Below are 56595 nucleotides of genomic sequence, written 5' to 3'. Positions count from 1 at the left end.
CACAGGGAAGCGGCGATTGGCGAGGTGATCGAAGAAAGGGCCGGCTGGGATCAGGCCGGGCACGGCGACGATTTCCCAGCCCGTCAGCCTGGTGAGCTTTTCGCTGACCTCGTCGAAATCCGGAATCCTGTCGAGCAGGCCGAGCGCGGCGACACCATCCAGATAGGAGTGGTGCGCGAGCCTCTGGGTCAGCTTCGTCTGGCGGTCGCACAGCGTGCGCCACACCGCCTGTTCCTCGGCTGAATAGTCGTAGCCCTGCGCCACGGTGAAATCGCCGCGGCAGACCGAATAGTCGCCGCGAAGGCCCTGCGCCGCGCATTCGGCGGCGTAATCGGCAACGCTGATCGTCATCATATCCTCCTCGAGATCGTGATCCGTGGATCGTGGGAGGAAGTTTAGGAGCGATCGCTGAGGTAAATCCGCCTTGTTTGTAGCTCGCCAGCTGATTTCGAGGTAAAAGCACTCAGATCAACGTGAGATCGACAAATCATGCCTCAATTCGACGACTTCGAGATAAGGATGCTCGATATCCTGCAGCGCGACGGCCGCAAGCCCGTCTCGGAGCTGGCGCAGGAAATCGGCCTATCGACCACGCCCTGCGCGCGCCGCTTCGAGGCGCTGCAGGAAACCGGCATCATCAAGGGTTTTGCCGCCGTGCTCAGCCGCCGCGCCGTCGGGCTCACGGTCGAGGTGTTCATCCAGGTGCGGCTGGTCAGCCACAGCGACGGCTCGCCCGAAAGCTTCATCGCCGCCGTGCAGCGCATGGACGAAGTCTCGTCCTGCTGGACGATGACGGGCGACCACGATTTCCTGCTGCATGTCATGGTGCCCTCGGTGGACGAGCTGAACGCCTTCGTCATGCACCGGCTGATGCGCCTGCCCGGCGTGCGCGACGTCCACACGCAACTGGTGCTGCAGAACATCAAGGGCCCCGGCCACGTGCCGCTCAGCCACCTGCGGCGCTGACGCAATTCCAGGAAAAGTGCAACGCGGTTTTCCGTCCGGAATTGCGTCCACGCAAAAAGCAATTCCAGGAAAAGTGCGACGTGGTTTTCCGTCGGAAATTGCGTCCAAGCAAAAAGCAATTCCAGGAAAGTGTGAGGCGTTAGGCTCGGCAACTTCGCCGTAGCCCTCCATCCGGAGTTGCTTCAGAACAAAACTTCTCCCGAAAAGCTGCGTGGAAACTGCTGAACCGCGCCAAGGCGGCTTCGACATCGCCGACTAGCACAAGCGGACCAACGCAAGAGGTCCGCCATGAACATCGTGCTGATCAATCCGCCGCACACGGCCATCGGCAGCCGCGTGCCCGACGATCATTTGCCGCCGCTTGGGCTACTGGCGATCGGCGGTCCCCTGATCGATTCCGGCCATGACGTGCGGCTGGTCGATGCCGAGTTCGGGCCGATGCCGCTTGCCGTGCTGGTCGACGATGCCCTGCGCGGCGAACCGGATTTCGTCCTGATCGGCCATTCCGGCTCGACCTCGGCGCATCCGACCGCCTTGAAGATCGCCGAAATGATCAAGGGCCGCGCACCGGGCGTCATCGTCATCTATGGCGGCGTCTTCCCGACCTATCATTGGCGCGACATCCTGGCGGCGACGGACGTCTTCGATTTCATCGTGCGCGGCGAAGGCGAGGCGACCGCGACGGCGCTGGTCGAGGCGATCGAGATGCGCCAGCCGGTGGCGAGCGTCGCCGGCATTGCCTATCGCGACGACCTCGGCCTTCTCGTCGCGACCCAGGCGGCAATGACCATTGCCGATCTCGACGCCTGGCGCGTCGGCTGGGAGCTGATCGATCATCGCCGCTACTCCTATTGGGGCGGCAAGCGGGCCGTGGTCATGCAGTTCTCGCGCGGCTGCCCGCATCTGTGCAACTATTGCGGCCAGCGCGGCTTCTGGACCCGCTGGCGTCACCGCGATCCGGTCAAATTCGCCAGGGAGATCGCCTGGCTCCATCGTGAGCACGGCGTCGAGCTGATCAACCTGGCGGACGAGAACCCGACCTCCTCGAAGAAAGCCTGGCGCGCCTTTCTCGATGCCATGATCGCCGAGAATGTGCCGGTGCTGATCGTCGGCTCGACCCGCGCCGACGACATCGTGCGCGATGCCGATATCCTGCACCTCTATCGCAGGGTTGGCGTCATCCGTTGGCTGCTGGGCATGGAGAACACCGACGAAGAAACGCTGTCGCTGATCCGCAAGGGCGGCAGCACCAAGTCCGACCGCGAGGCGATCCGGCTGCTCAGGCGACACGGCATCCTGTCGATGGCGACCTGGGTCGCCGGCTTCGAGGACGAGACCTTGCGCGATCTCTGGCGCGGCTTCCGCCAGCTCATCGCTTACGATCCGGACCAGATCCAGGCGCTCTATGTCACGCCGCATCGCTGGACGCCGTTCTTCCGCATCGCCAGCGACCGCAAGGTGATCCAGAAGGACGTGCGCCTCTGGGACTACAAGCACCAGGTTCTGCACATGACCCGGCTGAAACCCTGGATGCTGTTCTTCGCCGTCAAGCTGATCGAGGTCGCGGTGCAGTCGCGGCCGAAGGCGCTGGCGCGCATCCTCTTCCACCCCGATCCCGAGCAGCGCCATTCGATGCGCTGGTACACGAAGATGGGGCGTCGCGTCTGGTTCCGTGAGGTCTGGGGTTTTCTCGCCCGCGATGGCCGCGTCACGGACGGCCCAACGCTTGCTGAGTTCTGGGGCGCGCCACAGGACGCCGAGGAAGAATCGATGATCGTCAGGCGGCCGGTCCGCAGGCCGGCCTTGCCTGCTATCGAAGTCCGAGCCGAGGCGGGTGAAAAAAGATTAGCCGGCTGATTATGCAAGTTCACCGTTTCATGAAAACGGTGAACTTGCCCTTGTTACGGAACGATCAGCGTGCCAGCGCCGTGCTCGGTGAAGAGCTCGAGCAGAACGGAGTGCGGCGTCTTGCCGTTGAGGATGACGACGCCCTCAACACCGCGCTCGATCGCTTCGATGCAGGTCTCGACCTTCGGGATCATGCCGCCCGACACCGTGCCGTCCTTGATCAGCGCCCTGGCTTCGGCGACCGTCAGTTCGTCGATCAGCTTCTTGTTCTTGTCGAGCACGCCGGGCACGTCGGTGAGGAAGAGCAGGCGCGAGGCGCGGCATGCGCCCGCGATTGCGCCGGCGAACGTGTCGGCATTGATGTTGTAGGTGTGGCCGTCGCGGCCCGGCGCGACCGGCGCCAGCACCGGGATCATTTCGGAGCGCGCCAGAAGATCGAGCAGCGTGCGGTCGACTTCGACCGGTTCGCCGACGAAGCCGAGATCGAGCACACGCTCGATGTTGGAATCCGGATCGATCATGGTCTTGCGCGCCTTTTCGGCGAACACCATGTTGCCGTCCTTGCCGCAAAGCCCGATCGCCCACTCGCCCTCGGCGTTGATCAGCGCCACGATCTCCTTGTTGATCGAGCCTGCCAGCACCATCTCGACGATCTCGACCGTCTTCTGGTCGGTGACGCGCAGGCCGCCCTCGAACTTGGATTCGATGCCCATCTTGTTGAGCATCGCGCCGATCTGCGGCCCACCGCCATGCACGACGATCGGGTTGACGCCGGACTGTTTCAACAGCGCGATATCGCGGGCGAACGCCTTGCCGAGCTCGGTATCGCCCATGGCATGCCCGCCATATTTCACCACCACCGTCTTGTTCTCGTAGCGTTGCATATAGGGCAGCGCGCGCGAAAGCAGCGCGGCCTGCATTTCGGCGGTGGCGGCGATGTCCGTCATCGATTGGTTCCCGGCTTCTAGGAAAGGACGGCGGCGTCTTAGCGGGTATTGCGGCGTGCCGCAAACGGCTTTGCGGTCACAATGACGAAATCTGCTAGTTCCCCAGCACAGTGATTTTGACGGGCAGGCCGTATCTGTGTTGGTAGGTGGCATGCCTTGGAGATTGGCCGAAACGGCCCAACCTCGTCATCCACGGGCGGAGCAAGGAGCGAAGCGACGCGCTCAGACCCGAGGATCCATTCCGTGACGCATGAGCGCCGCAACCGTGCAGAATTCTGCTCTGCAGCAGTCTACGATCAAGGTCACGGCATGGATTCCAGGGTCTCCGCGACGCCGCTTCGCGGCTGCTCCGCCCTGGAATGACGAGGTCGGAAGGCTTCGGCCAATTCCCAGCGTTTGCGCTGATCTCACCGAAATGACGATGACAATCTTACCGTGATAAGTGGCAGTTTTCAAAATCCCTGCGCAGAACCACCAGGCACCTTGAGCGGCGCCCGCCGCTTCAGCCAACCCGAAAGCTTTTCCATCTGCGCGGCGAAGGACAAAAGCGTCTCCTCGTCGCCGGGCCGGCCCGCCGCCTGGATGCCGAGCGGCAGGCCGTCCGCGGTGACATGCACCGGCAGCGCGATCGACGGCTGCCCGCTGACGTTCTGAATCGCCGGCCAGTGGGTGAACCAAAGGCTCTTGTCCATCAGCTGGCCGAACAGCGCCTTGACCTTGAGCAGGCGGGTGAGATGCAATTTGTCGAGCAGGTTCTCGACGAACTCGTCGGCGCCCTTGGGGTCCATCGAACCGCAGGCCAAAGGCGGATGCGCGATGATCGGCATCAGCACGGCGTCGAAGCGCGCGGTCTCTTCGATCAGCCGCCGCGCCGTGGCGTTGAGCCGCTGCACGCCCTCATAGATTTCGCCGGCGGACAGCATTTCGCCGAGACGTGCGAGAACGCGGGTCGCACGCTCGACCTCGCCGGTCACCGGGCGGCCGACGCGCTGCGCCTCGCCCCGGATCGTGCCGGCAACGGCAGAAGCGACCGTCTTGCAGAAATCGGAAATGAAATCGCGGCCGATGAAAGGCAGGTCGATCTCTTCCACGGTGTGGCCGCCTTCGCGCGCCAGCGCCACCGCGGTGTCGAGCGCCTGGAGCGTTTCGGCCGAGATCGGCAGGCCGAGCGGCGACTTGCGGTAGACGGCGAGGGTGAGCTTGCCCGGGTCGCGCGCCGCGGCGACCGCGAAGAAACCCTGCGGGGCGCGCGCCGCGTAAGGCGAGAGCGGATCGGCGCCGTGGGTGAGGTCGAGCAGAAGCGCCGTATCGCGCACCGAGCGGCTGACGGCATGGTCGACCACCATGCCGTACCAGCTTTCGCTGACGAGCGGCGTCAGCGGCACGCGCCCTCGCGAGGTCTTCAACCCCACCAGCCCGCTGCAGGCGGAGGGCACACGGATCGAGCCGCCGCCGTCGGAGGCGTGCGCCGCCGGCACAACGCCCGCAGCGACGAGCGCCGCCGATCCGCCCGATGAGCCGCCGGTCGTGTGGCCGGTGTTCCAGGGATTGCGGGTGATGCCGAAGCGGGCCGACTCCGTCATCAGCCTGAGCCCATGCTCGGGCGAGGTGCTGGTGGCGATCGGGATCAGGCCGGCTGCAAGATAACGCTCGACCATCACCGAGCTGAAATCGGCCGTGAAGGGCGGAATGCGGCTGCCGCCGTGGATCGGCACGCCCTTGAGGCCGATGCCGAGGTCCTTGAGCGCGAACGGCACGCCGGCCAGCGGCAGCGTGCGGTCGATGGTCTTCGCCCGTGCCCGCGCTGCTTCATAAAGCGGCGTAGCGATAGCGTTGATGTCGGGCCGTGTCGCCTCGGCGCGGGCGATCGCCGCGTCGACCAGTTCGGTCGGCGAGATTTCATTCCTGTGCACGAGGTCGGCGAGACCGGTCGCATCCCGCTCCCAAAGCACGTGTTCAATCGACATCGCCGCCCCTCTTTTGGCGAAGACTATCTCATGAGCCTGCAAATCGGTATCGGGATTCGACAAGCCAATGGCACGACAAACCTTGGGGTGACCAAGCTCTCGGCGCCCGTTGCAAATAAATCGCAACCTTCTAACTTGCCTGCATGGCGCCGCAGGACATCAGCAAGCTGATCGTCCGGACTTCGATGAAGGACCGGGCAGCGTTCGATCTGCTCTACAAGCAGACCAGCGCGAAACTTTTCGGTGTCTGCCTTCGTGTATTGCGGGACAGGGGAGATGCGGAAGAAGCGCTGCAGGAGGTCTTCGTCAAAATCTGGACGAAGGCGGATCGTTTCGCGGTTTCCGATCTGAGCCCGATTTCCTGGCTGGTGGCTGTTGCGCGCAACCATGCGATTGATCGCATCCGGGCGCGGCGCAGCCCTTCTGCCAACATCGATACGGCCTTCGAAGTCGCCGATCCGACGCCGGGACCTGAGGCCATGGCAGTGGCGGGCGGCGAGGCCGAACGCATCTACCATTGCCTTGACGAGCTGGAACAAGACCGGGCGGCGGCCGTCCGGGGCGCCTATTTGAGCGGCGAAAGCTATGCCGAGCTGGCGGAGCGCTTCAAGGTTCCGCTGAACACGATGCGGACTTGGCTGCGGCGAAGCCTGCTCAAACTTAGAGAATGCCTGGAAAGATGACGCTGGCGGAAGACAACGGACCGGAACGTGGAGGCGACGAGCTGCTCGCCGCCGAATACGTTCTCGGCGTTTTGGCGGCCGACGAACGCCAGATCGCGTCCCGCCGCATCGATGCCGAGACGGCGTTCGCCCGCCTGGTCGATGCCTGGGAAGGCCACTTCGCGCCGATGGCTGCCGCCTATGCCGCGGTCGAGCCGCCGGCTTCGGTCAAGGCGGCGATCGACCGCCGCCTGTTCTCATCGTCCGCGTCCACGCCCACGGCGCCCAGCGCCGGCCTGTGGGCGAGCCTGGCCTTCTGGCGCGGCCTCGCCGCGGCGGCCATCGCCGCCTTGGCCGTCTATGCCGCCCTGCCTTACGTCAACCCGCCGGCGCCGCAGCCTCAGACCAGGCTGGTCGCCTCGCTCGCCGCCGACAACAGCAACGTCAAATACCTTGCCGTCTATGACGCCGCCCGCCACGAGGTCGGCCTGTCGCTGGTCTCCGGCGATCGCGGCGCCGGCAAGGATTTCGAATTGTGGATGATCGAAGGCAAGAACGCGCCGGTCTCGATGGGCGTCATCCCCGCCGGCCCGACCGCGCGCATGGCGGTCACGCCGGCCGTCCAGCAGAAGCTGGCGCGAGGCGCCGTGCTCGCCGTCAGTCTCGAGCCTTCGGGCGGTTCGCCGACCGGTCAGCCGACCGGTCCGGTCGTCGCCGCGGGTGACCTGAAGGGCATCTGACAGCTCAGGCAGAATTCTACAGCTGCAAGAATGGCACAAATCCATGTTCGGTCGTGGCTATAGCGAACAAGTTCAACGCGCCGCCAGATTGCATCCATGAAAATCCGTATCGTATTTTGCCGAGAAGAAAAATTCTTCCGGCGGAGGCGAAACTTAGCTTTCCAAGGTCCGTATCTCCTCGCGTTCCCAAGGATGGGAAAAACAACCCGAGGAGACTTATTACCATGCGTAAATTCGCCACCCTTTTGCTTGCCTCCACGATCGGCCTTTCCGCGCTCGGCGCCGTTGCCTATGCCGCCAATCCGATGGTCGGCGGTGCGGCCATGTACGCCAAGAAGAACATCATCGAGAACGCCGTCAATTCGAAGGACCACACCACGCTGGTCGCTGCCGTCAAGGCTGCCGGCCTGGTCGATACGCTGCAGACCCCCGGTCCGTTCACCGTCTTCGCGCCGACCAACGAAGCCTTTGCGGCGCTTCCCGCGGGCACCGTCGAAACGCTGCTCAAGCCCGAAAACAAGGACAAGCTGACCAAGATACTCACCTGCCATGTCATCGCCGCCAAGGCGCTGGCCGCCGATGTCGCCAAGATGGCCAAGGCCGATGGCGGCGCGCACCAGGTCAAGACGGTCGGCGGCTGCGAGCTGACGCTGAAGTCGCAAAAGGGCAAGGTCACCGTCACCGACGAGAATGGCAATGTCGCCAACGTCACCATCGCCGATGTCCGCCAGTCGAACGGCGTCATCCACGTCATCGACAAGGTTCTCTTGCCGAAGATGTAACAAAGCGGACCTGGCCGGCGAAGACATAGCTGAGCGCCGGCCGCGACATCCAAGATCCGCGTCGACGGCAAGGGTGTGCTCCGCGCTGTCCCGAAAGGGGGCGCGGAGCGGCAATTCCAGCAAGGCGCCACGCGGTTTCCGTCTGGAATTGCTCAACATGACGGATAGGGCGTCACCGGCTTTTGATTTCCGGGCGGCGCTCTATCTTGGCAAAATGCGTCAGGAGGAACGGCCATGAACCGTCGCGATTTTCTCTGGAGCGGGGCTGCCGCCACCGCTCTCATCGTCGGATCCGGGGCGATGCTGCGCGCCGGCGGACCGAAGCCCGCTCTTGCCGCCGAGACCTTCGAGGTCACAAAGACCGATGCCGAGTGGCACGCCATCCTTTCGGACGAGGCCTTCGACGTGCTGCGCAAAGAGGGCACCGAATATCCCGGCACCAGCCCGCTGCTCAACGAGCATCGCAAGGGCATCTTCGCCTGCGCCGGCTGCGATCTGCCGGTCTATTCATCGGAGACGAAATTCGATTCCGGCACCGGCTGGCCGAGCTTCTACCAGGAAATCGCCAACTCCATCGGCAAGACCGTGGACAATTCTCTCGGCATGACCCGCACCGAGGTCCACTGCCGCCGCTGCGGCGGCCATCTCGGCCATGTCTTCGACGACGGTCCGCCGCCCACAGGCCTGCGCCATTGCATCAACGGCGTGGCGCTGAGCTTCAAGCCGGCCGCCGCCTGAGCAAATCCAGTCCTGCCGAAAAGAATGACCCCGGAAATCGTCGCCGATTTCCGGGGTCACGCGTTGAGGAAGCCAGGCGGGGGTTCCGGCTCCTCAATGACCTCCGCCGCCACCGCCGCCCTGCTGGGCCGGCTTGTTGATGAACAGCACGAAGAATCCGAGCGAGGCGAACAGCACCGTCAGCATCATGAACACGTCCATGAAGGACAAAAGCGCGGCCTGCTGCTGCACCATGCCGGACAGTTTCGAGATCGCGGCGCTTGCGGCGTCGAGACCGGCGGTCTGCTCGAAATTCTGCGTCATGTTCTGCAGCTTGGCCTGCGCCGCCTCGCTGCCCCACTGCACATGCTCGGAGAGCCGCGCATAGTGGAAGGCGTTGCGGTCGATCAGCACCGTGTTGATCACCGCGAGGCCGACGGCGCCGCCGAGGTTGCGGGTCAGGTTGAACAGGCCCGACGCATTCTTCAACCGTTCCGGCGGCAGCGTGCCGAGCGCGATGTTGTTGATCGGCACCATGCACAGCATCATCGAGCAGCCGCGCAGGATCTGCGGGATCAACAGCTCATAGAAATCCCAGTCGGCGGTGAGGTTCGTCATCCACCAGGTGCCGGTGGCGAAGCCGAGGAAGCCGATCATCATCATCAGCCTGAGATCGATCTTGTTCGACAGGATGCCGGCAACGGGCGCGGTGAAGAACATCGCCAGGCCGCTGACGAACAGCGCCTCGCCGATCATCATCGAATCGTAACCGCGGATACGGCCGAGGAACACTGGATAGAGATAGGTGAGCCCGTAAAGGCCGATGCCGACGACGAAGGAGAACAGCGAGCCGAAGGCGAAGTTGACGTTGCTGAAGGCCCTGAGGTCGACAATCGGCTCCTCGGCGGTGAAGACGCGCCAGAAGAAGATGATGCCGCCGATGGTCATGATGATGGCGCAGGCAAACACCGCCGGCTCCTGCAGCCAATCATGGTTCGGGCCTTCCTCCAGCACATATTCCATGCAGCCGAGGAAGGCGGCCATGCCGGCGAGGCCCCACCAGTCGAACTTGGAGAACAGTTTCAGGTTGGGCTTGTCGAAATCGATCAGCGCCCAGGCCGCCGTCGCCACCAGGATGCCGGGCACGACATTGATCAGGAACAGCCAGTGCCAGGACATGGCATGGCTGATATAGCCGCCCACCGTCGGGCCGATCGTCGGCGCCAGCGTCGCCACCAGGCCGATCATCGGCGAGACCACAGCGCGCCTGGAGGGCGGGAAGATGGTGAAGGCGGCCGCGAACACGCTGGGGATCATGCCACCGCCGATAAAACCCTGGATGGCGCGGTAGACGATCATCTGGTCGATATTGGTGGCGGTGGCGGCCAGCGCGCTGGCCGCGGTGAAACCGGCCGCCGCGGTGGTGAACAGCACCCGCGTCGACAGCATGCGGCTGAGGAAGCCCGACAGCGGGATCATCACCACCTCGGCGATCAGGTAGGCGGTCTGCACCCACGGGATCTCGTCGGAGCTGGCGCTCAGGCCTGCCTGGATTTCCGACAGCGAGGCCGAGACGATCTGGATGTCGAGGATCGCCATGAACATGCCGAACACCATCGCCAGGAAGGCGACGACGCGGCGCACAGGCATATGGTCGGCGGGCAGGGCCGGCGCGGCAGCGACCGGACGTCCTGGTGCCGATCCTGCGGTGATGGTTGCGGTTGCCATGTCATGGCCTCCCTAGGCAATTCTCGAGGACGAGCGCGTGGCGGTCCCGAATTGCGTCGAAACGGATAAAGCAGGCTGGGCGGCTCGGCGCTCGAATGGCCACCGAACCGCCCCCCAATTAGTTGGTCGTCGAGGCCGGCGCGGTGCGGCTGTCGACCGCGACGACGACGCTCAGGCCGGCGCGCAGCTTGCCGGTTTTCAAGACGTCGGCCGGCACGTCGATGCGCACGGGCACGCGCTGCACCACCTTGGTGAAGTTGCCGGTGGCGTTTTCCGGCGGCAGCAGCGAGAACACCGCGCCCGAAGCCGGGGCCAGTGAGGACACGGTGCCCTCGAAGGTCTGGCCGTCGATCGCGTCGACGGTGATGCGGACCTTCTCGCCGGGCACCATGCGGCCAAGCTGCGTCTCCTTGAAGTTGCCGACGATGTAGAGCTTGTCCATCGGCACGACGACGGCGAGCTTCTGGCCGGGGCTGACGAGGTCGCCCTGCTCGACCGAGCGGTTGCCGACGACGCCGTCATAAGGCGCCTTCAGCACGGTGAAGGACAGGTCGCGCTGGGCCTTGTCGCGGGTGAGCTGCAGCGAGGCGAGCGTCGAGGCCGATTCCGCGCGCTGCGCTTCCAGAACGCCGACATTGGCCTGCGCCGCGGCGATCTGCGCGTCGGCGCCGACAAGCGCCGCCTTGGCCTGATCGAGCGCGGTCTGGGCGTCGTCGAGCTGAGCCTGCGTGCCGACATGGGTCTTGAGCAGCTGCGCCGCGCGGTCCTGGGCGCGCGCCGCATTGTCGGCGGCGGCCTGGTCCGCGACCTTCTGCGCCTCGGCCTGCGACAGCGAGGCCTGGGCCGCCTTGGTCTGGGCGTCGATGCGGTCGAGCGTCTTGCTCAATGTGGCGATCTGCGCCTCGGCCTGGGCGACCGCGATCTTGTAGTCGCCATTGTCGATGACGAACAGCGGATCGCCGGCCCTGACCTGCTGGTTCTCGCTCACCAGCACCTTGTCGATGTAACCGGATATTTTCGGCGACACGAACGACATATCGGCCTGGACATAGGCGTCGTCGGTGGCGATCATGAACCGGCCGTCGGTCCAATAGTTGTATCCGTACCAGGACCCGGCGCCGAGGAGGGCAAGGCCGATGATAGGCAGAAGGAAAGAGCGCACCGAACGCTTCTTCTTGGCCGGCGCGTCGGCCGCGGGAGGCGCGACCGGGATGACGGGCTGGACAGGCGCTTCCGGGGCTTCGGTCGAGGGCTGGACCTTGGCGTTGGGAAACGTGCGGACTTCGGCGGTGGCGGGCGCGTTCGAGGACATGGGGATCTCTCTGGAATGTCAGTCAGACTGAACCGTTCGGTTCGAATTCGCCGTTGACATAGCGCGGAAAGAGGACCATATCAAGAGGAAATCGAACCGAGCGGTTCGAAATATTTTCTAGGGAATGACTTCCATGGTCGAAACGACAGCCGATAGCGATCTGCTCGACTTGCGCAAGGGCCGTCCGGCGGCCGGGCAGGATCCTGTAAAACGGGCCCAGATCATCGAGGGCGCCCGCCGCGTCTTCATAGACAAGGGTTTTGAAGCCGCCTCGATGAACGACATCACGCGCGAGGCAGGCGTCTCCAAGGGCACGATCTACGTCTATTTCGAGAACAAGGAAGAGCTGTTCGAGGCTCTCATCGAGGAAGAGCGCGGCACCATCTTCAAGAATATGTATGAGGTGCTCGACCACTTCGATGACCTGCGCAAGACGCTGGTGAAGTTTGGCACCGTGCTTTCCGTCAAGATCACCTCGGCCAAGGTCATCCAGGCCCAGCGCACGGTGGTCGGCGCGTCCGACAGGATCCCGGAGCTCGGCGCGCGCTTCTACGAACGCGGCCCGAAGCGCGGCCACGACAAGGTCATGGCTTTCCTTATTGAAGCCGTCGAACGCGGCCTGCTCAAGATCGACGATGTTGACCTTGCCGCCTATCAGTTCACCGAGCTCTGTCTCGCCGGCCTGTTCCGCCAGTGCATCTTCTCCTACCGCACCAAGGCGCCGAGCCAGGCGGAGATCGAGCACATCGTGACCTCCGGTGTCGACGTCTTCCTCAAGGCCTACGCCACGGAAAAATTCTTCGCCGAGGAAAAGGCGTTGCAATCGGCCTGACTACCCCGGGCAGGTGGATCCCAAAGCGTGCGAAGCAAGGCTGAAGGGCCTCGCCGCGTCTTTGACGGCGCGGGCAATGACGGCTGAACGCGACGTCGTCGAGATCGTCCGCGGCCCTCTCAAAATTTCGATCGGCATCGTCCGGCAGCCACTTTCGGAAGGACCTGTTAACCATCGCTTCCTATGTCTCGGGAGACGTTCAATCGGCGAGTCTCGAGAATGACATCCACGCGCTTTTCCCGCGCCAATCTTTCCGGCGCTTCCGCTTATAACGGCGAAGACGATCACGGCACGGACGGGCGCGGTGGCGCGGCCTCGCAACCGCAGGCGCAATCGGGGCAGGTGGTCGCGTTGCGCGTTGCGCCGGCAATCGAATCGGACGCGGCTCGCGCCGCATCCTCCGAATCGGCCGATGGCGGCGAGTTCAGCCGCCCGGCATGGCAGGACTATTTCTTCCTTGCGCCCAATGTACGGTTCACCCGCACACCGGATACCGATCTCTCCAGGCGCGCCGCCCCGCAGGTGGAAGATGCCGCGCATGACAAGGTATCCGAGCCCGTCCGGCCCGCGCCGCCGGCACCCGCCGCTCCGGTCCGCAAAAGTCCCACCGTCGCAGCCGCTCCCGCCGCAGCGCCGATGCAAACCAGACCGGTCCGCGCGCCTTCCGCGATTGCCCCTGCCGCAATCCCTCCGGCCGCGGCGCCCCCCCAGGCTGCCGCCGCTCCGACGCCAAAACCGCGCCCAAGCGGACTGCGCTGGTCCTATCTTTCCGATCATGCCTTTTTCGAATTCGGCATGCCCTTCCTCGCCGAGCGCCTGGCGCGGGCGCGTTTGAACGAAGCCGGTCAGGCGCCGGCCGTTCCGGCGCAACCGCCGGTCAAGCCGATGCCGGCGCATCGTCCGGCGGCCCAGTCGAGCCAAGCCCATGCCCCCTTCATGAGCGAGGCGACGTCGTTTTACCGGGTCATCGAATGGCGCTCCAACATGTCGAATGCTGGCTCTGCCTCGATGTCCACGTCAGCCTTCGCGGCCGTCCAGCCGACGCCTGTCGAGCTCGTGCCGGTTTCCGCCCCGTCGAGTGCAAGGACGGCCAGGCGGACGCCTTCGCTGCCCATGGCCGGCGAGGTTGTGCCGCTATCCGCCATGGCCGGCTACAAGCTTCCCTCCGAGGACCTTCTGCAGATGCCGCCGGAAGGCCAGGGCTTCTACATGTCGCAGGAGCGGATGGAGCAGAACGCCGACCTGCTCGAAAGCGTGCTGGAGGATTTCGGCGTCAAGGGCGAGATCATCCATGTCCGCCCCGGCCCGGTCGTCACGCTCTACGAGTTCGAGCCGGCGCCGGGCGTGAAATCCAGCCGCGTCATCGGCCTGGCCGACGATATTGCCCGCTCCATGTCGGCCATCTCGGCGCGCGTCGCCGTGGTGCCGGGCCGCAATGTCATCGGCGTCGAGCTGCCCAACGAAACGCGCGAGACGGTCTATTTCCGCGAGCTGGTCGGATCGGCCGGTTTCCGCAACACTTCCTGCAGGCTGGCGCTCGGCCTCGGCAAGACGATCGGCGGCGAGCCGGTCATCGCCGAACTCGCCAAGATGCCTCACTTGCTGGTGGCCGGCACCACCGGCTCCGGCAAGTCGGTCGCCATCAACACCATGATCCTATCGCTGCTCTACAGGCTGACGCCGCAGGAATGCCGCCTCATCATGGTCGACCCCAAGATGCTGGAACTCTCCGTCTATGATGGCATCCCGCATCTCCTGACGCCGGTCGTCACCGATCCCAAGAAGGCGGTTACAGCGCTCAAATGGGCGGTGCGCGAGATGGAGGACCGCTACCGCAAGATGGCGCGCCTCGGCGTGCGCAACATCGACGGCTACAACCAGCGCGCCGCAAGCGCCCGCGACAAGGGCGAGGTCGTGACCATGCAGGTGCAGGCAGGCTTCGAGAAAGGCACCGGCGCGCCGCTGTTCGAGGAGCGCGCGATCGACCTCGCGCCCATGCCCTACATCGTCATCATCGTCGACGAGATGGCCGATCTGATGATGGTCGCCGGCAAGGAGATCGAGGGCGCCATCCAGCGCTTGGCGCAGATGGCGCGCGCCGCCGGCATCCATCTGATCATGGCCACGCAGCGCCCGTCGGTCGACGTCATCACCGGCACGATCAAGGCCAATTTCCCGACCCGCATCTCCTTCCAGGTGACGTCCAAGATCGACAGCCGCACCATCCTCGGCGAGCAGGGCGCCGAACAGCTGCTCGGCCAGGGCGACATGCTGCACATGGCCGGCGGCGGCCGCATTTCGCGCGTGCACGGTCCCTTCGTGTCCGACCTGGAGGTCGAGCAGGTCGTGGCGCATCTCAAGGCTCAGGGACGTCCCGAATATCTCGATACCGTCACCGCCGACGAGGAGGAAGCCGAGGAAGCCGCCGACGCCGGTCCGGTCTTCGACAAAAGCGCGATCGCCGAGGAGGATGGCGACGCGCTCTATGAGGAAGCGGTCAAGGTGGTCAAGCGCGACAAGAAATGCTCGACCTCCTACATCCAGCGCCGCCTCGGCGTCGGCTACAACCGCGCCGCCTCGCTGGTCGAGCGCATGGAGAAGGAAGGGCTGGTCGGCGCTCCCAACCATGTCGGCAAGCGCGAGATACTTACCGGCCGGCGCGACCGCGAGCCTGAACGCGACGAGATGGATTGAGGTCCAACGAAATCAGCCGCCGTTCGCCACCAGGGCGATGGCCGCGCGCAGCTCGTCCAGCCCGGCGGCTTTTTCCGACGAGGTGGCCAGCACCACAGGGAACGCCGCCGGCCGCTTCTTGATCTTGGCCAGCGTCTCCTCGATCAGCCTCGGCACGCCGGCGGCCTTGATCTTGTCGGTCTTGGTCAGCACCACCTGGTAGGACACCGCCGCTTTGTCGAGCAGGGTCAGCACTTCCTCGTCCTTGGCCTTGATGCCGTGGCGCGCGTCGATCAGCACATAGACGCGCTTCAGCGTCACGCGGCCCTGCAGATACTCGTAGATGAGTTTCGTCCACTCATCGACCTTGTCCTTCGGCGCGCTGGCGTAGCCGTAGCCCGGCATGTCGACCAGCGCCATCGGCGGCAGGTCGGCGCCTTCGCCGGAAAAGCCGTCGGGCACGAAATAGTTGAGCTCCTGCGTGCGCCCCGGCGTGTTCGATGTCCGCGCCAGGCCCTTGTGCCCGACCAGCGCGTTGATCAGCGACGACTTGCCGACATTGGAGCGTCCGGCGAAGGCGATCTCGGGCGGTCCTTCCGGCGGCAGGAACTTCATCGACGGCACGCCACGGATGAAGATCCAGCCGCGGGTGAACAGCTCCGGGCTTATCGCCGTTTCGTTCGTGCTCTTGTCGGGCGCGTTCAAACCGCTGCCTCCAGCTTGGAAATATCGGCGCCGCGGATGGCATCGAGGTTGCGGCTGATCTTGTCGACCGGCCAGTCCCACCATGCTGCCGTTAAAAGCCGCCGCACCGTGAATTCATCGAAGCGCATCTTCACCACCTTGGCCGCATTGCCGGCGACGATCGCATAAGGCGGCACGTCGTGCGTGACAACCGATTTCGCGGCAACGATGGCACCGTGGCCGATCTTGACGCCCGGCATGACCACCGCGTCCATGCCGATCCACACGTCATTGCCGATGACGGTGTCGCCGCGGATCTCGTTCGACCATGTCCGCGGGTCGAAACCCTCCTCCCAGCCATGGCCGAAGATGTTAAACGGATAGGTCGAGAAGCCGGACATGGCGTGGTTGGCTCCGTTCATGATGAAGCGCGCGCCCTCGGCGATGGCGCAGAACTTGCCGATCACCAGCCGGTCGCCGATGAAGTCGTAGTGATGCAGCACGCATTTCTCGGCGAATTTGTCGGGACCATCGGGGTCGTCGTAATAGGTGAAGTCGCCGATCTCGATATTCGGCGCGCTCACCAGCCCCTTCAGGAAGCCGACGCGCGGATGCATCGCAATCGGATGCTTGATGTTGGGGTTGGGTCCGGTCATCGCGGTCCCTCCATGGTCGCAGGCGTGTTCCGGCGCGGTTCGCGCGCGATCAAACTAACGTGATCCGTTCCGCAGCGCCAACCGTTCAATGGTTGCCGCGGCAGATCACGATCGGGTTGGAAAGAGCGCTGTCGAAACCGCTGCCCTGATAGACCTGGACGTTCGAGGCTCCGGGTGGCAGCGAGAAGCTGCCTTCGACGATTTTCTGCTCGCCGGCCGTCGTGTGCAGCGCCCAGCTGAAGGTGCAGAATTGCGGCGGCGCCTTGGGTTGCACGTGGCTGCAATTGAGCTGCGCGCCACCCAGCATCGCCGCTCCGCCGCAGCTCACCGCGTCCTTCGCGGCGGCCGGAAAAGCATATCCCGCCAGCAGCGCCAGCATGATGATCTTGAGCCGGTTCATCGTCTTGTCCTTGCCGCAAACCAGGCCGGCCCGGCCGGGTTTTGGCCTATGCGATATTTTTACCAAGCGCCTTAGTCGGTCTTGCGCTCCGCGTCCAGCAGGATTATGTGCATGATGATAATAAGCATGCTCACGAAAGTTTGTCCGCAGCCTCCGAAGTCCTCCCATGTCCACCTCGCCAAATATCAGCTTTGTGCTGCACGATGTCGCGCGCCTGCTCAGGAAGCGGTTCGAGCAGCGGTCGCGCGCCTTTGGCCTGACCCGCGCGCAGTGGCAGGTGCTGGCTTATCTTTCGCTGCGTGAGGGCATCCACCAGAACAAGCTGGCCGACCTCATCGAGATCATGCCGATCACGCTCGCGAGGCTGCTCGACAAGATGCAGGCGCGCGGCTTCATCGAGCGTCGGCGCAATCCGGCCGACCGCCGGGCGTGGCTTCTCTATCTGACCCCGAAGGCCCATCCGCTCATCGAAGTGATGCGCAGCAAGGGCCAGAAGACGCGCGAGGAGGCCTTCACCGGCCTGTCCGCGGACGCGCAGCGGCAACTGCTGCAAACCCTTTGCCTGATCAAATCCAATCTGCTCGAGGCCTGCACCCAGCCGGCCCTCGACCGGGAGAAAGTCCATGTCTGAAGGAACCTCACCCAGAAAGCCCACCGACGAGGAAAATGTCGGCGAAAGAGTAAGCGACCAGGTCATCAGCCTGGACAGCCAGCGCGAACAGAGGCGCGCCAACCCGCCTGTCGTCGAAGACGATGAGCTGGAAGCGCCCGTGGCGCCGGAGCCGGTCGCCGAGGCTCCCTCGGCACAGCCGAAGCCGGCAGCCGTCACGGTGGCTCCGCCCGCTCCCGTAAAGCCGCGCCGCAGCCTGACGCGGCCGATCCTGTTTGCGCTGCTGCCCGTCGCGCTGGTGGCCGGCGGCTACTACTACGTCATCGGCGGCCAGATCATGACCACCGACAACGCCTATATCCAGGCGCAATCGCTCGGCGTCTCGACCGACGTCTCCGGCACCGTGCAGGAGATCGACGTGCACGACAACCAGGCGGTGAAGAAGGGCGATGTGCTGTTCCGGCTGCGGCCTGCCTCCTTCGAAACCGCGCTGGCGGGCGCCAAGGCGCAGCTCGGCACCGTGCGCAACCAGGTGCTGACGCTGCAGGCGAGCTACCAGCAGTCGCTCGCTTCGATCGACCAGGCGCAAGCGGACATTCCCTATTACGAGTCCGCCTTCCAGCGTCAGCAGGACCTGCTCAAGACCTCGACCGCCTCCAAGGCGACCTTCGACAGCGCCCAGCACGATCTCGTTGCGGCCCGCCAGAAGGTGACCGTCGCCAAGGCGCAGGCGCAGGCGATGCTTGCCCAGCTCGGCGGCGACGCCAGCCAGCCGGTCGAGCAGAACCCGTTCTATCTGCAGGCCCAGTCGGCGGTGGACGACGCGCAGCGCAACCTGAACGACTCCGTCGTCAAGGCGCCGTTCGACGGTATCGTCACCAATGTCGACGCGCTGCAGGTCGGCAAGTACCTGCCGGCCTCGCAGCCGGCCTTCAGCCTGGTGTCGTCGACCGACATCTGGATCGCGGCCGAGCCCAAGGAAACCGAGCTCACCTATGTGCGTCCCGGCCAGACGGCAACGATCAGCATCGACGGCTATCCGGGCGAGGTCTGGCACGGCACCGTCGGCTCGATCAGCCCTGCTTCCTCGTCCAGCTTCTCGCTGCTGCCGGCGCAGAACACCAGCGGCAACTGGGTCAAGGTCGTGCAGCGCATCCCGATGCGGGTGACGATCGACGATCCGGACGGCAAGCCGCCGCTGCGCGGCGGCATGAGCGCCGTCGTCAGCATCGACACCGGCCACGCCCGCGGCCTGCCTGACTTCATCACCAACCTCTTCAAGCAATCCGGACCAAAGTCATGACAACGGCTTCCGCGACAGGCGCGCCCGTGGTCGCCAATCGCGGCGCGATCACCGCCTGTGTGATCCTGGCGGTCATCATGCAGGCGCTGGACACCACCATCGCCAACGTGGCGCTGCCCTATATCCAGGGCAGCGTCTCGGCGAGCGCCGACCAGATCAACTGGGTGCTCACTTCCTATATCGTCGCCGCCGCGGTGATGACGCCGCCGTCCGGCTATCTCGCCAACCGCTTCGGCCGCAAGCGCATCCTTTTGGTGGCGATCACCGGCTTCGTGGTGGCCTCGGTGCTGTGCGGTTTTGCCCAGTCGCTGCCGCAGATCGTCGGCTTCCGCCTGCTGCAGGGCCTGTTCGGCGCGGCGCTCGTGCCGCTGTCGCAGTCGATCCTGCTCGACATCTACAGCGTCGAGGAGCGCGGCTCGGCCATGGCGCTGTTCGGCGTCTCGGTCATGGTCGGTCCGGTGCTTGGCCCGGTCATCGGCGGCTGGCTGACCGAGAACGTCTCCTGGCGCTGGGTCTTCTACATCAACGTGCCGATCGGCGCGCTGGCTTTTATCGGCGTCTCGATGTTCGTCCAGGAAACCAAGCTCGACTTGAAGGCCAGGCTCGACTGGCTGGGCTTCGGCATGCTCTCGATCGCCATCGCCTCGCTGCAGATGTTCCTCGACCGCGGCGAGCAGCTCAACTGGTTCTCATCGGCCGAGATCATCGTCGAAGCCCTGGTTTGCGCCTCGGCCTTCTACATCTTCATCGTCCATACTTTCACCGCGCGCGACACCTTCGTGAATCCGCGGCTGTTCCTCGACCGCAACTTCGCCGTCGGCATGGTGTTCATCTTCATCATCGGCATCACCTATCTCGCCTCGCTGGCGCTGATGACGCCTTATCTGCAGACGCTGATGGGCTATCCGGTGGTGACGGCCGGCATCGTCATGGGGCCGCGCGGCCTCGGCACCATGGCCTGCATGTTCATCGTCGGCAGGCTGGTCGGCAAGGTCGACACACGCTGGCTGCTGTTCATCGGCCTCGCGATCACCGCCTGGGCGATGTACGACATGACCGGATGGACGCCGGACGTCTCGCAATGGACGATCATCAGCACCGGCTTCATCCAGGGCGCCGGCCTAGGCTTCCTGTTCGTGCCGCTCACCACCATCACCTTCGCCACGCTGGCGCCGGAGCGGCGCTCTGAGGGCACCGGCCTCTACAATCTGTCGCGCAACATCGGCTCCAGCGTCGGTATCTCGGTCGTCACGGCGTTGCTGACGCAGAACCAGCAGATCAACCACGCCAACATCGCCACCTATGTGACGCCGTACAACCCGGCCTTCAGCGATCCGGCGGTCTCACAGGCGCTGAGCCCCTACACCGCCGCCGGCCGCGCCGCGCTCGACGGCCTGGTGACGCTGCAGGCGACGATCATCAGCTATGTCGACGACTTCAAGCTGATGATGATCCTGTCTTTAGCCGCCATCCCGCTGGTGCTTCTGCTGCGCAAGCCGGGCACGCCGGCCAAGGTCGACCACAGCGCTGTTATGGAGTGAGGCGTCCGCTCAGCTCGGCCATCCGGCCCCCGCGACGTCGTCATACTCGGGCTTGACTCGAGCTTCGCTCCTTGCTCCGCCTTGGAATGACGACCGGGAAGAGGGCCAGGGCCAATCGCGAAGGTTGGCGCGGGCGCTACTGATGCCGGCGTTGGAGATTGGCCGAAACCCCCGTGACGTCGTCATCCTCGGGCTTGACCCGAGGATCCATTCCGTGACCTTTGCCGCAGAGTGTGACGGTGCAGAATTCTGTAACCGTTGCAACGCCTTAGCGTAACGGTATGGATTCCAGGATCTGCGCGCGTCGCTTCGCTCCTTGCTCCGCCCCATACATGATGACCGGGAAGAGGGCCACGGCCAATGGCGAAGGTTGGCGCTGTCCCGTCGGCATCTCCAACAAAACCCCGGCCAAGGCCGGGGTTTTGATCTGTAACCCGTGGCGCCTTCTATTCCGCTGGCGATGGTTTCTTGCGGAACAGCGCCGCCAGATTGTCCCACAATTCGATCTTGGCGCCCTGGCGCTTCATGATCACGCCCTGCTGCAGGATCGACAGCGTGTTGTTCCAGGCCCAGTAGATGACGAGGCCGGCCGGGAACGAGCCCATCATGAAGGTGAAGATCACCGGCATCCAGGTGAAGATCGCCGCCTGCGTCGGGTCCGGCGGCGCCGGGTTCATGCGCATCTGCAGGAACATGGTGATGCCCATGACCACCGCCCAGGCGCCCATATGCGGCAGGAAGGCGGGTGCGGCGAAGGGCAGCAGGCCGAACAGGTTGAAGATCGACGTCGGATCGGGCGCCGCAAGGTCGTGGATCCAGCCGAAGAATGGCGCGTGCCGCATCTCGATGGTGATGTAGAGCACCTTGTAGAGCGAGAAGAAGACCGGGATCTGCAGCGCCACCGGCCAACAGCCGGCGAGCGGATTGATCTTCTCGGTCTTGTAGAGCTCCATCATCGCCTGCTGCTGCTTCATCTTGTCGTCCGCGTATTTCTCGCGGATCTCGACCATCTTCGGCTGCACCTTCTTCATGTTCGCCATCGAGGCGTAGGATTTGTTCGCCAGCGGGAAGAAGATGGCCTTGACGACGACGGTGGTGGCGAGGATCGCCAGCCCGAAATTGCCGAAGAATTTGTAGAGCGTGTCGATCAGCCAGAACATCGGCTTGGTGATGAAGTAGAACCAGCCCCAGTCGATCAACAAGTTGAACTGGCGAATGTGACGGTCAGCCTCATAAGCGTTGATCTTGGCGACTTCCTTGGCGCCGGCGAAAATCTCCGTCTCGACAGTCGCGGACTGGCCGGCACCGACATTGATCGCATCGGTGAGGAAGTCGGATTGATAGCGGTGGCGCCCGTCCTCGAAGTAGCCGTAGCGCGGCTGGAAGGGCTGCTTTTCGGTGGGCACCAGGGTGACGGCCCAGTATTTGTCGGTGATGCCGAGCCAGCCGTCTGTCGACTTGCCCGGCTTGACTTCCTTGTCCTTTTCGATGGCCGCGTATTTGTATTCCGTCAGCCCTTCGGTGCCGGTGACGCCGATCAAGCCTTCATGCAGCACATAGGTGCTGGCGACGGCGGGCTTGTCGTAGCGCGTGACGCGGCCGTAGTTGAACAGGCTGACGGCTGCGCTTCCCGAATTCTGCACCGTGTCGGAAACGGTGAACATGTAGTTGTCGTCGACCGAGATAGTGCGCTTGAAGGTCAGGCCCTTGTCGTTGGTGTAGGTGAGCGTCACCGGCGTCGACGGGGTCAGCGTCGGATTGCCTTCGACGCTCCACACCGTGTCCGAACTAGGCACCGCGCCTGTCTTGTCGGTGCCGACGAAACCGATCTCGGCGAAATAGCCGGTGGGCAGCGCCTGCGGGTTGAGAAGCTGGATCTCGGGCGAGTTCTTGTCGACCGTCTCGGTGTAGTGCTTGAGCTTCAGGTCGTCGAGGCGCGCGCCTGTCAGGTTGATCGAACCCTCGAGGCTGGGCGTGTCGATCTTGACGCGCTTGGTCGCGGCAACAGCCTGGTCGCGGCTGGCCGCCGTCACCGTATCGCCGCCGGGCGCGTTGGGGATCGCGCCAGCGGTGGGAGCCGGCGTTCCGGCCGCGCCGGAGTTGGCGCCGCCGCCCGCTTCCTTCTTCTGCGCCTCGACGCGCTGTTGCTCGACGCGGGTCTGCTCGCGCTGCTGCTCCATGCGCGGGTTCATGTAGAACACCTGCCAGAGGGTCAGGATCAGCACCGACAGCGCGATGGTGATGAAGAAATTGCGGTTGTTTTCCATCGAAAGCCTTTGGCCTATCGTGTTCCGCGCAGCCGGCGGGAAAGCTCGGCCTTCAACTGGCCGAACGGGATGGCAAGCACGTCTTCACGCCCGACGATGACATAATCATTGCCGGGCGCCATGTCATCGGCGGCATGGACTCGCACGGCTTCCCTCAGTCGCCGCCGGACGCGGTTGCGCACCACGGCGTTGCCGACCTTCTTGGTGACGGTGTAGCCGACGCGCGGCGCAAGGTCATCGCCGCGGTCGAGAACTTCAACGAGAAAAAGCCGCCCGCGGCGTTTCTCGCCGCCGCGCACAGCCAGGAATTCCGCGCGTTTCAGAAGCCGCCCGGGGGTTTTCCCCTTTGGCTTGCCGGTTGCGGGCAACGATCTCGTCTTTCGTTCAGGCGCTGAGCCGCTTGCGGCCGCGATTGCGGCGGGCGGCAACGACGCCACGGCCACCCTTGGTGGCCATGCGGGCACGGAAACCATGCCGGCGCTTACGGACGAGCTTGGACGGTTGGTAGGTACGCTTCATTTGTTTTAATACCGCGGGGTGCGGCCCTTCTTGATTCTGTCACTCTGTAACAGGAGCTTTGCCGGGCCGGCTTAGGCGCGATCGAAACCGCGCCGGGACGAATGGCCCGAGCGTGAGCGGGCTTATAGGAAGAAGGTTTTGGGAAGTCAATCCGGGGTGCCCCCGAGGCATTTTTGCTGGACCAAGGTTGAAATTGGCAAAAAAGCCGCAAATCGCATAATCTTGGCCGATCAAGCCTTTGTGAATGCGCGTCAATGACGAGTGAAACTCTGCCCACGAACGAGAAGGCAAGGCCGGCGGCGAATTCGACGCGCCGGGTGCCGCTGTCGCGCGGCCTGTCGACCAAGCTCCTCTTCCTCACCATCGCCTTCGTGCTTTTGGCTGAAATCCTGATCTTCCTGCCCTGGATCGCCAGCTATCGGGTCAATTGGCTGAAGGAGCGGTTGAGCACCGCCGCCGCCGTGTCGATCGTGCTCTTGCAGGGCGAGCCCAACGCGCTGTCGCATAACGCCCAGAACGACGTGCTGATGGCGATCGGCGCCAAGGCGATCGCCGTGCGCGACGGCGGCGTCTCGCGGCTGCTCGTCGTTTCCGACATGCCGCCCCAGGTCGACGAGCATATCGACATCGCCGATGTCGGCCTGGTCAACGGCATGACCGGCGCGCTCGACACGCTGTTCTTCGGCGGCAAGCGCATGCTGCGGGTCTTCGGCCCGGTCGGCGACAGCGACAAGGAATTCGAGCTGATCATGCCGGACTACAGGCTGCGCGACGCCATGCTTCGATATTCGCGCAACGTCGCCGTCGTCTCGCTGCTGATTTCGCTGTTCACCGCCATGCTGGTCTATGCGGCGATCGACCTGATCATGATCGGGCCGATCCGCACCATGACGCGCTCGATCTTGGCCTTCTCCGAGGCGCCCGACGATCCTGGCCGCGTCATTCGTCCCGCCGACCGCGCCGACGAGATCGGCGTGGCCGAGCGCGAGCTGTCACAGATGCAGGACCGGCTGCAGAAGATGCTGTCGGAGCAGAAGCATCTCGCCGACCTCGGCCTGGCCGTCTCCAAGATCAACCACGACATGCGCAACATCCTGGCGTCCGCGCAGCTGATGTCGGATCGCCTGCGCCAGGTGAAGGACCCGACCGTGCAGGCCTTCGCGCCGAAGCTTCTGCGCGCCCTCGACCGCGCCGTCTCCTACTCCGAAGGCGTGCTTCACTACGGCCGCACCCAGGAGCCGGCGCCGTCGCGCCGGCGGCTCAGGCTGCGCCAGCTGGTCGACGACGTGCACGGCCTGCTCGACATCGAGGAGGGCATCGAGTTCATCAACGGCGTCGAGCTCGCCTTCGAGGTCGACGCCGATTCCGACCATCTCTTCCGCGTGCTCACCAATCTCTGCCGCAACTCCATTCAGGCGATGGCCGCCGACACCGAAAGCGCGGTGGTGCGCCGGCTGGCGGTCGCCGCCGAGCGCCATGGCAGCGTCAGCCGCATCACCGTCACCGACACCGGCCCCGGCCTGCCGCCCAAGGCGCGCGAGAACCTGTTCGCCGCCTTCCGCGGCTCGGCCCGCAGCGGCGGCACCGGCCTCGGCCTGGCGATCGCGCACGAGCTGACCCGCGCCCATGGCGGCACCGTCGAGCTCGTCGAATCGATCGGCGGCCGCACCGTCTTCGCCGTCACCATCCCCGACCAGCCTGTCCGGCTCGACCAGGCGCGCAACGGCCTGCGCCGCCCGGCTTGAGGTTGCCGCCTCCGGCTGAGCCGCCTGTCGGCAGCGGCGCACCTCGATCAAAGCCGGCAAAACCGTCTGCGACAAAACTTTTGCCAGATCGGCTTGCTTTTCGCGAATTCAGTCGTTAGGGAACACTCCACATCGCGGCCGGCCGTCTCGACCGGATCGCGGGGCCTGTGTCATGCACGGCCTGTTGCGCGCCCGTAGCTCAGCTGGATAGAGCACCAGACTACGAATCTGGGGGTCAGGAGTTCGAATCTCTTCGGGCGCGCCAAATACCGCCAACTGCCCTCCATAGTGCGCCATTGCATCGGCAACCGGCCCCCCGCATCGAGCTCTACGTCGGTAGAGCCAGCCAGGTCTGAATCCCGAACAGGCTGTTCGGACCGCTTCGGGCTGCTGCGGACGTGCGCTCCGAATGGGTGACACCGCGCCCGGCGACCATTCAGTTCAATTCCCCCGGGACGATGATCTGGTCAGCTCCGGTGCTGTCCCGGTGATGGAAGTCGCCGCGAAAGAGATAGGTAACGGTGCCGAGACCGGTATGTGGGTGCGGTCGGAAATCGACGCCTTGCCGGTCAGGAACTCGGCGGGCCCGGCCTGATCGAAGAAGATGAACGGTCCGACCATCTGCCGCTTCGGCGCGGGCAGGGCGCGACGAACCTCGAAGTCGCCCAAGTCGCGGGATCGCGGAATGATGAGGGTCTCGATAGCGTCGATGCCCACCTCATCGGGGCAGCCGGGCTCGATGGCTGGGGTCCAACTCATGTGCGTCATCCTCCTGCGCTGACAGAATGTCTAAACTGGCGCGCGACCGGCTGCCCGACCAGCAAACACCTAGATAAGTCAAGCTGTGTCGCAGCAAGTGGAATGTTCAGGCCTATATCGCCGAAGGAATGCCGCCGTCGAATGCAGATCCTTGACTAAGCTTCTTAGCCGTCGAGACCCCAAAGCTTCGGGTTCCGTTTGAAATACTCAGTCAGCATTTCGGTGAGCACCCGCACTTTCCGCGCGGGATGCTGACCCGGCGGGCGTACGACATATGCGGCCCCCGGAGGTACCGGATAGCGTGTCATGATCGGAACCAATGCACCGGAGGCCACATATTCATATGTGATGCAATCGGGGAGCCAGGCGATGCCGAGGCCTGCCGCAGCAGCAGCGGCAAGTGCCGTGGCGCTGTCGGCTTTGAACTTGCCCTGCGGCTGGACCGTAACAATCTTGCTGCCATCCATGAACTGCCAGGCTTCCGTTCCCTGCATGAGGGCCTGATGGGTGACGAGTTCGTCCAGAGTCTCCGGTGACCCATGCGCTTTGATGTAATCCGGGCTTGCGACAAGTTTTCCATGGATCGGCCCGACGCGCTGCGCGATCAGGTTGGAGTCCTGAAGGTAGGCGCCCCGGATCGCGCAATCGAAACCCTCTGCGATGAGATCGACGAAGCGATCGCTGTAGGAGGTCTGGATGTGAAGCCGCGGGTGCTGGCGCGCCATTTCCGCAAGCACGGGAGCGAAGTGCGTCGTGCCGAAAGTAAGCGGCATGGCAACCCTCAGGCGGCCGCGAAGGTCGCCGGATGGCAGGATGGTTTCCCTTGCGGTATCGATCTCGGCGCTGGCTCTGGCCGCGTGGTCTCTGAACGTGATCCCCGCTTCCGTAAGCGCGGCCCCGCGGGTCGTTCGTGCAAGAAGCTGGACGCCGAGTTCTGCCTCGATCCGGAAAAGCCGCCGGCTCACGATTGACTTGGAGATGCCGAGCCGGCGTGCGGCGGCCGATACGCCCCCTGCATCGGCCACGGCGACGAATGTCTGGAGATCTTCGATGTTCATTCCGTCGTTCCCAATTTCGCGACACAGCTTACCTGAATACGGCACTATCTCATCACCCAAAGGAACAGCAAATTGCGTTCCGGCAACGTCGCCGGCTGGCGCATGTCTCCCGTGAACCCATCGCCGTCCATAGCGGCAGAGAAAGGAAGTCTTGATGACCCCTCGTAACGGCCTCGATTCGCTTCTTCGTCCCGAAGATTCGGTCCTCGTTCTGATCGACCACCAGCCTTATCAACTCGCAAACCTGAACAGCCACGATCCGCACATGGTGGTCAACAACACGACCGCGCTGGCGAAGCTGGCAAAAGCCTTCAATGTTCCGACCATTCTCACCAGCGTGATCGCGGCGCGCGGCGGCCGTCTCTTCAAACAGATCACCGACGTATTTCCGGGCCAGGAAGTCATCGATCGCACTTGGGTGAACACCTGGCAGGACGAGAATGTGGTGAACGTCGTCAAGGCGACCGGCCGCAAGCAGCTGATCATCGCCGGCCTGTGGACCGAGGTCTGCGTCGCAATGCCTGTGATCCAGGCCGCCGGCGAAGGCTGGGACGTGACCGTGATCACCGACGCGTCGGGCGGGATTTCGAAGGAGTCTCACGAAGTTGCCATCCAGCGAATGATCGCGGCCGGCGCGAACGTGATGACCGTGATGGCGCTCGCTGGCGAATGGCAACGCGATTGGGCGCGCACCGAGCATGTCGAGGAGCTGACCGAGATTCTCATCCAGCACTTCGGCGGCAGCGGCATCGCGTATCTTTGGGAGCAGCAGCTTCTCAACACGCCAGTAGCTGGCTGATCCCGGCCGGGATGGCGAGCATTTCGGTGAGGGTCGGAATCGATCCGTTTGCCGGCCCTCGCCATTCTCACTTCACGGGAAAGCCTTTTGATGTCAGCGATAAATCCATGTGCGCGGATGCTGGCCCCGGCTGACCCGGCAGCGGTGAAGCCTTCCGCCGAAACGGCTCGATCTGGCCCGCCGCGCCTCTTTCTGGTCGTTGAGCAGGTGGCTGGCCGATCCCGAAAGCGTCATCTGGCGCGACTAGGCGCGGCCGCCCATGGCGCCAAAGGCAGAGGCTGGAGAGGTTCGGTGCGCGGTGAGCTACGCGATCCAGCAACGCTAAGAGCGGTTCTTACCGCAAGACAAGGCAACCATCGCAGCGCAGGTGATCCGGAACTTTGCGGAATGGCACAACGCGTTCTGGAGCACTTGCACAATCAGGTGGAGGCAACCGGCAACCTGCTCGGTCACAGGCGATCATCACACGGAGGTAAATGATCGCCTGCCGTGTCGCTCGGAGCGGCGGTCCGACGGCTTAGACTTACATCTCTTGTTCCCAGAAGCCGCGGGTGTTCACGTTAGCGGCGTCGGCAAGAGCTTCCAACTCCGCGATGTCGTCGCTGGTGAGCGTGATGCTGCTGGCTCGGGCCAGACCGTCGACATGATGGGGCTTGGTGACGCCGACGATCGGCGTCGTGCCCTTGGCCATCGCCCACGCTGTCGCGACATCGGGCGCTGCTGCACCCTGGCTCAGGCCGATCGAGGCGAGCTTGTCCGTCAGAGCCTTCAGTTGAGCCAGCATGCCGTTGTAGATCTCCGCCCGGCTGCTGCCTTCCGGCAGCGGATTCTCCGGGCTGTACCGGCCGGTCAAGGCGCCCTGTTCGAGCACCATATAGGCGAAGAACGGAATGCCTTGGTTGCGGCAGTAGTCCAGGATGCCAGCTTGCTCAGAGCTGCGGTAGAGGAGGCTATAGTGGTTCTGGACGGCTTCGACCCGGAACCCGGCTTCGCCCAGGATCTGGTCGGCGAGCTTGATCTCGCTCAGGTTGTGATTCGAGACGCCGACATGTTTGACCTTCCCGCTCTTCAGCAACGGAATGAGGTGCGGAGTCCACCGCGGCACATCGGCTGGATTGTGAATCCAGTAGAGGTCGATGTAGTCGGTGCCGAGGTTGGCCAGGCTCTGCTCCAGCATGTCCGCCACCGGATCGTCGCTGGTTCCCGCGATCCGCGGGTTGAACTTCGTGGAGAGCTGGTAGCCGCTGCGGGCGTAGCGCTTCAGGACCTCCCCGAGTACGGTTTCGGAACGGCCCATGCCGTACACCAGGGCGGTGTCCCACAGGGTGAACCCGGCCGCGTGCGCCTTGTCGGCAGCCTCTTCCAGGCCAGCTTGAGTCAGGTGGCTGCCGAAGTAGCCGTTGCCAGTCTCGCCGCTGTCGCCCCAGGCCCACGTGCCCAGTGCGACCGTGGGGGTCTTCAGATTATCGGTTCTCATGTTTGCTCCATACTTGTTCCGTGGCCAGGTTTGCTGTGACCCAGGCGCCGCTGACACTTTGATGCGGGGCGACGTCGAACCGTTAGCCTGATGCGCCGGGATCACTGCCCAATCCTCCAGAAGCTGCGGGTTCGCATTGCCGCCCTTCCGCGCGCGTGCGATGGTCCGTTTCATGGAAACGCTGACCGAAATCGCGGCCGTGATTGCCCGGCACGTCGCGAAGGATGGCTTCCACGCCACCCCCATCGAACGTGTGACGCTTGTTCGATCCTCCACGATGACGATGCCGATGCCGAATGTTTACCGGCCGCAACTGTGCCTCGTCGCGCAGGGGCGCAAGGAGGTCACCCTGGGCGACCGCGTGTTCAGATACGCACCGGGGCGCTATGGGGTCGTGACCTACGACCTGCCGGTTATAGGCCATGTGGTCGAGGCGACGCCCGACAAGCCCTATCTTTGCCTGTATCTCGATTTCGATCCGGTCATGCTGGGGGACTTGGCGTTGCGCGTGCCGCCGCCGCCGGGAGCGCCATCCGAGCCCATAGGCAAGACGGTGTCCGACGCCGGCGCCGGTCTGCTCGACGCGGCGCTGCGCCTGCTACGCCTGCTCGACGATCCGGCAGCGCTGCCCGCGCTCGGGCCGCTTGCCGAGCAGGAAATTCTCTATCGCCTGCTCGCCGGCCCGGACGGCGCCAGGATGCGGCACATCACCTCCGGCCAAGGTCGGGTGGCCCAGGTCGGCCGCGCCATCGCCTGGATCGGGAAGAACTTCCGGGGACGGTTCAGCATCGAGCGGCTTGCCGCGGAAGTAGGCATGAGTCCGTCGAGCCTGCACGAGCATTTTCGCGCCGTGACGGCGATGACGCCGCTGCAATTCCAGAAGCAGCTCAGGCTGCAGGACGCGCGCAGCCTGATGCTGGTCCAGGACATCGACGCCACGACTGCCGCCTTCCGCGTAGGTTACGAAAGCGCGTCGCAGTTCAGTCGCGAATATCGCCGCCACTTTGGAGAACCGCCGGCGCGCGACATAGCCCGCTTGCGCGCCTCGCCGGGCTTGGCAGTGGTAGCTTGAGTTCAGCCTGCCCGGCACCGGTTTCAAATTGGCGTTCATGCGCGCCAAAAACCAATTGCAAAATAAAATCGGTCGACCTAACCTGAACCGATTGCATAACGCAATCAGATTGCGTGAATGCCATTTGAGGAACAGGCAATGGCCAAGCTCGTGTTCGGAATGAACCAGTCGCTGGACGGCTACGTCGATCATACGGCGTTCGGGCCAAGCCCCACGCTCTTCCGCCACTTCATCGCGGAGGCCGAGCGGCAGTCGGGCAGCGTCTACGGTCGCCGCATGTACGAGATCATGCGTTACTGGGACGACGAGCATCCCGAGTGGGATGCCGAGCGGCTTGCCTACGCGGCGGCGTGGCGGCGCCAGCCGAAATGGGTCGTCTCGCGCTCGTTGAAGTCTGTAGGTCCCAACGCCACGCTCGTCGAAGATGATCTTGAGGGCGCAATGCGGAAGCTGAAGGCCGAGCGCGACGGCGAGATCGAAGTCGCCGGCCCGGACTTGGCGCGAAGCCTCGCCGAACTGGGCTTGATCGACGAATATCGGATCTACCTGCACCCGGTCGTGCTTGGTCACGGCAAGCCCTATTTCGCCGGACCCCGCCCACCGCTCCGCCTGATGGCGCATGATCGGATCGGCGAAGATGTGATCAGGTTGACCTACGCTCCGGCCTGATCTCGCGACGTCCGGCGCGCCACCGCCTGTCGAAAATTCGTAAGGTCTCAGCTCGCGCGCGGCGCCGTTCGGGCCTGCACGAGCAGCCAGCGTTCAAACCCCCACAAAAGCATCGGACAGGCCATAAGTGCCGCCGAGCCGAGGCCGAGGGCTGCGCCTGCGTGGCCAGTCCAAAGCGCCAGCCTGCCGCCGAGCCAAGGCGCGATCAGCATCGTGGCGTAGTAGACCGTGTAGAAGAGTCCCATTCCCAGCGCTCGCATCGCCGGCGCCAGCACCCGCGCCGGCAGGCTCATGATTGATCCGGCTGGGAGCCCGCAGACGAGGCCGAGCGCAACCAATGTGGGCGGCACCGGCGAGCCCCGCCACAACAGCACAATCAGCGCAGCGAAAGCCAGGCAGCTTGCGGCAAGCAGCGCATTGCGGCTTCCCGCGCGGTCCGCGAGGTAGCCTCCAAGGGGAACGGATAGGGCCGCGAGCCACAGCACGATGCTGACGGCCGAGCCGGCGGCGGCCGTCGACCAGCCGCGCTCGACCAGCATCGACGGCGCGAAACTGAAGATCATGGCGAAGCCGACATTGTAGAAGGCCCATGTCAAGCCTGCCAGCAGCACGGCCCAGACGGCCGGCAGCCCAAGTCGCGCGTCTTGCGCCGAAACCGGAGCGGCGGGCTGGCCTGGCGGCCGGTAGAAAAGCCCCACCAGCGCCAGGGCTGCGCCGATAAGCGCCATGACCGCGATCTGCGCGCCCGCAATTCCGAATTCAGCCTGGATCAGCGGCAGCGCGACGAGCGTGAGGGCAATGCCCAGCGGCCATGAGTTGATGAAGATCGCCATCGCCGTGGCGATCTGCCGGCCCGCGAACCAGTCGACCATCATCTTGGTCATGAGCACGTTCAACAGCACGCCGCCTATGCCCGCGATCAGCCGGCCTGCGATTTGCACCCTCCATGAAGTCGAGATGCAAAGCAGTGCCTCGCCCGCCAGCATCATGACCAATCCGGCAAGCACGGTCGCCTTGTCGCCAAAGCGACGTCCGATCGCACCGCCCGGCAGCGCCAGCGCGATGCCCGGCGCGAAATAGAGGCCTATGAGCACGCCTATATCGGCGAGATTGGCGTTCAGTGTCTTCCCCAGCTCCGGCGCGATGGCCGCGATACTCTGGAACTGCACCGCCATTGCGGCGCGAGCGGCAAAGAGGACTGCAAGGATCGTCCAGCGGCCACGCATGACGATCAGATCCGGCGCGGAGGGCATGCCTGCCGGCGCATCGGTTGGCTCGTGCAAAAAGACCTGCTTTCGCCCGGCCGGCGCCGCCCGGCGGTCCGGCACTGCGTGCAGGCCAACGCCAACCCTGGCCATACGGCCGAACTGCCCCCTCCCATCTTTTGCCCCACCAAATCTGCGGGCGGCCGCTACGGCCGGCCTGCTGCCTGCGCAATCGAGCTTCTCGAATTTTGCGGCCCGGACCTCTCTTCGAAATCCTAGCACGGCTCGGCTCGCAGTGAAAATGCGATTGCCGGGCTCGTCGTCTCCGTCAGCTGCGGGCGCCCGCCTTGCCGTTGGCGCCGTCGAGCAGCGCGATCAATCCCTTGAGGATCTCGATCGGCGGTGGCGGGCAGCCTGGAATGCGCAGGTCGACCGGCACCACGTCCGCCACGCCGCCGACGACCGCGTAGCTGCCGGCGAAGCAGCCGCCGTCCCTGGCGCAGTCGCCGAGCGCGACCACCCATTTCGGGTTGGGGGTCGCGTCAAAAGTCCGCCTCAGCGCCTCGCGCATGTTTTTCGTGACCGGCCCGGTGACCAGAAGCACGTCGGCGTGGCGCGGCGAGGCGACGAAGCGGAAGCCGAAGCGCTCGATGTCGTAGAAGGCGTTGTTGAGCGCGTGCATTTCGAGCTCGCAGCCATTGCAGGAGCCGGCGTCCACGACGCGGATCGACAGGCTCCGGCCGAGCCGCTTGCGGACTGTGCCGTCGAGGGCGCGCGCCAGCTCGTCGACGGCCGCGTCGCTCGCTTGCGGCGGGCGCTCGGTCAAGGGCGGGCGGATCAGGCTTTCGAAGAGCAGTTTTCGCATGGCGGTGTGCCTTGGCCGGGCCTAGAGGTCGTGGCCCGAATAGGAGCAGTTGAACGATTTGTTGCAGAGCGGGAAGTCGGCGACGATGTTGCCTTCGACCGCCGCTTCCAGCAGCGGCCACTGGAACCATGAAGGGTCGCGCAGGTGGCAGCGCTCGATCGTGCCGTTCTCGCCGATGCGCAGCCAGGCCAGTATGTCGCCGCGGAAACCCTCGACCAGCGCCATGCCCTCACGCGGTCCATCCGCAATATCGCCCGCTGCGGCGATCTCGACGCCGATCGGGCCGGCGGGCAGCCGCCCGAGGATCTGTTCGATCAGCGACAGGCTCTGCTCGACCTCGCGCACGCGGATCCAGACGCGCGCGTTGACGTCGCCCTCCCGCAGCACCGGCACGTCGAAGGCGAGCTCGTCGTAGGGCGCGTAGGCAAGATCGCGCCGCGCGTCGAAATCGCGGCCCGACGCCCGCCCGACATAACCGCCGGCGGCATGTTGCCGGGCAAGCTCGACTTTCAGCCGGCCGGCCGCCACCGTGCGGTCCTGCAGCGATGCCGTGTTGTCGTAGAGTTCGACCAGATGCGGGAAGCGCTTCCTGATCTCCGCGACCAGCGACCGGATGGCGCTCGTCCCCGCCTCGTCCAGATCGCTCGCCGTGCCGCCGGGTACGATACGGTCGCGCATCAGGCGATGGCCGAAGGCAGCGTCGGCGGCGCGCAGCGCGCGCTCGCGCAGCACGCCGCAATGCGCGTGCATGATCGCGAAGGCGGCGTCGTTGCAGATGGCGCCGATGTCGCCGAGATGATTGGCAAGGCGCTCCAGTTCGGCCATCAGCGCCCGCAGCCAGATTGCACGCGCGGGAACCTCGAGCCCGAGCGCGGCTTCGACAGCGCGGCCAAAGGCCAGCGAATAAGCGACCGTGCTGTCGCCCGACGTCCTGCCCGCGAGTTTTGCGGCCCGGTCGATCGGCGCGCCTGCCATCAGGCCCTCGATGCCCTTGTGCACATAGCCCAGCCGCTCTTCCAGCCGCACCACCGTTTCGCCGCCGGCCGTGAAGCGGAAATGCCCCGGCTCGATGATGCCGGCATGCACCGGCCCGACCGCGATCTGGTGCAGGCTTTCACCCTCGGCCGCGAGGAACCGGTAGGAGGCGGCGGTCGCCGGTCCGCCGGGCCGCACGGCCAGCGGATGCGAGACGCCCCATTGGCCATGGTCGAGCCAGCGGCGGGTGTCGGCCAGGCCCTGCGGCGCCAGCCCGAACAGGTCCGCGGCGGCGCGTTCCAGCCGCAAGGCCGGCGCATGGTGCTGGCCGACCGACGGGTAGCGGCCGCCGCGGCAATCCAGGCTGACGACGCCGATGGTCTGCGCTTCGTCGAGAAGCGCCATATGCACCTTGTCCGGCTCCCCCCACAGGCCGAGCAGGCTCCAGCGACCATTGGCGAGCTCCTCGACCGCGAGGTTCCAGGCCTTCGCGGTCACCACGGCGCGCGGCCAGGGAACGTGATGCTCGATACGACGACCGGCTTCGATGACATCGGCGAGCACGGGCGTTTTTTTCCTCACCATGCGCCTCACCCCAGAATCCCGGCGACGTGCTGGAACCACGCCACCAGCGGCGCCGGCAGATAGATGCCGGCGGCAAACACCAAGGCGAGGTGCGAGTACATCGGCACGTAGGACGCCTCGACCGGCGCCATGCCGCCGCGCGGCTCGCCGAAGGCAAGCCCCGTCAGCCGCAACAGCAGCGCGCCGAAGGCGATCAGCAGCCCGAACACCAGCGGGATCGCCAGCCACGGATGCCTGGCAAAAGTCGAGCTGACGACCAGGAACTCGCTCATGAAGATGCCGAGCGGCGGCAGGCCGGCGATCGCAACGACGCCGATGACGAGCGCCCAGCCGAGGCCGGGATGGCTTTCGGTCAGGCCCCTGATCTCGGAGATCTTCTGCGTCCCCTTGACCTGCGCGATATGGCCGACGGCGAAGAAGATCGCCGATTTGGTCAGGCTGTGCATGACCATGTGCAGCAGGCCGGCGAAGTTGGCGAGCGGGCCGCCCATGCCGAAGGAGAAGACGATGATGCCCATGTGCTCGATCGAGGAATAGGCGAACAGGCGTTTGATGTCGCGGCGGCGGTAGAGCATGAAGGCCGCGAAGATCAGCGAGGTCAGCCCCATCGTGACCATCAGCGGTCCGGGGCCGATCGCCTGCGGGCTCGCCGCGAGCAAAAGCTTGAAGCGCAGCACGGCATAGAGCGCGACGTTGAGCAGCAGGCCCGACAGCACCGCCGAGATTGGCGTCGGGCCCTCGGCATGCGCGTCGGGCAGCCAGGCGTGCAGCGGCGCGAGACCGACCTTGGTGCCGTAGCCGAGCAGCAGGAAGATGAAGGCGACGCTGAGCAGCGCGGGGTCGAAATGCGCCGCCTTTTCGATCAGCACCGACCAGACCATGGCGTTGGTGCCTTCGCCGACGACCGGCTGCGCGGCCATATAGACGAGGATGGTGCCGAACAGCGCCAGCGCGATGCCGACGCTGCCGAGGATGAAGTATTTCCAGGCCGCCTCCAGCGCCTCATGCGTGCGATAGATGCCGACCATCAGCACGGTAGTCAGCGTGGCGAGCTCCACCGCGACCCACATCAGGCCGATATTGTTCGACACGAACGCGAGGTTCATGCCGAACATCATGATCTGGTACATCGCGTGGTAGAACCTGAGGTTCGGCGCGGTCAGCCGGCCGGTCTCCAGCTCATGCGCGGTATAGGAGGCGCTGAACACGCTGGTGGTGAAGCCGACGAATGTGTTGAGCACGATGAAGACGATGTTGAGATCGTCGACGATAAGATATTGCCCCGGCGCCGGCCGCTCGGTGACGAACAGCGACAGCGCGGCGAGCAAGGTGAGCAGGCTCGCTATCACGTTCACGATCGCCGTCATGCGGTAGTTCGGCAATGCCGCCAGGATGGCCGCGGCGGCGGCCGGAATGAAAAGGATCGCGGCCACGGCGTCGAAGGAGAACCCGCTCACCGGCGTTCTCCCCGGTAGTCGTCGAGCGCGCCGACATCGACCGAATCGAACCGTTCCCGGATGCGGAACAGGAAGACGCCGATGACGATGAAGGCGATCAGGATCGAGAAGGCGACGCTGATCTCGACCACCAGCGGCATGCCCTTGGCGCCGGTGGCGGCCAGCACCAGGCCGTTCTCCAGCGACATGAAGCCGACGACCTGGCTGACGGCGTTGCGCCTTGTCACCATCACCAGCAGCCCCAGCAGGATGATCGACAGCGCGAAGGCGAGGTCCTCGCGCGCGAGCGGGTCGGCCTCGGGCGTCACCCGCAGCATCAGCACCATGGAAAGCGTCACCAGCCCGATGCCGGCGAGCATGGTCGGGCCGATGCCGACGGCGGTCTCGATGTCGCGGTGGATGCCGAGCCGCTGGATGATGCGATGCAGCCCGACGGGAATGACGATCGCCTTGAAGACCAAAGCGATGCCGGCGGTGATGTAGAGATGGTGCGCGTCCTGGATATAGGCCTGCCAGGCCACCGAGAGCGCCAGCACGACCGCATGCAGCGCAAAGACGTTGATCAGCGCGAACAGCCGGTCCTGGTAGAGCATCATGAAAGAGATCAGCACCAGGCTGCCGGCGAGCAGATGGGCGATGTCGAAGGTGAGACCGTTCATCACAGGCTCCGCGAAACGAACAGCAGGAGCGTGCCGAGCAGCGCCAGCATCAGCGCTGCACCCAGGAAGTCCGGCACCCGGAAGACGCGCATCTTGGCGACCGCCGTCTCGAACACGGCGAGCAGGATGGCAAGCGCCGCGAGCTTGGCGAGATAGGCGGCGGCGCCGATGGCCAGCGATTGCGGCCCCGTCCCGGCGCTCGCCAGCCCCCAGGGCAGGAAGACGCAGGAGATCAGCGACATGTAGAGCAGCAGCTTGAGAAAGCTGGCGAGCTCGATCATCGCCAGATGGCGGCCGGAATATTCCAGGATCATCGCCTCATGCACCATGGTGAGCTCCAGATGCGTGGCGGGATTGTCGACCGGGATGCGCGCGTTCTCGGCGATCGCCACCATCACCAGCGCGATCAGCGACATGCCGAGCGACACCCGCAGCCCGACCTGCGGCGAACCCATGAAGGCGGCGACAGTCGAAAGCTGCGTGGCGCCGGCCACCAGTGCCAGGCTGAAGACGATGAGCAGCATCGCGGGTTCGGCCAGCGACGCGATCATCACCTCGCGGCTGGCGCCGATGCCGCCGAAGCTGGTGCCGACGTCCATCCCCGCCAACGCCAGGAAGAAGCGCGCGCTGCCGAGCAGCGCCACGATGGCGATGAGATCGGCCGCCCAGCTGAACTGGAGGCCGGAGGCGAAGGTCGGAACGAGCGCCGCCGCGACCCATGTAGCGGCGAAGATCAGGTAGGGCGTCACGCGAAACAGCCAGGACGCGTTGTCCGCCAGCACGACCTCCTTGCGCATCAGCCTGACGAGATCGCGATAGGGCTGGATCACCGAGGGTCCCTGCCGCCGCACCAGCCTCGCCTTCACCTTGCGCACGAAGCCGATCAGAAGCGGCGCCAGCAACAGCACCGAAAACATCTGCGCGCCCTGCACGGCAAGCTCCAGGATCACGGCCATAGCGCAAGCACCAGGAGCAGGATGACGAGGTAGAGGAAGACCAGCGTCAGGTAGCGGCGGATGGTCAGGAACTGCAGGTGGTTCAGGCGCTCGGTGGCGAAATCGATCGCGCCGGCGATCGGCTGGTAGAAGATATCCCAGGCCAAATCATGCATATCCACCTTGAGGTGCGCCGGTTCGAGGGAACCCGGCGCCGGCATCTCCACCGTCTCGCGGGCGCGGAACGCGAAGCCGCCAAAGACGCGGCGGATGGGCTGCGCGAAGCTGACGGCGCTGTATTGGGCGGCCGGCACGGCGTCTGTGAAGCCGCACCCCCATGCAATGCTCCGGCGCAGCGCATGCGAGGCGAAGCGGTGGATGAAGAAGGCCGCGAGCGACGCCGAAATGGCGATGAAGGCGAAGACCAGCAGCCCGTTATAAGAGCTGCGGCTCTCGGCGATAGGCACGATCGACAGCCAAGGCTGCGCAGTCTGCAAAGGCATGCGGTCGCCGATCAGTGACAGCGTCACCGGCGACAGGCCGTCGATGACGAAGCCGGGCAGGATGCCGGCGAACAGGCAGAAGGTCGCAAGCACGGCCATCGCCGCCAGCGACCAGCGGTCGACCTCATGCGCGCGTTCCACCGCCGCCGATCGCGCCCGGCCAAGGAAGGTGATGCCGAAGGCCTTGACGAAGCAGGCCGCGGCCAGCGCCGCCGCCAGCGCCAGCATGCCGCCGACCGCGGGCACGATGACCTTCAGCCCCCATTGCGGCAGTTCGGGGCTGCGCAATATGGCCTGGAAGACCAGCCATTCGGAGGCGAAGCCGTTGAAGGGTGGCAGCGCCGAGATCGAGACGCAGCCGACGAGGAAGACGAAGCTGGTGACCGGCAGGCGGTGGATGAGGCCGCCGAGCTTTTCCATGTCGCGTTCGCCGGTCGACGTCAGCACCGCGCCGGCGCCGAAGAACAGCAGGCTCTTGAAGAAGGAATGGTTGAGCACGTGGAAGAGCGCCGCGATGAGGGCCAGCGCCGCGGCCGAGGGCATGGCGTTCGCCTTGAAGGCGAGCGCAAGGCCGAGGCTGGAAAAGATGACGCCGATATTCTCGATGGTCGAATAGGCGAGCAGCCGCTTCAGGTCCTTTTCCATCAGCGCGTGAAGGATGCCCAGCACCGCCGTCACGCCGCCGATGAGGAGCACGGCGACGCCCGACCACCATGCCGGCGCGCCAAGCAGGTCGAACACCACGCGGATGAAGCCGTAGATGGCGACCTTGGTCATGACGCCGCTCATCAGCGCCGAGACGTGGCTGGGTGCCGCCGGATGGGCAAGCGGCAGCCAGGCATGCAGCGGCACCAGGCCGGCCTTGGAGCCGGCGCCGAGCAGCATGAGAACGAGCACCGCGCCTGCCGCGAATGGGCCCGGATGCGCCGTCCGCATCGCGTCGAACGCATAGGTTCCCGCCGGTCCCGCCAGCAGGCCGAAGGCAAGCAGCAGCGCCATCGTGCCGAAGCTCGCCATCACCAGGTATATGGTGCCGGCGCGTCGGTTGGCCTCGTCGCGGTGATGCGCCATGACCAGCGCCCAGGAGGCGAGCGACATGAATTCCCAGGACAAGAGGAAGCTGAAGGCGTCGTTGGCCAGCACCACGAGGTTCATGCCGGCGAGGAACGCCGGATAGAACGGCAGCACGCGATGTGGCGCGGATTCGTGCCGGCCGTAGCCAAGGGCATAAAGGCTGGTGACGGCGCCGCCCAGATTGACGACGATGAGGAAGAACGCCGACAGGCCGTCGAGGCGGAACCGGGCACCGGTCCAGGGCAGGCCGAGCGGCAAGGTGGCGGACGCCTCGCCGTAATTGCCGGCGAGATGGCTGGCAACGATCACGATCAGTGCGGCTGAAATGGCAAACGCGGCGCCGTAGACCAGACGCGTCGCAAAGGTGTGCCGGCTGACGGCCGCGGCAAGGATGGCTGTTCCCAGAAGCGCGGCAGGACCGCACAGCACAAGAGCCACGGTCGAGATCACGGCAGGCTCCCGCTAGGCTCGACATCGCCGGCATCGGATGCCCTGGCCGGATCGAGCCCGCTCTTCAGCCGCACGCCGCGACCGCCGCCCTGGCTGACCGCGCCTTCGCCGATCAGTTCGATGCCGGCCACCTCGAGCGCGGCGATCAGCTTCATCAGCGAATCGACATTGCCCCGGATGATCGAGCCGCTGGCTTCCATGCGCTGGATCGTCGGCACCGACAGGCCGGACAATTCGGCAAGCCGGCGTTGATCGATGCCGAGCAACGATCTTGCGGCGCGCAATTGCGGTGCGGTTATCACCGACGACTCTCTCGTTCAGTTCTGAGATATGAGGTGTCGGTGCTGCAGCCTACATTAAAATGTTCTATCGTCAAGGATTGATGTATGAAACATATATGTTGATGGCAACCGCAGGTCGGCTATGGGCATTTGCCAGCGGAAGATCAACCTCGAAGGAGCAAACGCGGTCCGGGCCCGTCATGCCCGCTCGCCGGGAACCGGGAGAATATCCGCCTCCGCGACGCAATAAGGCGCGTGGCGGAAATCGCGGATGCGGACGACTTCATCGCCGCGCCAGTCGATCAGCACGAAGCCGCGCACCGTATCGCCGGCTCGCGGGTTACGGATCAGGATCGCCGGCCGGGCCTCGACGAAGCCGAGTGACAACGCCCAGTCGCTCATGCGGTCGTAATTGCCGAAATACGTCGAGGCTTCCTTCTTGCCGTTGAGGCGGGCGCGGTTGACGACGTCGACCTGAATGTCCTCGGCGATCAGCATCCTCACCCCGTCGAAATCGCGCGCGTTGAACAGGTCGACATAGCGGCGCAGCCGACGCTCCTCCTCCGGGTCGAGCTTCGGCATGGTCATGTCGTCCGGCAACGCCGCCATCGCCTTCAACTCCGCCCGGCCGCGATGCAGCGCCGCCTTGACGGCGGCAAGCGTCGCGCCCGTCACCTCGCAGGTCTCATGCAGGCTGAGGCCGAGCACGTCGACTAGGATCACGGCGCTGCGCTGCGCCGGCGTCAGCCGCATGAAGCTGCGCAGGCTCATGGCAGTCGCGAGCCTCGTCTCGGCGCTGGCGGAGAGGTCCGCTATCGCGGTCATGTCGGTCTCGCTCATTCGCGAACGCTCTCGCTGGCGGCGGCGCAGATGATCCTGCGCCGCATTGTGGGTGATGCGGAACAGCCATTGCTCGGGACGCTCGACGCGCGCACCGCTATCATGGGCGGCAAGCGCCTTCACCACCGCCTCCTGCACGATGTCCTCACCCTCGATCGCCGAGCCGGCCATGCGGGCGGCGTAGCGATGCAGTTTCGGCCGCAGGCCGACAAGCATGGCTTCAAGTTCCGCGCGGCCGAACCCTGCTGAGCTCATCGTCCTCTTTCTCGCCTCGCCGATCACAAGCCGGCCCTGGTCAGGCGGGCACGGCTTCATCGGCTTTGGCCAGCATACGATAGTTGCCGACGATCTTCGCCGGCGACCTCGCCAGCGGTGTCGAACGCCGCCCGGCATGATCGGCGCCGAACGCCTTGAACGCGTCCAGCTCGGTCAGCGCCGAACTGTCCCTGTCGTAGCCGACGAGGTGGACGAACTCGCCATTCTCCAGTTCGAGCACCAGATAGCGCACCGATTGCGGCTGCGTTTCATCCAGCGCCTCGAACACCTTTGCCACCAGCGCCCGGTTCTCGGCGGTGCTGGCGTCTTTTACGCCGTAGCGGATTAGGTTGTAGGTCATGGTCGTCTCCTGTTTGCGGATCTGCGTGAGGAAGACGTTCCATGGGCCCGAAAGGATTCCCGGGCGGGTTGCTATCTTTCGATTCGTCTCCTGCGATCAGCCGCTTCCGCCGATCATGGAGACGATCGTGTCGTCGCCGGCCGATTGCGGTCGCATCCGGCCGCTGGCCAGCTCGATCGACAGTTTGCATAAGGCCGAGTTGACGGGTGTCACCATGCCGTTGAGCCGCCCGAGAAGGACGATCTCGCCATTGAGGAAGTCCGTTTCGAGGGACCCGGTCCCGCGCACGATGCTTTGCAGCGTCGACGACCCGACGCGCACGCGGCCCGGGACCGTGCCGATTGTCAATTCTTCACGGGCCATGGCGTCGGTCTTGTCCCAGTCGATTCCAGCCGCGCTCAGCACGGCCTCGGCTTCGGCTCGTGCCTTCGCATACCATTTCCGCTGCAGCTCGGTATCCCCGAGCGCGGCGTCGATGATGTTTCGAAGGTTGGCCAGCAGCTTGCGATATTTGCTGCTCATCACATTGTCCCTGGGGTCGACGATGAAACCGGACGCGCTCAGAACCCCGCACAGTTTCTCGACTGTGCCGTCTATTCCGGAAGGATAGCGGCCGATATCGAAGGCGCCGATCCTGGGCGCGAAATAGGCCGCTACCTGGCCAGGCGTGTCGTAATCGGCCGGCAGCATCACCGTCGCGCCATAGACATTGGCGAAGAAACGCAACGCCAGCGGCTCGTTGGCAACGCCGTTCTGGAAACAGAATACGGGTTGCGCCGTTACGCCGGCGGCGTTGAGCCGCTGCAGTGCGCCGAGTGTGTCGGGGGTCTTCATCGTCAGGAGCACGACATCGTCCGGCCTGAAGGAAATCTCCGTCGGGTCGGCATGGACGGGAAAGCGCGCGATCCTGGCGCCTTGCGGGGTGGAAAGCGACAGCCCCGCAGCGCGGATGGCGTCGAGCTGCCTGCCGCGGGCGATGCCGAGCACCGTGTGGCCTGAAAAACTCAGCTGGGCCGCGATGGCGCCGCCGACCGCGCCGATGCCATAGACGATGATGCGCATGCTGTTCCCGCTGTGATTGGAGTTGGGACTTCGGTCGACAACGATTGACCGAAAAAGCCTACAGCGTTGTCGCTGAACCGGCGATCACCCAGGCGCTGCGTTCACGCAATCGTGGCTGCCGCCGCCCGCCCCGCGCTGCGCCCCGAAAAAATGCAGCCGCCGAGGAAGGTGCCTTCCAGCGCCGCGTAGCCGTGCACGCCGCCGCCACCGAAGCCGGCCACTTCGCCCACCGCATAGAGACCCGGCACCGGCTCGCCGGCGGAGTCGAGAACGCGGCTGTCGAGATCGGTCTGCAAGCCGCCCAGCGTCTTGCGGGTCAGGATGTTGAGGCGCACCGCGATCAGCGGGCCGTTCGCCGGATCGAGCATCTTGTGCGGCCTGGCGGTGCGGATCAGCTTGTCGCCGAGATAGGCGCGCGCGCCGCGCAGCGCGGTGATCTGCGCGTCCTTGGAGAATGGATTGTCGAGTTGCATGTCGCGGGCGCGGATCTCGCGCTTGACCTGGGCGACCTCCAGCAGCGGCGCGCCGCCGGCCAGCGCGTTCATGCGCGCCACCAGCTTTGCAAGGTCAGCCTCGACGATGAAGTCCTCGCCCTTTTCCATGAACGCCTTCACCGGGCCGGGAATGCCGCTTGTTGCGCGCCCCAGCACCTGCCGCCAGCTTTTCCCCGTGAGGTCGGGGTTCTGCTCGGAGCCCGACAGCGCGAACTCCTTCTGGATGATTTTTTTGGTCAGGATGAACCAGGAATAGTCGAAGCCGGTGCTCATGATGTGGCTGAGCGTGCCGAGCGTATCGAAGCCCGGGTAGAGCGGCACCGGCAGCCTTTTGCCGCGTGCGTCGAGCCAGATCGACGAGGGGCCGGGCAGGATGCGGATCGCGTGATCCGTCCAGATCGGCGCCCAGTTCTTGATGCCCTCGACATAGTGCCACATGCGGTCGCGGTTGATGATCGAGCCGCCGGCAGCCTCGGTGATCGCCAGCATGCGCCCGTCGACATGGTCGGGCACGCCGGTGATCATGCGCTTTGGCGGCGCGCCGAGGCGCTCAGGCCAGTTCCTGCGCACCAGCTCGTGGTTGCCGCCGATGCCGCCGGAAGCCACGATCACCGCTTGTGCATGGAGCTCGAAGTCTCCGGTCACGGCGCGCGAGCTTTTGTGGCCGCGCTCGACGCTGCTCTGCTCCAGCACGTCGCCGCGCACGCCGGTGACGGTGTCGCCAGTGCGGACGATCTCGTTGACCCGTTGGCGGAACCTGAACTCCACCAGCCCCTTCTTCTGCGCCTCGCGCACGCGCAGCACGAAAGGTTCGAGCACGCCGGGCCCGGTTCCCCAGGTGATGTGGAAGCGCGGCACCGAATTGCCGTGGCCGGTCGCATTGCCGCCGCCGCGCTCGGCCCAGCCGACCACGGGGAAGAATTTCAGGCCGCGCTCGATCAGCCATGAGCGCTTCTCGCCGGCGGCGAAGCCGACATAGGCCTCGGCCCATTTGCGCGGCCAGAAATCCTCCGGACGGTCGAAGGCGGCCGTGCCCATCCAGTCCTCGAGCGCGAGGTCGTGGGAATCGCGGATGCGCATGCGCCGCTGCTCGGGCGAATCGACCAGGAACAAGCCGCCGAACGACCAGAAGGCCTGGCCGCCCAGCGACTGCTCCGGCTCCTGGTCGACGATGACGATCTTCTTGCCGGCGTCAGCCAGCTCGGCCGCGGCGACGAGGCCCGCCAGCCCCGCGCCGACAATGATCACGTCCGCGTCAGCCATTTTTCCTCCGTGGCCGGCAAAGCAATTCCAGGAAAGGCGGTTTTCCGTCCGGAATTGCGTCAAACAAAAGAGCTAGACGTTCTCCCAGCCGTCCTTTTCTCCAGCGCGGAAAATAGCGTCGATGACTTTCTGGTTGAGCACGGATTCCTCCAGCGTGAAGACGCGGTCCTTGCCACCCTGCGCGGCACGCACGAAAGCCTCGCATTCCAGCCGGTACTGCTGAGTGCCCGGGAAGCGGAACACCTGCGCTTCGGTGTGGTTCTGGTTGTGCAGCTCGATGCGGTGATGCTCGTAGAGCCCGGCATTGAACGGGCCAAAAACCTCGATGAAGCCGTTCTCGCCGTGGAACACCATAACCTGGCGGGCCGCCATCTGCGTCGACAGATAGAAGGACAGCTCGAAGTCGCCGAAATCGGCGCGGATCGAGGAATAGATGTCGGTGCCAAAGGTCTTGTCGCGCTCGATCGTCGCCTGCACGCGGATCGGCTCCTTGCCGGTCGAAAAGCGCGTCGACACCGTCGGATAAACGCCGATATCGGGCAGCGCGCCGCCGCCGAGATCGAGCTGGTTGCGCATGTTCTTGGGGTCGACATTGTAATAGGAAAACGCGCCCTGCACATGCCGCAGCCGGCCGATGGCGCCGCCGGCGATGAGGTCGCGCACCTTGATCCATTGCGGATGGTAGACGACCATGAAGGCCTCGCAGACCAGCACTTTCTTTTCGTCGCGCAGCTTGATCAGCGGCGGGATGTCCTTGGCGTCGAGCGCCAGAGGCTTCTCGACCAGCACATGCTTGCCCGCTTCGATCGCCTTCGCCGTCCATTCGACATGCTGCGATGTCGGCAGCGGGATATAGACGCCGTCGACGTCCTTGGAGGCGAGCAGCTCCTCGTATGAGCCGAAGGCATGGCGGGCGCCGAAACGCTCGCCCAACGCCTTGGCCTTCGACAGGTCGCGGCTGGCGATCGCCGACAGGACGCCGTTCTCCGAATCCACGATTGCCGGCAAAAGCTGCTCGCGGCCGATCTTTGCCGTCGACAGAACACCCCATCGGAACATCACGCTTCTCCATGTCGGTTTACAGGTAACGAGGTTTGCCCGAAATCGACGGAAAAGCCAATCGCAGACGCGGGCCACAAAACGCCTTCGTCATCCTCGGGCTTGACCCGAGGATCCATTCCGTAACCCTTGACGTAAAGTGCAGCGGCGCAGAAATCTGTAACCGTTGCAACGCTTTAGCGTCACGGAATGGCAACTGTGTTCACGCGAATGCGGTTTTATCGCGCATGATGGCGTTGAGGACGACCAGGAGCTTCCTTGCGACGGCGATGATGGCGAGCTTCTTGGAGCCGGAGCGGGCAGCAAGTGCGCTGTAGAAGGTCTTGAAGCGCTCACAGGTTCGAATGGCCGTGAGGGCTGCCATGTAGAGGGCGCGGCGCACGCGTGATCGCCCGCCCTGGATCTGGCTCCTGCGTGTGAGCTTGCCGCTTTTGTTGTCGAACGGGGCAAGGCCTACAAGAGCGGCGATTGCCTTGGGTGAGCGCTGGCCGAGCTCGGGCAGGAGCGCCAGCAGGGAGAATGCGCCGACCTTGGAGACACCGGGCACGGAGACCATGAGCGAATAATCGCGGGCGGTGTCCTCGGCTTGACGAATGACTTCGGCAATCTGGCTCTCGATCGCCTTGATGCGCGTGTCGAGGTAGGCGATCGTTTCTTCCAGATCGGCAATGACGATCTCATTGAAGGCCTCGGCGAGGTGCTTCTTCGCCGTTGCCCGCATCTCGACCAGTTGATCGCGGTAGCGGGCAAGCGATTGAAGCCGCTCGACTTCTTCGCGCGGCGCCGGCTCGGCCTCAGGATTATAGCGACGGCCGTAGTCGCTCAGCATCCTGGCGTCGAGAGGATCGGTCTTGGCCCGCCGTCTCGTCGACTTCGAATAGTGGTGGGTATGCGCTGGGTTGTGCCGCGAGAACGGCACGCCGGCCTTGGCCAGCGCATGGCGCAGAAGCCGGTCATGGACGCCTGTCGCCTCCATGACGACGAAGTCCCGGCTGGGGTCAAGGCCCGCCACATACGCCGCGATCGCGTCGGCCTGGTTGTCGATGCGCCGAAGACGGCCACTTGTCTCATCAAAAAAATCGAGCCACTGCTTTGAGATGTCGCAGCCGACATAGTTCTGGGCTATCATGTCCACGCCTCTTCCTGTGGTGCGGGGTCTGCTTGGAACAGCCCCGTGCAACTGTTCAGGTTGATGGTTCACCGGTGGGAAGGGACCGGGCCATGCCACGGCCTGTCCGAAAGGACGACCAGGATTCATTCGGTCTCCTTCCCACTTCAAACCATACACCAGAACCAACACACAGGATCCTAGGGTCTGCGCGCGTCGCTTCGCTCTTTGCTTCGCCCTAGGATGACGAACTCGAGGACGCGGGGCTTGGAACTACCCCCTTCTCCCCATCAGCGTCATGTCGAAGTCGACGATGTTGGAATAGAGCGGCGTGCCGACATCCATGCCGTAGCGCGACCTGAGCACCTTGCCGGTGACGTGGAACTTGATCGTCCCGCTCTTCAATCCGCCGAGCTCGGCCGTGAATTTTTCCGGAAACGTCTTGCCGCGCGCCGTCAGCCGGCCGGTGACAAGCGCCGTCGTGTCGCCGGTGCGGGTGACGCTGGTCGAGCGGAACCGGATCTCCGGATTGTTGGCCGCGTCGAACACCGCGTCGGAGCGCAAGCTTCCGCCGGTGGTTTCGCTAATCTCAGAAGTCGCAGGAAAGGCGCCGGTCTGGCGACCAGCCCCTTCTCCCCGTTCAACGGGGAGAAGATGCCGGCAGGCAGATGAGGGGCGGTGCCGACGGTTGAAAATTTGCTTATCAACCTTGAAGCGTGATCTTGCCGCACTCCTACCCGCTCACCTTGAAGAAATCCACGAACGCCCTCAGCGCCGGCCGCATCTGCCTGCGGCTCGGATAGTAGACGAAAAAGCCCTCGAAGGTCGGGCACCAATCCTCCAGCACGCGGATCAGCCGGCCGTCGGCGAGCGGCGCTCGCACATAGGGCTCGAAGACGAAGGCAAGCCCGGCGCCGTCGACCGCCGCCTGGGCGATCAGGTGATCCTCGTCGAGGATCAGCGGCCCCTCGACCGCGATCTCGATTTCCTCGCCGTCCTTCTCGAATTCCCAGCGGTAGAGGATACCGCTGGAGAAGCGGAAGCGGATGCAGCGGTGGTCGGCCAGCTCGCTCGGATGGCGCGGCTTCGGCATCACCGCGAAATAGGATGGCGCTGCGACCACCGCGCCGCGGATATTCGGCCCGATACGGACCGCGATCATGTCGCGCTGCAGGCTTTCGCCGAGCCGCACGCCGGCATCGAAACCGCCTTCGACCACGTCGGTGAAGCGATCCTCGATGACGATCTCCAGCACGATGTCGGGATAGGCGGCGGCGAAGTCGGCAAGCCGTGGCGTCAGCACCAGATGCGCGGCGGTGCGCGGTACGGTCAGCCGCAGATTGCCAGCCGGCCGGTCGCGCGCCTCGACCGCCGTTTCCAGCGCCAGATCGATCTCCGACAGCGCCGGCCTTAGCCGTTCGAGCAATTGCGCGCCTTCCTCGGTCGGCGCGACGCTGCGCGTGCTGCGGGCCAGCAACCGCACGCCGAGCCGTGCTTCCAGGCTCGACACGGCATGACTGACCGCCGACGGCGCGATGCCGAGCTCGCGCGCCGCGCGGCGGAAGCTGGCGCATTGGGCGACGGTGGCGAGCACGGCGAGCTGGGAGAGGTTGGTCCGGTTCATTGTTCTATTTTATAGAGCAAGCCGTGCGAAAGAGAACCGATTATCGAACGGATCGCAAGACGTTATCTCCCTCCCACCGCAACAAGGAGATGCGTGATGAAAACCCGCAAGCTAGGAACTGAACTCGAAGTCTTCCCCGTCGGCCTCGGCTGCATGGGCATGAGCTTCGGCTATGGCGGCCAGCCGGAGGCGGAAGCCATCGCCACGCTGCGCCGCGCCGTCGAGATCGGCGTCACCTTCTTTGACACCGCCGAAGTCTATGGTCCGTTCGAGAACGAGATCCTGCTCGGCAAGGCGCTGAAGCCGGTGCGCGATCATGTGACGATTGCCACCAAATTCGGTTTCAAGATTTCCGAGCACGGCTCGGGCATGGACCGCATGATCGGCGTCGACAGTCGCCCCGAGCACGTCAAGGCAGTGGCCGAAGCCTCGCTCAAGCGGCTCAATACCGACGCGCTCGACCTCTACTATCAGCACCGCGTCGACCCCAACGTGCCGATCGAGGACACGGTCGGCGCCATGGCCGAGCTGGTGCGCGAAGGCAAGGTGCGGGCGCTCGGTCTGTCGGAGGTGAGCGGTGCGACGCTGCGTCGGGCGCATGCCGTGCATCCGATCGCTGCGGTGCAAAGCGAATATTCGCTGTGGAGCCGCGATCCGGAGGACGAGGTCTTTGCCGTCTGCCGCGAGCTCGGCATCGGTTTTGTCCCCTACAGCCCACTCGGCCGCGGCCTGCTCACCGGCACGATCGGCAAGCCGGACGCGCTCGGCGCAGGCGACTGGCGCCGCACCCTGCCGCGCTTCCAGGCCGAAGCGATGGCAGCCAACAACGCGGTCATCGCCGTGCTGGAAAAGCTGGCGGCTGAAAAGGGCGTCACGCCGGCGCAGCTGACGCTCGCCTGGGTGCTGCACCAGGGCGATTTCATCGTGCCGATCCCCGGCGCAAGGAAGATACGCCATCTGGAGCAGAACACGGCCGCGGCCGGCATCGAGCTGAGCGCGGCGGAAGTAGCGGCGATCGGCGATGCGCTGTCGCCCGACAAGGTCGTCGGCAAGCGCTACACGGAGGAATTGTTGGCACTGGTGAATGGGTGAAGGTGGCAAGGGCGCTTCGGCGCCCTTTTTGTTGACAGCTCGGCGCGCGGCCCCCCTCTCTGTCCTGCCGGACATCTCCCCCTCAAGGGGGGAGATTGGCAGTTCAGACGCCTCGCTTCTCCTTGCAATGTTGGCGATTGGCGAAAGCCGGCGCGACATCCGATCTCCCCCCTCGAGGGGGAGATGTCCGGCAGGACAGAGAGGGGGGCCTCGCGCCGACCTATCTTATCTCTGTGCCCCTACCACGCCACCACACCAATCTCCGGCCAGTAGTCCCGCGCCCTTTTCCCCTTGGCTTCATGTGTCCGCTGATTGTCCAGCACCCTGTTCGGCGTAATCCGAAACGAAAAAATGTCGTCGAGCCCGAATGGCGCCACCAGCTCCAACGCACCGTCCCGTCCGAACCGCACCCCGACCGCATGCGTCTTCGAGGCAAAATAGCTCACCGGCTCGCTCGCGCTCGCATAGCGCGGGCACTCCTGCCCGAATTTCTGCGGATACCACAGATGCACCCGCGCCTGGTTGCGCACCTCGACCGGCAGCGACAGTCCCGCGAAATGCTTCGCCGCCCGGCGGATCACCGCATCCTCTGCCTCGTAGGAAAGGTCGGCGTCGTCGAAATAGAACAGGTCGACATCCTTTATGCCGTATCCAGGCGGCTTGCCGGTCAGATGGTTCCAGACGCTGTTGTAGAGCGCGCCGGAAACCACCAGCCAATCCGGCAGCGCAAGCTCACGAACCCGCGGCAGCGTCTCGCTGAGCACTGGATCGGCCGCGACGATGGCGAGGAAGGCCGCGCGCTGTTCTTCGAAGGAAAGGCCGGAATAGCGGAGATGGTCCATCGCCCTTTGGAGGGCGATTCGCCATCGCTCCGCAATTCTGAATTCTTTAGGTCCGCAGCACGCCGCCCGTCTGCTTGTTGACGTTCTCGACGATGCGCTTTGCCAGCGCCTCGAAATCCTCGTCGGTCAGCGTCTTTTCGACCGGCTGGATCGACACTTCGATGGCGATCGACTTCTTGGCCGCCCCCAGCGAGGCGCCTTCGAACACGTCGAACACCGAAACGCCGGTGACCAGCTTCTTGTCGGCGGCTAAAGCCGCACGCACCAGCGTGCCGGCCTCGACCGTCCGGTCGACGACGAAGGCGAAATCGCGCTTCACAGCCTGGAAGGGCGAGAGCTCCAGCTTCGGCTTGGTGCGCGTCGGCTTGGCCTTCGGCTCCGGCACGGCGTCGACGAAAACCTCGAAGCCGCAGAGCGGACCGGACACGTCCAGCCCGTCCAGCGTTTTCGGATGGAATTCGCCGAAGGTGCCGAGCACGGTCTTGGGGCCGAGCTTGATCGTACCCGAGCGTCCGGGATGATACCAGGCGGGACCGCCCGGCTCGATCTGCAGCCGGTCGACCGGCGCACCGCAGGCCTCGAGCGCCGCGATCGCGTCCGCCTTGGCGTCGAACACGCCAACCGGACCGGCATTGCCGGCCCAGCTGCGCCCCGAACCGTCGAGCTTGGCGGTGCCGCGCCGCACGCCGGCGGCGACGCGCCGCTGCTGTTCGGGCGCATCGCCTTCATAGGTGCCGGAGACCTCGAACAGCGCCACGTCGCCGATGCCGCGGTCGGCATTGCGCTGCGCGGCCGCGATCAGCCCCGGCAGCAGCGAGGGCCGCATGTCGGACATGTCGGCGGCGATCGGGTTGGCGAGCTTGAGCCCCGTCTGGCCGCCGCCGAACAGCTCGGCGTGTTTTGCCGGAATGAACGACCAGGTGACGGCCTCCATCATGCCGCGCACGGCGAGCGCGCGCTTGGCCGCGCGGGTGCGCACCTGCAGCGTGGTCAGGATCCTGCCGTTGACGGCGTCATGCGAGGTCAGCGGCTGGGCCAAGATGTTGTCGACGCCATGGATGCGCATCACCTCCTCGACCAGGTCGGCCTTGCCGTCGACATCCGGCCGCCAGGACGGCACCTCCACTTTGACGACGTCGCTCAGTCCTTTCGGCTCGAAGCCGAGCCGGGTCAGGATGCCGAGAGCTTCCTCTCTCGGCACCTCGATGCCGGTCAGCCGTTTCACTTCCGACAGCGGGAACGAGACGATCTTCGGCTTGTGGCCGGCATAGCCGGCCACCTCGATTTCAGAAGGCGTGCCGCCGCAGAAATCGAGCACCAGCTTGATCGCGAGCTCCACGCCCGGCACCATGAATTCCGGGTCGACGCCGCGCTCGAAGCGGTAGCGCGCATCGCTGATGATGCCGAGCGCGCGGCCGGTCCGCGCGGTGGTGATCGGATCCCAGAGCGCCGATTCGATCAGCACGTCGGTGGTGTTCTCGTCGCAGCCCGAGTGCTCGCCGCCCATGATGCCGGCGATCGATTCCACGCCATTGTCGTCGGCGATCACGCACATTTCCGGCGTCAGCGTGTATTCGCGCCCGTCCAGTGCCAGCACCTTCTCGCCGTCCTTGGCGCGCCGCACCACGAGGTTGCCGGCGACCTTGGCGGCATCGAAGACATGCAGCGGCCGGCCGCGGTCGAAGGTGACGTAGTTGGTGATGTCGACCAGAGCGCTGATCGGGCGAAGCCCGATGGCGATCAGCCGCTGCTGCAGCCATTTCGGCGACGGACCGTTCTTGACGCCCTTCACCAGCGTCAGCGCGAAGCCGGGGCAGAGCTCAGGCGCCTCGATCGTGACCTTGACCGGGCACAGGCCATCGCCGGCATGCGGCATGATCCCGCCACCGGTGAGCCGGCCAAGCCCGCTCGCCGCGAGGTCGCGCGCGATGCCGTAGACGCTGGTCGCGTCCGGCCGGTTCGGCGTAAGGTTGATCTCGATCACCGGATCGTCGAGATGCGCGTAGGCGGCAAAGCTGGTGCCGACCGGCGCATCCTGCGGCAGATCGATGATGCCGTTATGCTCGTCGGAGATTTCCAGCTCGCGCTCCGAGCACATCATGCCGTGGCTTTCGACGCCGCGGATCTTGCCGACCGAGAGCGTCACGTCGATGCCGGGAACATAGGTGCCGGGCGCCGCGAAGGCGCCGATCAGGCCTGCGCGGGCGTTGGGCGCGCCGCACACGACCTGCACCGGCGGCTTGCCGTCGCCGGTGTCGACGGTCAGCACACGCAACCGGTCGGCGTCGGGATGCTGCACCGCAGTCAGCACCTTGGCGATGACGAAGGGCTTCAGGCCGGCCTTGTCGTCGACATGCTCGACTTCGAGGCCGATCGCGGTCAGCCGCTCGACGATTTCGGCCAGAGAGGCGTCGGTCTCGAGATGGTCCTTGAGCCAGGAGAGGGTGAATTTCATGGTTCTGTTCCGTTTGGTCCTTGCCCGTCCGACCCTTGTTGGTTGGGGCGGGGCACGCTGGTCTTCAGATGTCTGGGCAGATCGTCCGGCATGTGCAGGAAGGGCAGCTGCTCACGCACATAGGCATGCAGCGTCGGCTTGAAATAGGCCGGCATGTCCATGGCGCCGAGCATGAAATAGATCTGGTTGTCGAGCCGCTGGTCGATATAGGCGATCGGGGAGCCGCAGATGCCGCAGAACGAGCGCTCCACCGGACCGTTGCGGTAGCTTTTCAGCGATTTGCCGTTGAGCGCGACCTGGTCGGCCATGAAGCCGACAAAGGCCGACACCGGCGCGCCCGTGGCGCGCCGGCAATCGCCACAATGGCAATAGCTGATGTGGTGCGGCTCGGCCGAGGCCTCGAACCGCACCGCGCCGCAGCGGCAACCCCCGGTGTGGGGTGCGGTCATGTCGACAATCCCCCGAACAGCGTCGGCAGGTCGAGCGGCCTGAAGCCGTAATGCGAAAGCCAGCGCACGTCGGCGTCGAAGAAGGCGCGCAGGTCCGGCATGCCGTATTTCAACATGGCGATGCGGTCTATGCCCATGCCCCAGGCAAAGCCCTGATATTCGTCGGGATCGAGCCCGCCGGCGCGCAGCACGTTGGGATGGACCATGCCGCAGCCCAGGATCTCCATCCAGTCGGAGCCCTCGCCGAAGCGCACTTCGCCCGGACGCGAACGGTCGCACTGGATGTCGACCTCGAGGCTGGGCTCGGTGAATGGGAAGAAGGACGGGCGGAAGCGCATCTTGACCGACGGCACCTCGAAGAAGGCCTTGCAGAACTCCTCCAGCACCCACTTCATGTTGGCGACGTTCGCGGTCTTGTCGACCACCAGTCCCTCGACCTGGTGGAACATCGGCGAGTGGGTAGCGTCGGAATCCTGTCGGTAGGTCTTGCCGGGGATGACGATGCGGATCGGCGGCCTCTGCCGCTCCATGGTGCGGATCTGCACGGGCGAGGTGTGCGTGCGCAAAAGCTTGCGCTCGCCCTTCTCATCCGGCTGGAAGAAGAAGGTGTCGTGCATTTCGCGCGCCGGATGACCCTCGGGGAAATTCAGCGCGGTGAAATTGTAATAATCGGTCTCGATATCCGGACCTTCGGCAATCGCGAAGCCGAGGTCGCCGAAGATCGCCGCGATCTCGTCGATCACCTGGCTGATAGGATGGATGCGGCCGCGCTCGGCCGGCGACTGGCGGACGGGGAGCGTGACATCGACCTTCTCGGCAGCGAGCCGGGCGGCGATTGCCACATCCTTGAGCTCCGCCTTGCGCGCGGCGAGCGCCTCGGTGACGCGGTTCTTCAGGCCGTTGATCGCCGGGCCCTTCACCTGGCGCTCTTCCGCGCTCATCGCGCCCAGCGTCTTCAGCATTTCGGAGACCGAGCCCTTCTTGCCCAGCGCCGAGACGCGCACCGCCTCAATCGCCGGCTCGTCGGCCGCGGCCGCGATTTCGGCTAGAAGGGAATTTTCAAGTGTATCCAAGCCGGTAGTTGCGTCGTTCACGGTCAAACTCGCTTCGTTGGAAATCACGCTAAAGGTGAAAATCACTTTAAACGTGACAGGTCAGGCGCAAAAAAGAACCCGCGCCAGCCGTGCCAGCGCGGGTTCCCCAAATCAGTACTAAAAATGCTTGGGAAGCGCTGGCTTAGGCGACAGCGCTCTCAAAAGCATTCGGCGTGGTGTTCTTCAGATATTCGAGCGCGACCTTGGCCTTCGCGACCAGCGCGGCGAAAGCCTGCGGCTCGTGGATGGCCATGTCCGAAAGAACCTTGCGGTCGATCTCGATGCCGGCCTTGTTGAGGCCGTCGATGAAGCGGCCATAGGTCAGGCCGTGCTCGTGCGTCGCGGCGTTGATGCGCTGGATCCACAGCGCGCGGAACGAGCGCTTGCGGTTCTTGCGGTCGCGGTAGGCGTACTGCAGCGACTTTTCCACCGCCTGCTTGGCGATGCGGATGGTGTTCTTGCGGCGGCCGTAGAAACCCTTGGCGGCTTTCAGGACCTTCTTGTGCTTGGCGTGGGCGGTGACGCCTCTCTTTACGCGTGCCATGTCATGATCTCCTTAAAAAGCAATTCCAGGAAAAGTGTCTAGCGGTTTTCCGTTCGGAATTGCGTCAAACAAATGCGTCCAGGCCGAATGCTCAGAGGCCGTTCGGCAGAAAATTCTTGATGACCTTCTTGCCGTCCGGTTCAGCCAGAACCATCGTGCCGCGGGCATCGCGAATGAACTTGTTGGAACGCTTGATCATGCCGTGGCGCTTGCCGGCGGCAGCCGACAGCACCTTGCCGGTGGCAGTAATCTTGAACCGCTTCTTGGCGGCCGATTTGGTCTTCATCTTGGGCATTTTGCTACTCCGTATTGGTGGCGCACCATCGCGCTTCTTTTTCGCTTCGGGCCGACCAAAGCCCGAAAAGCAAATGAAACCGCCACGGCATGCCCTGCCGGGCGGTTTTCTTGGAACGGCGGTCCTATAGATCAAAGACGGCCTGTACGCAACACCTCAAGCCATGCGACGCGCTGTCCTGGCTGCGCGCCGTTCCTACGGCAGCGTGAACCACACCGGCAGCATCCCCGACTGCTGCATGCCGTCGATCAGTTCGAAGGCCGGCAGCGCCACCAGGAACACCAGCCCGTCGAGCAGCGTGTTCAGGAGCAGGCGGGGCTTGAAGCTGCCGGTATCGCCTTCCTGATAGAGCGAAAGGTTCGGGAAGAAGCGCGGCACCCTGGCGAGATAGGCCTGGTAGGACTCGCCGAGCACTTCCTTGAGATACCGCTCCTCGCGCAGGATGACGATGTGGAAGGCGCCGGCGCAGAGCAGCGAAAACAGGACGATGCCGCTGAACGAGCCGATCTGCGCGCCGACGCCGGCGGCAGCGACCGTCGAAAACAGGTAGAGCGGGTTGCGGGTGATCGAATAAGGCCCGCCGGTGACCACTTCGGCCGACTTGCGCCCGCCGATATAGAGCGTCGACCACAGCCGTCCGACGATGCCGAGGAAGATCAGAAGCACGCCGAACATCTCGATCGACTCGTGCATCGAGGTCTCGGGCGGAAAGCTCGATTGGCCGAACAGCAATGCGCAGAACAGCACCACGATCAGCACCGCCAGCACGATCCGGCGCATGTGCTGATAGCCGCCCAACCCTTCATTCTGGTTGTCGGCCGGGACCTTCACTTCGTCGACCATGACCCATCCGATCGCATTTTGCTCGCGATCGGGAAACCCGATCGTCGATTTGTTCGCGATCGCGAAGCGATCGTCGAGGTAGCCGGCGATCGGGCTGAAAACAGGCGCCCCGCCGATCGCCGGGACGCCGTGCCCGGCAATTCGGGCGGATTTTAGAGCGGGATACGAAGAGCCCGGCAACTCTCGAAACCGTGATAGACGCTTTGACGGCCGCGCCTTTCCCGGTCAGCGCGGCGCCAGCACCATCATCATCTGGCGGCCTTCGAGCTTCGGCTCCGCCTCGACCTTGGCGATCGTCGCAACTTCCTCGCGCACCTTGTTCAGAAGCTGCATGCCGAGTTCCATATGCGCCATCTCGCGGCCCCGGAAGCGCAGCGTCAGCTTGACCTTGTCGCCTTCCTCGAAGAAGCGCCGCACGGCCTTCATCTTGGTCTCGTAGTCATGGCTGTCGATGTTCGGGCGCATCTTGATCTCCTTGATCTCGATGACCTTCTGGTTCTTGCGCGCTTCGGCCGCCTTCTTCTGGTTGGCGTATTTCAGCTTGCCGAGATCGAGGATCTTGACGACCGGCGGTACCGCGTTGGGCGATATCTCGACCAGATCGAGCCCGGCCTCTTCAGCCAGCAGCAATGCGTCGTTGATGGAAACATCGCCTCGGTTCTGGCCGTCGGCGTCGATAAGCTGGACCCGGGGCACCCGGATGTCTCGGTTGGAGCGCGGCCCGTCCTTGGTGGGTGCCGCTGCTTTGAAAGGTCTGCGAATGGTCGTGGTCTCCTCGGCCGTTTCGTTCTGGGTTCTTTAGACAAAAAATAGGTGGACGCGCCTATGTGGTGAGCGCGGGGCGTGAGTCAATAGCATAGCCCCGCCGGAAAATCACCTGCCGCCTGGCAATTGTCTGCACCAAGCAAAGAAATGCCGCGAGCACTTTTCGTTGAACCACCGCCTGTGCCAAAAGACCGGCCGAGAGGACAAGCTCATGGCCGCCAGCGCTCCGGTTTTCATCGATGTGGACGGGTCGGACATCGCCGTCAGGCAGGCGCCTGGCGCTGCGCCCGGCGTGGTCTGGCTCGGCGGCTACAAGTCCGACATGCTGGGCACGAAGGCGGAGACGCTTGCCGCCTGGGCCGCTCGCGACGGCCGTGCCTGTCTGCGCCACGACTATTCCGGCCATGGCGAATCGGGCGGCGCGTTCG

At 64.7% G+C, this 56595-nt stretch carries 53 protein-coding genes, 1 tRNA gene and 2 pseudogenes (2 of these 56 only partly in view); 18 read left to right on the top strand and 38 right to left on the bottom strand.

What is annotated here, in order from left to right; all coding sequences use genetic code 11:
- Positions 1-354, bottom strand: the beginning of a protein-coding gene (phhA, locus tag FJ417_RS08085) for a phenylalanine 4-monooxygenase (protein ID WP_140783088.1). It extends 483 nt beyond the left edge of the window; the window shows 354 of its 837 coding nt (coding positions 1-354); its start codon is at positions 352-354; the stop codon falls past the left edge of the window.
- Between the two features lie 135 nt (positions 355-489).
- Here phhA and FJ417_RS08080 point away from each other — a divergent pair, with 135 nt between their 5' ends.
- Positions 490-966: an Lrp/AsnC family transcriptional regulator gene (locus FJ417_RS08080; protein WP_140708604.1), complete on the top strand. Its 477-nt coding sequence runs from the start codon at positions 490-492 to the stop codon at positions 964-966.
- A gap of 288 nt (positions 967-1254) precedes the next feature.
- Positions 1255-2823 carry a magnesium-protoporphyrin IX monomethyl ester anaerobic oxidative cyclase gene (bchE, locus tag FJ417_RS08075; protein ID WP_140783087.1) on the top strand — a complete coding sequence of 523 codons (1569 nt, stop codon included), beginning with the start codon at positions 1255-1257 and terminating at the stop codon, positions 2821-2823.
- Between the two features lie 44 nt (positions 2824-2867).
- Here the strand turns inward: bchE and argB are convergent, their stop codons facing one another.
- Both argB and FJ417_RS08065 read right to left on the bottom strand, forming a co-directional pair.
- Complete coding sequence (gene argB, locus FJ417_RS08070; protein ID WP_127298647.1) at positions 2868-3761, bottom strand: acetylglutamate kinase; 894 nt, start codon at positions 3759-3761, stop codon at positions 2868-2870.
- Between the two features lie 452 nt (positions 3762-4213).
- Positions 4214-5728 carry an amidase gene (locus FJ417_RS08065; RefSeq protein ID WP_140783086.1) on the bottom strand — a complete coding sequence of 505 codons (1515 nt, stop codon included), beginning with the start codon at positions 5726-5728 and terminating at the stop codon, positions 4214-4216.
- A gap of 143 nt (positions 5729-5871) precedes the next feature.
- Here FJ417_RS08065 and FJ417_RS08060 point away from each other — a divergent pair, with 143 nt between their 5' ends.
- From FJ417_RS08060 to msrB, 4 genes are all read left to right on the top strand, one after another.
- Positions 5872-6411 (top strand): sigma-70 family RNA polymerase sigma factor, encoded by a 540-nt coding sequence (locus FJ417_RS08060; protein ID WP_140783085.1) that lies wholly within the window; start codon positions 5872-5874, stop codon positions 6409-6411.
- On the top strand, positions 6408-7130 hold the full coding sequence (locus FJ417_RS08055) for an anti-sigma factor (protein ID WP_140783084.1): 723 nt from the start codon (positions 6408-6410) through the stop codon (positions 7128-7130). Before FJ417_RS08060 ends, FJ417_RS08055 begins: the two co-directional genes overlap by 4 nt.
- A 224-nt stretch (positions 7131-7354) precedes the next feature.
- Positions 7355-7912 (top strand): fasciclin domain-containing protein, encoded by a 558-nt coding sequence (locus tag FJ417_RS08050; protein ID WP_140654516.1) that lies wholly within the window; start codon positions 7355-7357, stop codon positions 7910-7912.
- Positions 7913-8146: 234 nt separating this feature from the next.
- The gene (msrB, locus tag FJ417_RS08045) at positions 8147-8650 is read left to right on the top strand and encodes a peptide-methionine (R)-S-oxide reductase MsrB (RefSeq protein WP_140654515.1); all 504 of its coding nucleotides are present in this window, start codon (positions 8147-8149) and stop codon (positions 8648-8650) included.
- 93 nt (positions 8651-8743) lie between these two features.
- Here msrB and FJ417_RS08040 read toward each other — a convergent pair whose 3' ends face one another.
- Positions 8744-10357, bottom strand: a complete 1614-nt coding sequence (locus FJ417_RS08040) for a DHA2 family efflux MFS transporter permease subunit (RefSeq protein ID WP_140783083.1) — start codon at positions 10355-10357, stop codon at positions 8744-8746.
- Between the two features lie 118 nt (positions 10358-10475).
- Positions 10476-11669 carry an HlyD family secretion protein gene (locus FJ417_RS08035; protein ID WP_140783082.1) on the bottom strand — a complete coding sequence of 398 codons (1194 nt, stop codon included), beginning with the start codon at positions 11667-11669 and terminating at the stop codon, positions 10476-10478.
- Positions 11670-11802: 133 nt separating this feature from the next.
- Between FJ417_RS08035 and FJ417_RS08030 the strand changes: the two genes are divergently transcribed.
- Together FJ417_RS08030 and FJ417_RS08025 are read left to right on the top strand one after the other, a co-directional pair.
- Positions 11803-12501, top strand: a complete 699-nt coding sequence (locus tag FJ417_RS08030; RefSeq protein ID WP_140641901.1) for a TetR/AcrR family transcriptional regulator — start codon at positions 11803-11805, stop codon at positions 12499-12501.
- A 219-nt stretch (positions 12502-12720) separates the two neighbouring features.
- On the top strand, positions 12721-15195 hold the full coding sequence (locus FJ417_RS08025) for a DNA translocase FtsK (protein WP_140783081.1): 2475 nt from the start codon (positions 12721-12723) through the stop codon (positions 15193-15195).
- 12 nt (positions 15196-15207) lie between these two features.
- On the opposite strand, the gene yihA is transcribed toward FJ417_RS08025, so the two are convergent.
- The 3 genes from yihA to FJ417_RS08010 all read right to left on the bottom strand — a co-directional run bounded on the left by yihA (position 15208) and on the right by FJ417_RS08010 (position 16914).
- Positions 15208-15843, bottom strand: a complete 636-nt coding sequence (gene yihA / locus FJ417_RS08020) for a ribosome biogenesis GTP-binding protein YihA/YsxC (RefSeq protein ID WP_112098374.1) — start codon at positions 15841-15843, stop codon at positions 15208-15210.
- A 32-nt stretch (positions 15844-15875) separates the two neighbouring features.
- Positions 15876-16514 (bottom strand): CatB-related O-acetyltransferase, encoded by a 639-nt coding sequence (locus FJ417_RS08015; protein ID WP_140783080.1) that lies wholly within the window; start codon positions 16512-16514, stop codon positions 15876-15878.
- 85 nt (positions 16515-16599) lie between these two features.
- Positions 16600-16914: a hypothetical protein gene (locus FJ417_RS08010; RefSeq protein WP_140654510.1), complete on the bottom strand. Its 315-nt coding sequence runs from the start codon at positions 16912-16914 to the stop codon at positions 16600-16602.
- Between the two features lie 166 nt (positions 16915-17080).
- Between FJ417_RS08010 and FJ417_RS08005 the strand changes: the two genes are divergently transcribed.
- Genes FJ417_RS08005 through FJ417_RS07995 form a run of 3 tightly spaced genes read left to right on the top strand, consistent with a single transcriptional unit; the run spans position 17081 to position 20368 of the window.
- Entirely contained in the window at positions 17081-17545 is a 465-nt protein-coding gene (locus tag FJ417_RS08005) for a MarR family transcriptional regulator (protein WP_140783079.1), read from the top strand.
- Positions 17538-18827: an HlyD family secretion protein gene (locus FJ417_RS08000; protein ID WP_140783078.1), complete on the top strand. Its 1290-nt coding sequence runs from the start codon at positions 17538-17540 to the stop codon at positions 18825-18827. The genes FJ417_RS08005 and FJ417_RS08000 overlap by 8 nt, the downstream gene beginning before the upstream one ends.
- Complete coding sequence (locus tag FJ417_RS07995; protein ID WP_140654507.1) at positions 18824-20368, top strand: DHA2 family efflux MFS transporter permease subunit; 1545 nt, start codon at positions 18824-18826, stop codon at positions 20366-20368. Before FJ417_RS08000 ends, FJ417_RS07995 begins: the two co-directional genes overlap by 4 nt.
- 446 nt (positions 20369-20814) lie before the next feature.
- On the opposite strand, the gene yidC is transcribed toward FJ417_RS07995, so the two are convergent.
- From yidC to rpmH, 3 genes are read right to left on the bottom strand one after another with little or no spacing between them, the layout of a single operon-like run.
- Complete coding sequence (gene yidC, locus FJ417_RS07990) at positions 20815-22635, bottom strand: membrane protein insertase YidC (protein ID WP_140641885.1); 1821 nt, start codon at positions 22633-22635, stop codon at positions 20815-20817.
- A gap of 14 nt (positions 22636-22649) precedes the next feature.
- A complete protein-coding gene (rnpA, locus tag FJ417_RS07985) occupies positions 22650-23003 on the bottom strand; it encodes a ribonuclease P protein component (protein WP_140708569.1) in 354 nt (117 codons plus the stop codon).
- A gap of 16 nt (positions 23004-23019) precedes the next feature.
- Entirely contained in the window at positions 23020-23154 is a 135-nt protein-coding gene (rpmH, locus tag FJ417_RS07980) for a 50S ribosomal protein L34 (RefSeq protein WP_008833937.1), read from the bottom strand.
- A gap of 254 nt (positions 23155-23408) precedes the next feature.
- Here rpmH and FJ417_RS07975 point away from each other — a divergent pair, with 254 nt between their 5' ends.
- Both FJ417_RS07975 and FJ417_RS07970 read left to right on the top strand, forming a co-directional pair.
- Positions 23409-24899 (top strand): HAMP domain-containing sensor histidine kinase, encoded by a 1491-nt coding sequence (locus FJ417_RS07975; RefSeq protein WP_140654506.1) that lies wholly within the window; start codon positions 23409-23411, stop codon positions 24897-24899.
- Positions 24900-25087: 188 nt separating this feature from the next.
- Positions 25088-25164 (top strand) — tRNA-Arg (locus FJ417_RS07970).
- A gap of 69 nt (positions 25165-25233) precedes the next feature.
- Here FJ417_RS07970 and FJ417_RS07965 read toward each other — a convergent pair.
- Together FJ417_RS07965 and FJ417_RS07960 are read right to left on the bottom strand one after the other, a co-directional pair.
- A pseudogene (locus FJ417_RS07965) lies at positions 25234-25658 on the bottom strand (pirin family protein); the annotation flags it as partial.
- Between the two features lie 164 nt (positions 25659-25822).
- Positions 25823-26716 (bottom strand): LysR family transcriptional regulator, encoded by an 894-nt coding sequence (locus tag FJ417_RS07960; protein WP_140783077.1) that lies wholly within the window; start codon positions 26714-26716, stop codon positions 25823-25825.
- 154 nt (positions 26717-26870) lie between these two features.
- Between FJ417_RS07960 and FJ417_RS07955 the strand changes: the two genes are divergently transcribed.
- On the top strand, positions 26871-27515 hold the full coding sequence (locus FJ417_RS07955; RefSeq protein WP_140783076.1) for a hydrolase: 645 nt from the start codon (positions 26871-26873) through the stop codon (positions 27513-27515).
- Between the two features lie 523 nt (positions 27516-28038).
- Here the strand turns inward: FJ417_RS07955 and FJ417_RS07950 are convergent.
- Complete coding sequence (locus tag FJ417_RS07950) at positions 28039-28992, bottom strand: aldo/keto reductase (RefSeq protein WP_140783075.1); 954 nt, start codon at positions 28990-28992, stop codon at positions 28039-28041.
- Between the two features lie 172 nt (positions 28993-29164).
- Between FJ417_RS07950 and FJ417_RS07945 the strand changes: the two genes are divergently transcribed.
- Entirely contained in the window at positions 29165-30064 is a 900-nt protein-coding gene (locus FJ417_RS07945; RefSeq protein ID WP_140783074.1) for an AraC family transcriptional regulator, read from the top strand.
- Positions 30065-30202: 138 nt separating this feature from the next.
- The gene (locus FJ417_RS07940; protein WP_140641834.1) at positions 30203-30733 is read left to right on the top strand and encodes a dihydrofolate reductase family protein; all 531 of its coding nucleotides are present in this window, start codon (positions 30203-30205) and stop codon (positions 30731-30733) included.
- 47 nt (positions 30734-30780) lie between these two features.
- Here the strand turns inward: FJ417_RS07940 and FJ417_RS07935 are convergent, their stop codons facing one another.
- The 16 genes and pseudogenes from FJ417_RS07935 to FJ417_RS07860 all read right to left on the bottom strand — a co-directional run bounded on the left by FJ417_RS07935 (position 30781) and on the right by FJ417_RS07860 (position 47788).
- A complete protein-coding gene (locus FJ417_RS07935; RefSeq protein WP_246687414.1) occupies positions 30781-32016 on the bottom strand; it encodes an MFS transporter in 1236 nt (411 codons plus the stop codon).
- A 250-nt stretch (positions 32017-32266) separates the two neighbouring features.
- On the bottom strand, positions 32267-32803 hold the full coding sequence (gene nuoB, locus FJ417_RS07930) for an NADH-quinone oxidoreductase subunit NuoB (protein WP_140783073.1): 537 nt from the start codon (positions 32801-32803) through the stop codon (positions 32267-32269).
- 21 nt (positions 32804-32824) lie between these two features.
- Positions 32825-34363 carry an NADH-quinone oxidoreductase subunit C gene (locus tag FJ417_RS07925; RefSeq protein WP_140783072.1) on the bottom strand — a complete coding sequence of 513 codons (1539 nt, stop codon included), beginning with the start codon at positions 34361-34363 and terminating at the stop codon, positions 32825-32827.
- Between the two features lie 5 nt (positions 34364-34368).
- Positions 34369-35820 carry a hydrogenase 4 subunit F gene (locus FJ417_RS07920; RefSeq protein WP_140783071.1) on the bottom strand — a complete coding sequence of 484 codons (1452 nt, stop codon included), beginning with the start codon at positions 35818-35820 and terminating at the stop codon, positions 34369-34371.
- Positions 35817-36479, bottom strand: a complete 663-nt coding sequence (locus FJ417_RS07915) for a hydrogenase-4 component E (protein WP_112098328.1) — start codon at positions 36477-36479, stop codon at positions 35817-35819. The genes FJ417_RS07920 and FJ417_RS07915 overlap by 4 nt, the downstream gene beginning before the upstream one ends.
- On the bottom strand, positions 36479-37435 hold the full coding sequence (locus tag FJ417_RS07910; RefSeq protein WP_140783070.1) for an NADH-quinone oxidoreductase subunit H: 957 nt from the start codon (positions 37433-37435) through the stop codon (positions 36479-36481). Before FJ417_RS07910 ends, FJ417_RS07915 begins: the two co-directional genes overlap by 1 nt.
- The gene (gene hyfB / locus FJ417_RS07905) at positions 37426-39438 is read right to left on the bottom strand and encodes a hydrogenase 4 subunit B (protein WP_181183185.1); all 2013 of its coding nucleotides are present in this window, start codon (positions 39436-39438) and stop codon (positions 37426-37428) included. Before hyfB ends, FJ417_RS07910 begins: the two co-directional genes overlap by 10 nt.
- Positions 39438-39743, bottom strand: coding sequence for a helix-turn-helix transcriptional regulator (locus FJ417_RS07900; RefSeq protein WP_140783068.1), 306 nt, complete (start codon positions 39741-39743; stop codon positions 39438-39440). The genes hyfB and FJ417_RS07900 overlap by 1 nt, the downstream gene beginning before the upstream one ends.
- Before the next feature lie 177 nt (positions 39744-39920).
- The gene (locus FJ417_RS07895) at positions 39921-40817 is read right to left on the bottom strand and encodes an RNA polymerase sigma factor (RefSeq protein WP_140783067.1); all 897 of its coding nucleotides are present in this window, start codon (positions 40815-40817) and stop codon (positions 39921-39923) included.
- A 40-nt stretch (positions 40818-40857) separates the two neighbouring features.
- A complete protein-coding gene (locus FJ417_RS07890; protein ID WP_246687413.1) occupies positions 40858-41178 on the bottom strand; it encodes a hypothetical protein in 321 nt (106 codons plus the stop codon).
- Between the two features lie 96 nt (positions 41179-41274).
- Positions 41275-42240, bottom strand: coding sequence for a 2-dehydropantoate 2-reductase N-terminal domain-containing protein (locus FJ417_RS07885; protein ID WP_140783066.1), 966 nt, complete (start codon positions 42238-42240; stop codon positions 41275-41277).
- A gap of 101 nt (positions 42241-42341) precedes the next feature.
- Positions 42342-43997, bottom strand: coding sequence for an FAD-binding dehydrogenase (locus tag FJ417_RS07880; protein ID WP_140783065.1), 1656 nt, complete (start codon positions 43995-43997; stop codon positions 42342-42344).
- Between the two features lie 72 nt (positions 43998-44069).
- Entirely contained in the window at positions 44070-45056 is a 987-nt protein-coding gene (locus FJ417_RS07875) for a Gfo/Idh/MocA family oxidoreductase (protein WP_140783064.1), read from the bottom strand.
- A gap of 202 nt (positions 45057-45258) precedes the next feature.
- Complete coding sequence (locus FJ417_RS07870) at positions 45259-46284, bottom strand: transposase (protein WP_181183174.1); 1026 nt, start codon at positions 46282-46284, stop codon at positions 45259-45261.
- Positions 46285-46437: 153 nt separating this feature from the next.
- Positions 46438-46728, bottom strand: a pseudogene (locus tag FJ417_RS07865) (YceI family protein); the annotation flags it as partial.
- A 169-nt stretch (positions 46729-46897) separates the two neighbouring features.
- Entirely contained in the window at positions 46898-47788 is an 891-nt protein-coding gene (locus FJ417_RS07860) for a LysR family transcriptional regulator (protein WP_140708536.1), read from the bottom strand.
- Positions 47789-47884: 96 nt separating this feature from the next.
- Between FJ417_RS07860 and FJ417_RS07855 the strand changes: the two genes are divergently transcribed.
- Positions 47885-48880 carry an aldo/keto reductase gene (locus FJ417_RS07855; RefSeq protein WP_140783062.1) on the top strand — a complete coding sequence of 332 codons (996 nt, stop codon included), beginning with the start codon at positions 47885-47887 and terminating at the stop codon, positions 48878-48880.
- A 239-nt stretch (positions 48881-49119) separates the two neighbouring features.
- Here the strand turns inward: FJ417_RS07855 and FJ417_RS07845 are convergent, their stop codons facing one another.
- The 8 genes from FJ417_RS07845 to infC all read right to left on the bottom strand — a co-directional run bounded on the left by FJ417_RS07845 (position 49120) and on the right by infC (position 56164).
- Positions 49120-49722, bottom strand: coding sequence for a nucleotidyltransferase family protein (locus FJ417_RS07845; RefSeq protein ID WP_140783061.1), 603 nt, complete (start codon positions 49720-49722; stop codon positions 49120-49122).
- A 46-nt stretch (positions 49723-49768) separates the two neighbouring features.
- Complete coding sequence (gene pheT, locus FJ417_RS07840) at positions 49769-52177, bottom strand: phenylalanine--tRNA ligase subunit beta (protein ID WP_140783060.1); 2409 nt, start codon at positions 52175-52177, stop codon at positions 49769-49771.
- Positions 52174-52626 (bottom strand): GFA family protein, encoded by a 453-nt coding sequence (locus FJ417_RS07835; RefSeq protein ID WP_140783059.1) that lies wholly within the window; start codon positions 52624-52626, stop codon positions 52174-52176. The genes pheT and FJ417_RS07835 overlap by 4 nt, the downstream gene beginning before the upstream one ends.
- Positions 52623-53720: a phenylalanine--tRNA ligase subunit alpha gene (gene pheS, locus FJ417_RS07830; RefSeq protein ID WP_140783058.1), complete on the bottom strand. Its 1098-nt coding sequence runs from the start codon at positions 53718-53720 to the stop codon at positions 52623-52625. Before pheS ends, FJ417_RS07835 begins: the two co-directional genes overlap by 4 nt.
- A 142-nt stretch (positions 53721-53862) precedes the next feature.
- On the bottom strand, positions 53863-54264 hold the full coding sequence (rplT, locus tag FJ417_RS07825) for a 50S ribosomal protein L20 (protein ID WP_042637600.1): 402 nt from the start codon (positions 54262-54264) through the stop codon (positions 53863-53865).
- A gap of 91 nt (positions 54265-54355) precedes the next feature.
- The gene (rpmI, locus tag FJ417_RS07820; protein WP_027166935.1) at positions 54356-54559 is read right to left on the bottom strand and encodes a 50S ribosomal protein L35; all 204 of its coding nucleotides are present in this window, start codon (positions 54557-54559) and stop codon (positions 54356-54358) included.
- Between the two features lie 195 nt (positions 54560-54754).
- A complete protein-coding gene (locus tag FJ417_RS07815) occupies positions 54755-55402 on the bottom strand; it encodes an isoprenylcysteine carboxylmethyltransferase family protein (RefSeq protein WP_140783057.1) in 648 nt (215 codons plus the stop codon).
- A gap of 225 nt (positions 55403-55627) precedes the next feature.
- Positions 55628-56164, bottom strand: coding sequence for a translation initiation factor IF-3 (infC, locus tag FJ417_RS07810; RefSeq protein ID WP_095767981.1), 537 nt, complete (start codon positions 56162-56164; stop codon positions 55628-55630).
- 214 nt (positions 56165-56378) lie between these two features.
- On the opposite strand from infC, the gene FJ417_RS07805 reads away from it, so the two are divergent.
- On the top strand, positions 56379-56595 hold the beginning of the coding sequence (locus tag FJ417_RS07805) for an alpha/beta hydrolase (protein WP_140783056.1). Its footprint extends 557 nt past the window's final position; 217 of the gene's 774 nt are visible here — the first part of the coding sequence; the start codon lies at positions 56379-56381; its stop codon lies beyond the right edge, outside the window.

The organism is Mesorhizobium sp. B3-1-7 (assembly GCF_006439385.1).
In the GTDB taxonomy this organism is placed as follows: Bacteria; Pseudomonadota; Alphaproteobacteria; order Rhizobiales; family Rhizobiaceae; genus Mesorhizobium.
The sequence above is the reverse complement of the archived record's forward strand: the minus strand, read 5'-3'. Positions and strand labels throughout refer to the sequence as shown.

What these genes read in the sequence shown, in the direction of transcription:
- pheT (WP_140783060.1), bottom strand. Translation starts at nt 52,177, where the DNA reads ATGAAATTCACCCTCTCCTGGCTCAAGGACCATCTCGAGACCGACGCC.
- rplT (WP_042637600.1), bottom strand. Translation starts at nt 54,264, where the DNA reads ATGGCACGCGTAAAGAGAGGCGTCACCGCCCACGCCAAGCACAAGAAG.
- FJ417_RS08040 (WP_140783083.1), bottom strand. Translation starts at nt 10,357, where the DNA reads ATGGCAACCGCAACCATCACCGCAGGATCGGCACCAGGACGTCCGGTC.
- FJ417_RS07960 (WP_140783077.1), bottom strand. Translation starts at nt 26,716, where the DNA reads ATGAACATCGAAGATCTCCAGACATTCGTCGCCGTGGCCGATGCAGGG.
- FJ417_RS07925 (WP_140783072.1), bottom strand. Translation starts at nt 34,363, where the DNA reads ATGGTGAGGAAAAAAACGCCCGTGCTCGCCGATGTCATCGAAGCCGGT.
- msrB (WP_140654515.1), top strand. Translation starts at nt 8,147, where the DNA reads ATGAACCGTCGCGATTTTCTCTGGAGCGGGGCTGCCGCCACCGCTCTC.
- FJ417_RS07910 (WP_140783070.1), bottom strand. Translation starts at nt 37,435, where the DNA reads ATGGCCGTGATCCTGGAGCTTGCCGTGCAGGGCGCGCAGATGTTTTCG.
- FJ417_RS07940 (WP_140641834.1), top strand. Translation starts at nt 30,203, where the DNA reads ATGGCCAAGCTCGTGTTCGGAATGAACCAGTCGCTGGACGGCTACGTC.
- FJ417_RS07890 (WP_246687413.1), bottom strand. Translation starts at nt 41,178, where the DNA reads ATGACCTACAACCTAATCCGCTACGGCGTAAAAGACGCCAGCACCGCC.
- FJ417_RS07855 (WP_140783062.1), top strand. Translation starts at nt 47,885, where the DNA reads ATGAAAACCCGCAAGCTAGGAACTGAACTCGAAGTCTTCCCCGTCGGC.
- FJ417_RS07915 (WP_112098328.1), bottom strand. Translation starts at nt 36,479, where the DNA reads ATGAACGGTCTCACCTTCGACATCGCCCATCTGCTCGCCGGCAGCCTG.
- FJ417_RS08035 (WP_140783082.1), bottom strand. Translation starts at nt 11,669, where the DNA reads ATGTCCTCGAACGCGCCCGCCACCGCCGAAGTCCGCACGTTTCCCAAC.
- bchE (WP_140783087.1), top strand. Translation starts at nt 1,255, where the DNA reads ATGAACATCGTGCTGATCAATCCGCCGCACACGGCCATCGGCAGCCGC.
- FJ417_RS07875 (WP_140783064.1), bottom strand. Translation starts at nt 45,056, where the DNA reads ATGTTCCGATGGGGTGTTCTGTCGACGGCAAAGATCGGCCGCGAGCAG.
- FJ417_RS07995 (WP_140654507.1), top strand. Translation starts at nt 18,824, where the DNA reads ATGACAACGGCTTCCGCGACAGGCGCGCCCGTGGTCGCCAATCGCGGC.
- FJ417_RS08025 (WP_140783081.1), top strand. Translation starts at nt 12,721, where the DNA reads ATGACATCCACGCGCTTTTCCCGCGCCAATCTTTCCGGCGCTTCCGCT.
- FJ417_RS08060 (WP_140783085.1), top strand. Translation starts at nt 5,872, where the DNA reads ATGGCGCCGCAGGACATCAGCAAGCTGATCGTCCGGACTTCGATGAAG.
- FJ417_RS08080 (WP_140708604.1), top strand. Translation starts at nt 490, where the DNA reads ATGCCTCAATTCGACGACTTCGAGATAAGGATGCTCGATATCCTGCAG.
- FJ417_RS07845 (WP_140783061.1), bottom strand. Translation starts at nt 49,722, where the DNA reads ATGGACCATCTCCGCTATTCCGGCCTTTCCTTCGAAGAACAGCGCGCG.
- FJ417_RS08055 (WP_140783084.1), top strand. Translation starts at nt 6,408, where the DNA reads ATGACGCTGGCGGAAGACAACGGACCGGAACGTGGAGGCGACGAGCTG.
- argB (WP_127298647.1), bottom strand. Translation starts at nt 3,761, where the DNA reads ATGACGGACATCGCCGCCACCGCCGAAATGCAGGCCGCGCTGCTTTCG.
- FJ417_RS07955 (WP_140783076.1), top strand. Translation starts at nt 26,871, where the DNA reads ATGACCCCTCGTAACGGCCTCGATTCGCTTCTTCGTCCCGAAGATTCG.
- FJ417_RS07945 (WP_140783074.1), top strand. Translation starts at nt 29,165, where the DNA reads ATGGAAACGCTGACCGAAATCGCGGCCGTGATTGCCCGGCACGTCGCG.
- FJ417_RS08030 (WP_140641901.1), top strand. Translation starts at nt 11,803, where the DNA reads ATGGTCGAAACGACAGCCGATAGCGATCTGCTCGACTTGCGCAAGGGC.
- FJ417_RS08000 (WP_140783078.1), top strand. Translation starts at nt 17,538, where the DNA reads ATGTCTGAAGGAACCTCACCCAGAAAGCCCACCGACGAGGAAAATGTC.
- FJ417_RS07885 (WP_140783066.1), bottom strand. Translation starts at nt 42,240, where the DNA reads ATGCGCATCATCGTCTATGGCATCGGCGCGGTCGGCGGCGCCATCGCG.
- FJ417_RS08050 (WP_140654516.1), top strand. Translation starts at nt 7,355, where the DNA reads ATGCGTAAATTCGCCACCCTTTTGCTTGCCTCCACGATCGGCCTTTCC.
- yidC (WP_140641885.1), bottom strand. Translation starts at nt 22,635, where the DNA reads ATGGAAAACAACCGCAATTTCTTCATCACCATCGCGCTGTCGGTGCTG.
- FJ417_RS07950 (WP_140783075.1), bottom strand. Translation starts at nt 28,992, where the DNA reads ATGAGAACCGATAATCTGAAGACCCCCACGGTCGCACTGGGCACGTGG.
- FJ417_RS08065 (WP_140783086.1), bottom strand. Translation starts at nt 5,728, where the DNA reads ATGTCGATTGAACACGTGCTTTGGGAGCGGGATGCGACCGGTCTCGCC.
- FJ417_RS07975 (WP_140654506.1), top strand. Translation starts at nt 23,409, where the DNA reads ATGACGAGTGAAACTCTGCCCACGAACGAGAAGGCAAGGCCGGCGGCG.
- FJ417_RS07835 (WP_140783059.1), bottom strand. Translation starts at nt 52,626, where the DNA reads ATGACCGCACCCCACACCGGGGGTTGCCGCTGCGGCGCGGTGCGGTTC.
- nuoB (WP_140783073.1), bottom strand. Translation starts at nt 32,803, where the DNA reads ATGCGAAAACTGCTCTTCGAAAGCCTGATCCGCCCGCCCTTGACCGAG.
- FJ417_RS08010 (WP_140654510.1), bottom strand. Translation starts at nt 16,914, where the DNA reads ATGAACCGGCTCAAGATCATCATGCTGGCGCTGCTGGCGGGATATGCT.
- FJ417_RS07880 (WP_140783065.1), bottom strand. Translation starts at nt 43,997, where the DNA reads ATGGCTGACGCGGACGTGATCATTGTCGGCGCGGGGCTGGCGGGCCTC.
- FJ417_RS07860 (WP_140708536.1), bottom strand. Translation starts at nt 47,788, where the DNA reads ATGAACCGGACCAACCTCTCCCAGCTCGCCGTGCTCGCCACCGTCGCC.
- FJ417_RS07815 (WP_140783057.1), bottom strand. Translation starts at nt 55,402, where the DNA reads ATGGTCGACGAAGTGAAGGTCCCGGCCGACAACCAGAATGAAGGGTTG.
- rpmI (WP_027166935.1), bottom strand. Translation starts at nt 54,559, where the DNA reads ATGCCCAAGATGAAGACCAAATCGGCCGCCAAGAAGCGGTTCAAGATT.
- FJ417_RS07895 (WP_140783067.1), bottom strand. Translation starts at nt 40,817, where the DNA reads ATGAGCTCAGCAGGGTTCGGCCGCGCGGAACTTGAAGCCATGCTTGTC.
- FJ417_RS08005 (WP_140783079.1), top strand. Translation starts at nt 17,081, where the DNA reads ATGTCCACCTCGCCAAATATCAGCTTTGTGCTGCACGATGTCGCGCGC.
- FJ417_RS08015 (WP_140783080.1), bottom strand. Translation starts at nt 16,514, where the DNA reads ATGACCGGACCCAACCCCAACATCAAGCATCCGATTGCGATGCATCCG.
- rpmH (WP_008833937.1), bottom strand. Translation starts at nt 23,154, where the DNA reads ATGAAGCGTACCTACCAACCGTCCAAGCTCGTCCGTAAGCGCCGGCAT.